The organism is Halomonas sp. S3-1-1 (genome assembly GCF_023757625.1).
Lineage (GTDB): Bacteria > Pseudomonadota > Gammaproteobacteria > Pseudomonadales > Halomonadaceae > Vreelandella.
In genome coordinates this window covers 170,584-224,080 of sequence record NZ_JALGBZ010000006.1, presented here as the reverse complement: position 1 = coordinate 224,080, position 53,497 = coordinate 170,584, and the positions used below count along the sequence as shown (strand labels likewise).

The following is a 53,497-nucleotide window of genomic DNA, read 5'->3' as shown; positions in this document are numbered from 1 at the left end:
TCGACCCGCGCATCGGCGGCGTGCTGATCAGCGGGCCGCGCGGCAGCGCCAAGTCCACGCTGGCACGGGCGCTGGCCGCCTTGCTGCCCGAAGGTGAAAGCGGCCAAGCGCCGTTCGTCACTTTACCGCTGGGAGCGAGCGAGGACCGCCTGACGGGAAGTCTCGACGTCAATCGCGTGCTCGCCGACGGCGAGGTGCATTTCCAGCCGGGGCTTCTGGCGCGCGCCCACGGCGGCATTCTTTACGTGGACGAAGTGAACCTCCTGGCAGATACGCTGGTGGATCTGCTGCTCGACGTGGCGGCAAGCGGTACCAACGTGGTCGAGCGCGACGGCGTGAGCCACACCCACCCGGCGCGTTTTAGCCTGATCGGCACCATGAACCCGGACGAAGGTGAGCTCAGGCCGCAATTGCTCGACCGCTTTGGGCTCTGCGTCGAGCAGCCGGGTAGCGTCAGCGTGGCCGAGCGTATCGCCATCGTGCGAAAGCGCGAGGCGTTCGATCGCGACCCGCACGCGTTCATCGCCGCCCACTTGTATACCGAGCGCGCGCTGATCGAGCGCATCGCCCGCGCTCGTGCCCGTGTCGATGAGATCGACGTACCTGATCAGGTTTTCGAGCAAATCGCCAGGCGCTGCGATCAGGCCGCGGTCGAAGGGCTTCGCGCCGACGTGACCTGGCACCGCGCCGCCCGCGCCCACGCCGCCTGGCGCGAGGTTTCGAGAGTCGAGCAGGCCGATATCGACGCCGTCGAGCCCTGGGTGCTGGCGCACCGGCGTACCGCCCCGTTGGATCCGCCGGGCGGGTCGAACAGTGGCGAGCAGAACGGCGACGGTGCTGCTTCCGGCTCTCAAAAGGGGGCCGGCGGGCAGCGTTCATCATCGAACCCGTCGTCAAGCTCGTCATCAAGCTCGTCATCAAGTCAGGACAGCGGCGCGGGGCAGTGGGGCGCGATGCCCCCGCTTTCTCAGCGCACCGCCGATGGCCAGGCGGGCGCGCTCAAAACAAGCGCACCATCAAAAACAGCGCCCCGCGCCAGCGAGGCCTCGACCGGCGGCGCACACCCGGGCCGCGCGCCAGGTGTTGGCCGGCTCAAGCGCCAGCCCGGCCCCGCACCGCGGCTGGATATCTTCTCCACGATCACCACTAATCGCGGCGCGCGGCCCTGGCGAGCGCTTAAATATCGCCCGGTGCGCACCGGGGCAGCCCGGCTTCATCTGGTGCTGCTGGACACCTCCGGCTCGACTTTCAGCGGGCGGCTTCTGGGCCGCGCCAAGGGCTTCGTCGAGGCGCTGGCCCACCAGGCGTATATCGCCCGCGAGCAGCTCGCCGTTTATGGTTTCGGCAACGATGCCGTCACGCCCTTGCTGTCGCGCCAGCGCGCGCCGAAAAGCCTGGCGGCGATGCTGGACGCCGTGGGCGCCGGCGGCGGCACGCCGCTGGCCAAAATGGTGAGCGAGGCGGCAGGCCAAGTGCGCCAGTGGCAGCGCCGCGAGCCGGACCTCGATATTCGCACCTATCTGATTACCGACGGGCGCACCCGCGAGTCGCTTGTTGGCCTTGCCCCGCTTGGCGAGTGTCACGTGCTCGATATCGAACAGAGCCGCGTCAAGCGCGGCCAGGGGCCACGGCTCGCCCGGGAGCTTAATGCCCGCTACCAAATTCTGCCCTTCGAGGAGTCACCATGAGCGATGAGCGCCATCAAAACCGCATGCAGCGCAAGAAAGCGGTCGTCGACGAGCGCATCAGTCAGGCGAACGTAGAGCGCGGCGTGCTGATTCTTCTCAAAGGCAACGGCAAGGGCAAGAGCAGCTCTGCACTCGGCACGCTCGCGCGTTCGCTCGGCCACGGCCAGCATGGGGCGGTGGTGCAGTTCATCAAGGGCCGGCGTGAAACCGGCGAGTATCTCTTCTTTCGCGACCACCCGCGCCTTGAGTGGCACATCATGGGCCAGGGCTTCACCTGGGAGACCCAGGACCGCGAGCGCGATGTCGAAGCCGCAGAGGCCGCCTGGGCCATCACTAAAGGCCTTCTCGAGAACCCGGCTATCGACATCATCGTGCTCGATGAAATGAGCTACATGTTCAAGTACGGCTATCTCGACGTGGCACCAATAGTCGAGGCGCTCCAAAAGCGCCCGGCGCACCAGAACGTGATCATCACCGGGCGCACCATGGCCACACCGCTTCAGGAGATCGCCGATACCATCAGCGTGGTACAGGACGAGCGCCACGCCTTCCGCGCCGGGGTGAAGGCGCAAAAGGGAATCGAATACTGATGGCCACTTCTTTTTGCCCCGCGCTGTTCATTGCCGCCCCGGCCTCCGGCCAGGGCAAGACCACCGTAACCGCCGCGCTTGCCAGGCTGTTGAAACGTCAGGGCAAGACGGTGCGCGTATTCAAGACCGGCCCGGACTACCTGGACCCGCAAATTCTTTCTCAGGCAAGCGGCGCCCCGGTGGAGCCGCTGGATCTCTGGATGGCAGGGGAGTCGTACTGCCGTCAGCGCTTTTATGAAGCCGCGGTTGAGGCCGACCTGATCCTGGTCGAAGGCGCAATGGGACTGTTCGATGGCGAGCCTTCGAGCGCGGATCTGGCGGCGCTGTTCGATATTCCGCTGGCGGTAGTGATGGACGTCAAGGGCATGGCCCAGACCGCCGGGGCGGTAATGGCGGGGCTCGCCGGATATAGAGCCGACATTCGGATCGCCGGTTTGATCGCCAACAGCTGCGCCACCGCCCGCCACCGCGAGCTGATCGAAGGGGCACTTCCCGCCCAAGTGCCGCTGCTGGCGAACCTGCCCCGCGACCCAGCACTCACGCTACCCGAGCGCCACCTGGGGCTGGTGCAGGCGGACGAAATTAAGAACGAACTGGAGGCGCGTTTCGAGGCCGGGGCGGATGCGGTGCAGGCCGCCGGGTTCTTGCAGGCGCTGGACGCGCTCGAACCGGTAAGCTTTACGGCCCCGCAGGGCGCGCCGCCGGTGCCGGCGTTGGCGCTTGCCGGGCATACCGTGGGCGTGGCGCGCGACGCGGCCTTCAGCTTCATCTACCAGGCGAATCTCGATCTGCTCGAGGCGCTGGGGGCGACGCTTGCGTTCTTCTCGCCGCTGATCGATGCGGCGCTTCCCGAGTGCGACGCGCTCTGGCTGCCCGGCGGCTACCCGGAGCTTCACACGGCGGCGCTGGCCGACAACCACGCCATGAAAGCGGCGATCCGCGAGTTTTTCGAAGCGGACAAGCCGATACTCGCCGAGTGCGGCGGGCTGCTCTACAGCCTGGAGACGCTGACCGACTATGACGATCGGTGCCACGCCATGCTCGGGCTGTTGGCGGGCCACGGCGCGATGCGCGGGCGGCGCGGCTGCCAGGGCATGCAGAGCGCGCCACTGCCGGAAGGCGAGATTCGCGGCCACGCCCACCACCGCTCGATGGCCGAGGGCACCCCGGAACCGATCGGTTTTGGCCGCCGCCAGCGCCACCCGGCGCCGGGGGAGGCGATCTACCGTGAAAGGCGCCTGACCGCCACCTATCTGCACCTGTTTTTCCCCCACAACCCCGACGCCGTGGCCGCACTCTTCGCGCGCCAAGCGGTTTGCAACTCAACATCCTGCGAGGCATTCGATCATGCAGCCCAGTAACGTACAGCTCAGCAAGATTCCCGCCACCGTCGTCACCGGGTTTCTCGGCAGCGGCAAGACTACCTTGCTTGCCGGCATTTTGCGCCAGATGACCGGCAAGCGGATTGCCGTGATCGTCAACGAGTTCGGCGAGCAGGACATCGACTCAGATCTGTTGAGAAGCTGCGCGCTGGAGTGCGAAGAGGGCGAGGGCGCTCGTATCGCGGATGAGGACGACGGTATCTATGAGCTCGCCAACGGCTGCATCTGCTGCACCGTGGAGGAGGAGTTTTTGCCGGTGATGAAAAAGCTCGTCGAGCGGCGCGAGCGCATCGACCACATCCTGATCGAAACCAGCGGGCTGGCGCTGCCCAAGCCCCTGGTGCAGGCGTTCAACTGGCCGGAAGTACGCCAACACTGCACGGTGGATGCGATCATCACCGTGATCGACGGCCCGGCGGTGGCCGCCGGGCGCTTCGCCCACGACGAGGAGCGTGTGGCCGCCCAGCGCCTTTTGGATGCCAGCCTCGACCACGACCCGAGCCTGCAGGAGCTGCTGGACGACCAGCTGAGCGCGGCGGATCTGGTGCTGGTCAGCAAGACCGATCTTCTCAGCGCCGATGAAAAGCTGCGCGTCGAGGCGGCGGTGGCGGCGAAGGTGCCCGCCTCGGTGAAGACTCTGTTCATCGACGCCACCTTTGGCGCTGATGCGGCAAAGCTCGAGGCGCTGATGGGCATCGGCGCGGCAAGCGAAAAGGGCATCGACGCGATCACCAACCACCACGACAAGCACCACGCCGAAGGTGCCCACCACGATCACGCCCACGACCACTTTGACTCCTGCGTGGTCACGCTTGGCGAGGTCGACGCCACCGCTCTGGAGGCCGCGCTTCAACAGATTCTCGATACCCAGCATATCTACCGCGCCAAGGGCTTCGCCGCGGTGCCGGGCAAGCCGATGCGCCGGGTGGTGCAGGCGGTGGGCAAGCGCCTGGAAGGCTACTTCGATCGCCTTTGGGCTTTGGAGGAGCCGCGCCAAACCCAGCTAGTGCTGATCGGCCGGCATCTCGATCGTGACGCGCTGCACGCGGCGCTCGCCAACGCGGAAGTCGCGCAAGCCTGATGCATCTGTTCGCCGCCAAACCCGGAGGCTTCGTCGACGATGAGGGCATCGTCGATTTGCAGCAAAGCCCTGCTGAGGTCGTGATTCTCTCCGCTGCCGACAGCAACCTGTCGGCGCTGGCGAGCGCCTGTGAGTGGCTGGGCGACGCCTACCCGAGCCTGCGCCTGGCCAACTGGATGAACCTGGCCAAGCCTGCGGCGTTCGATCTCTACGAGCACAAGGTGCTCGATCACGCCCGACTCGTCGTGGTGTCGTTGCTCGGCGGCCAGGGCTACTGGCAGTACGGCGTCGAGCGCCTCGAGGCCTGGGCGGCGGCCAAGCCCGAGCGCCAGCTGATACTCGTACCCGGCTGCGACGCGCCGGACGATGCGTTACTTTCCGCCTCTAGCATCGCCTTCGATGACGCCCACCGGGTGTGGCGCTTTCTGCGCGAAGGCGGGGTGGACAACGCCGAGCAGCTTTTACGCTTTATCGCCGCGCGCTGTTTGACCGGCTTTGAGGCGCTCTACAGCGGGCGCGAGCCGAAAGTGATCCCGCCGGCGCTGATCTACGCCCCGGAAAACGGTGCGGCCACCCTGCGCGACTGGCGGGCCGCGCGAAAAGGCCCCGCGTGCCTGGTGGTGTTCTACCGCAGCCATTTGCAGGGCGGCAATACCGGCGTGGTCGACGGGCTCTTGACGGCGCTCTCCAGGCAGGGCTTTTCGCCGCTGGCGGTGGCGGTCGCCTCACTCAAGGAGGCCGCCTGCGTCGAGTTCGTCGACTACCTGATCGAGGAGACCGGCGCGGCGGTGCTGCTCAACACCACGAGCTTTTCGGTCAACCGTAGCGCTACCGAAGACGATGCGGCGGGCGAGAGCCTCTTCACCGGTGAGCCGGTAGTGCTTCAGGCGATGCTGTCGAGCAGCACCGTCGAGGATTGGGAATCGGGAAGCGCCGGGCTTCGCGCCCGGGACGTGGCGATGCAGATCGTGCTGCCGGAAATGGACGGCCGCGTCATCACCCGGCCCGTTGGCTTCAAGAGCGAGGCGCACTTTGATGAGCGCTGCCAGCTCTCGATTACCCACCACGCGCTGCATGCCGAGCGCGCCGCGTTCGTGGCGCGCCTGGCCTGGCGCTACCAGGCACTGCGTGAAACGCCCAGCGCGCAAAAACGAGTGGCGCTGGTAATGGCCAACTACCCCAACCGCGACGGGCGCATCGGCAACGGCGTAGGGCTCGATACGCCGGCCTCGACGCGCAAACTTCTGCTGGCGCTTCAAGGCGCCGGCTACCCGGTGGCGGACATCCCCGAAAGCGGCGATGCGCTGATTCGTCTACTGCAGGAGACGATCACCAACGCCCCGGACGGCCACGCCCAGCGCGGCTGCTGGCAGAGTATTGGTGTTGACGAGTACCGCGCCTGGTTCGACACACTCCCCCAGGCGCTTCAAACTACCGTACTGACCCGCTGGGGCGCGCCGGAAGAGGACCCGAAGTACCGCCAGGGCCGGCTGATGATTTCAGGCGTGCGCCTGGGCGAGACGTTCGTGGGTATCCAGCCTGAGCGCGACTTCATCGAGGATTTGACCCAGAGCTACCACGACATGGCGCTGGCCCCGCCGCACAGCTACCTGGCGTTCTACCTGTGGCTGCGCGAGCACTACGAGGTCGATGCGCTGGTGCACGTAGGCAAGCACGGAAGCCTCGAGTGGCTGCCGGGCAAGAGCACCGGGCTCGACGCCACCTGCTGGCCGGAAGTGGCGCTCGGGCCGATGCCGCACTTCTACCCGTTCATCGTTAACGACCCGGGCGAAGGGGCCCAGGCCAAGCGGCGAAGCCAGGCGGTGATCATCGACCACCTGATGCCGCCGCTGGCCCGCGCCGAGCTTTACGGTCCGATGGCCGAGCTCGAGGCGCTGTGTGACGAGTACTACCAGTCGCTGGACATGGACCCGCGGCGCGAGGCGCTGATTCGCAGCCAAATCCTTGCGCACCTGCGCGACACCGGCATCGACCAGGAGCTTGCCCAGGCAGGCGAAGCCGCCGAGTGCGACGCCGAGCTACTCAACGAGCTGGATACGTTTTTGTGCGAAATCAAGGAGAGCCAGATTCGCCACGGCCTGCACGTGCTGGGAAGCGCGCCGCCGATAGAAAAGCGCCCCGGCACGCTGGTGGCACTGCTACGCCTGCCCCGCGGCGACGCCGAGGCGGGTAAAGGCCTGTTGCACTGTTTGGCCGAGGATCTCGGGCTCGGGTTCGACCCGCTGGCCGCGGGCAGCGAGGCGTGGCAGGGCGACCGCCCCGCGGTGCTCGATGCGCTGCTGGCAAGCCCTTGGCGCACCGGCGCCGACACCCGCGAGCGGTTAGAGCTTCTGGCCGAGGCTTTGGTTGAGGCGTATGCGCTGGGCGATGGCGATCTCGAGACGCTCGCCCGCGACTACCCGAGCACCGCCGATCAGCTTCATTTCGCCCGAAGGCTGTGGGTGACGCTCACTCGCGGCGTCGAGATGGAGCTGGGTTCGTTACTCAAGGGGCTTGCCGGGCGCTTCGTGCCGGCGGGGCCGAGCGGGGCGCCGAGCCGGGGGCGGCTGGATGTGCTGCCCACCGGGCGTAACTTTTACAGCGTCGATAACCGCGCGATTCCCTCGCCGGCGGCCTGGCGGCTGGGCGAGAAATCCGCCCAAGCGTTCGTCGAGCGCTACCTGCAGGATCATGGCGACTTTCCGCGCCGGCTGGGGCTTTCGATCTGGGGAACCGCCACCATGCGCACCGGCGGCGACGACATCGCCCAGGCCTTTGCGCTGATGGGCGTGCGCCCGCAGTGGTCGCTCGGCTCCCAGCGGGTGGTCGATTTCGAAGTGATTCCCGCCATGCTGCTGGGCCGGCCACGGGTCGACGTCACGCTGCGCGTCTCCGGCTTTTTCCGCGACGCCTTCCCCAACGTGATTCGCCTGTTCGACGCGGCCGTCGAGGCAGTGGCCGAGTATCAGGAGCCCGGCGATAGCAACACTATCCGCCAGGCGGTGCTGGCGCGTACCCATGAGCTCGAAGCCGAGGGCCTGGATTCAGAAAAGGCCCGCGAGCAGGCGCGCTACCGCATTTTCGGCAGCAAGCCCGGCGAGTACGGCGCGGGGCTGGGCCGGCTGATCGAAAACCGCGCCTGGGAGAGCGCGGATGATCTGGCCGAGGCGTACCTGAACGCTGGCGCCTACGCCTACGGGCAGTTCGAGAATTTTGGTGCCCCCGCGCGCGGCGCTTTTGATCGTCAGATCGAAGGGCTCCAGGCGGTGCTGCACAACCAGGACAACCGCGAGCACGACATTCTCGACTCCAACACCTACTACGCCTTTCAGGGCGGCATGGCGAACGCCAGCCGCGCACTAAGCGGCGAGGCGCCGGTGATTTTTCACGCCGACCACGCCAACCCGGCCGCCCCCAAAGTACGCACGCTAAAAGAGGAGCTGGCCAGGGTGATCCGCGCCCGGGTGTTGAACCCCAAATGGATCGAAGCGATGCGTGAGCACGGCTACAAGGGCGCCTTCGAGATGGCGGCCACAGTGGATTACCTGTTCGCTTATGACGCGACGACGGATCTGGTCGCCGACCACCAGTACGCCCAAGTGAGCCAGGCGCTGGTGCTCGACGAGGCGAACCAGGCGTTTCTGCGCGAGCACAACCCGGCCGCGCTCGAGGAGATGGCCGAGCGCCTGTGCGAGGCCGCCCAGCGTGGCCTGTGGCAAAACCCGGGCAAAGAAGGTGAGGCGCTCGAGGATCTGCTGCTGGCGCTGGACGACGTCCGCGAGCGGGGCGGCCCGTGAGCGCGCCGTTTGACGTCAAGGGCTGGTGCCCCGGCGCCTGGCGGCCCATGGCCACCGGCGACGGGTGGCTAGTGCGCGTGCGCCCGCCGCTGGGCGAGCTAACCTGCGCCCAGGCGCTGGCACTTGCTGAGGCTTCTGATCGCTTCGGCAGCGGGCTGATCGAGCTGACCCGCCGCGCCAACGTGCAGCTTCGCGGGGTGAGCGAGCATTCTTGGCCGGCGCTGATGGACTTTCTCGTCGAGCACGGCCTGGCGCCACCGAGCGCCTTTGACGAGCGCCGACCGCCGCTGATGCTCTCGCCCGAGTGGCGCGAAAACGATGATACCCACCGCGCCGCCCGGCACCTCGAGAAGAGCGACTTTCCCGCGCTGCCCGCCAAGGTCGGCATTGCCGTGGACGCCGGCGTGGCACCGGTGCTCGGTGACGCCCCGGCAGACTTTCGCATCGAGCGCGATGATACCGGCGCGCTGCTGGTGCGCTGCGAAGGCCGCGCGCTGGGGTCCCGCGTCGAAAGCGCTGAGGCCGCCGCCCACCTGGTGGTCAAGCTGTGCCACTGGTTCATGGCGAGCGGCGGGGGGCAGGCCAAACGCATGGGCCGCCATCGCGCGCCGCTGCCGGCCTGGGCGCGGCAAGATGCGGCCCCGATGGCTCCTGGCCGGGCGCTTACGCTTGGCGCGCACCCTTTGGGGGCGGTGGTTGGGCTTTCGCTTGGGCGAATCGAGGCGGCGTCGCTGCGCGCCCTCGTGACCTCTTTGGAGGCGTGCCGGCTGCGCGTGACGCCCTGGCGGCGGCTGCTGGTCACCGGTGCTGATATCGCGCGCCTGCCCGCGCTGGCCGGTGTGATTACCGAGCCGAGCGATCCGCGCCTTTCGATGGACGCCTGCCCCGGCGCGCCGTTCTGCGCCCAGGCAAGTGTGGATACCCACGCTATGGCCGCGCGGCTTGCCCACCATCGAACGGGTAGCCTTCACGTATCCGGCTGCGCCAAGGGCTGCGCGCGAAGCCGCCCGGCGGCGGTGTGCCTGACCGGGCGCGGTGGCCGCTTCGACGTACTGATCAATGACCGCGCCGACGGCAAACCGGCGGCGCGCGGGCTCACGGAGCCCGACGTACTGGACTATTTGGAGAAGTTGGGTGCCTTACACCTATGAAACCCACGGCCCGGCGATCTACCGGGAGTCGTTTTCGATCATCCGCCGCGAGGCAGCGCTTTCTCGCTTCAGCCCGGAAGAGGAGGTCGTGGCCGTGCGCATGATCCACGCCGCGGGCCTCGTCGAGCTTGCTGCCCATATCCACTTCCAAAACGATATGGTCAACCGCGCCCGCGCCGCGCTCGAGGCCGGCGCGCCGATTCTGTGCGACGCGCGCATGATCTCTGAGGGCATCACCCGCAAGCGCTTGCCGGCCAGTAACGACGTGATCTGCACGCTGCATGATGAGCGCACACCTGAATTGGCCCAACAAATGGCCAACACCCGCTCGGCGGCGGCGCTGGAACTCTGGCGGCCGCATTTGGAGGGCGCGGTGGTGGCGATCGGCAACGCCCCAACGGCGCTGTTTCACCTGCTCAATATGATGGAAGACCCCGATTGCCCGCGCCCGGCGGCGGTGATCGGCTGCCCGGTGGGCTTCGTCGGCGCGGCGGAATCCAAGGAGGCGCTGTGGGAGAACCCGGCCATCCCCGGCTGCATCGTGCGCGGGCGCCTGGGCGGCAGTGCGGTCACCGTGGCCGCGGTTAACGCGCTGGCGGATCGCGTCGAATGAGTAACGGTTGCATCAAGGGCGTGGGCCTGGGCCCCGGCTGTCAGGATTTGATGAGCGTGCGCGCGGATCGTTTGATTCGCGGCGCCACCCACATCGCCTACTTTCGCAAAAAGGGCAAGAAGGGCCACGCCCGCAGCATCGTCGAGGGGCTCTTGAGCGAGCACGTCGTCGAGCTTGCCATGGAGTACCCGGTCACCACCGAAATTCCTTTCGATGACCCGCGCTACAACGCGCTGCTCTCCGCTTTTTACGAGCAGTGCGTGGCCCAGCTCGTCGAGATCAGCGCCGCCGGGCATGACGTGGTCGTGCTCTGCGAAGGCGACCCGTTCTTCTACGGCTCGTTCATGCACCTTTACACGCGGCTTTTGGAGCGCGTGCCGGTGGACGTGGTGCCCGGCATCACCGGCATGTCGGCGGCCTGGACCGCCACGGGTGCGCCCATTACCTGGGGCGACGACGTGCTCACCGTAGCAATGGCGACACTCCCCGAAGCGCAACTGCTTGATCGCATCCGCCAAACCGACGCGCTGGTGGTGATGAAGATCGGCCGGCACCTGGCCAAGCTGCGACGGGCGCTCAAGGCCGCCGGGCGCGAGAATGAGGCTTGGCTGATCGAGTACGCCGCCATGGAGAACCAGCGCGTGGTGCCGCTCGTCGAGGCCGGTGACCGGGTGCCTTACTTCTCGATCGTGCTGATTCACGGACACGGGAGGCGCCCATGAGCGGCTGGGTCAAAATCGTCGGGCTGGGGCCGGGCGCGGATTCCATGATTACGCCGGAGGTCACGGCCGCGCTTTCTGAGGCCACGGACGTGGTGGGCTACGTGCCCTACGTCAACCGCGTGGCCCCGCGCGAAGGCCTGACCCGCCACGGTTCGGATAACCGCGAGGAAATTCGCCGCGCCGAGGCCGCACTCGATATGGCCTTGAACGGCCAGCGCGTGGCGGTGGTCTCCTCCGGCGACCCCGGCGTGTTCGCCATGGCCGCGGCGGTGTTCGAGGCACTCGAACCCGGTAAGCCCGCGTGGCGCGCGCTCGATATTCAGGTGCTGCCGGGCATCTCGGCGATGCTGGCGGCCAGCGCCCGGGCCGGCGCGCCGCTGGGCCACGATTTTTGCTGCATCAATCTTTCCGACAACCTCAAACCCTGGGCGCTGATCGAAAAGCGCCTGCGCCTGGCGGCCCAGGCCGACTTCGCCATGGCGTTTTACAACCCGCGATCAACATCGCGCCCGATTGGGTTCGAGCGTACGCTCGACGTGCTGCGTGAAGAGTGCGAGCCCGAGCGCGTGATCGTCTTCGCCCGAGCGGTTTCCACCCCGGAGGAGTCGATTCGCGTGGTAACGCTTAATGAGGCCACCCCGGAAATGGCGGATATGCGCACGCTGGTGATCGTCGGCTCGAGCCAGACACGGGTGATCGAGCGCGCCGCCGCGCCGCTGGTCTACACGCCGCGCTCGGTGTCGTGAGACCAGGTTTCGTGAGCCTAGGCCTCGAGCCAGGCCAGCACCTCGTCGACGCTATGCGCCTCCTGGTGCGGCGGAAGGCGGGGGCGGTCGATCATCGTGACTGGAAGACTGAGGGCTCGGGCGGCCAGAATCTTGGACGCCGCGCCGCTGCCGCCGGCGTTCTTGCACACGATGCGGGTGATGCGCTCGGTTTTGAGCAGCTCAAGATCGTTTTCAAGCGTGAACGGGCCGCGGTCGATCACCGCCTTGTAGCGGGCAAGCGGCGGCGGCACGGCGGGTTCTTCGACCAGGCGCAGCAGGTAGTGGTGCTGGGGCCGGGCGCTGAACGCGTCCAGATGCAGCCGGCCGATGGCCAGCAGGATGCGCTCTGCCGGCCCGTCGAGCGCCTCGACGGCGGCTTCGATGCTCGCCACGCGCTGCCAGCGGTCGGCCTCCATTTCACGCCAGGGTGGGCGGGTCAGCGCCAGGGCGCGGGCGCCGGTGTGCGCCGCCGCCGCCAGCGCGTGGCGGCTCATCTGCGCAGCGAAAGGGTGGGTGGCGTCGACGATATGGGTAATACGTTCACGGGCGATAAAATCGACCAGCCCCGCCACGCCGCCAAAGCCGCCCACGCGAGTCGGCAGCGGCTGGGGTTTGGGGCGGCTCACCCGCCCGGCGTAGCTGAAGGTGGCACTCAGCCCGCGGGCGGCCACGGCCTGGGCCAGCGCGCTTGCCTCGGTGGTGCCGCCAAGAATCAACACGTTTTTCATGGTTTCAGGATGTAACGCATGGAGTTAGCAGACGGGGCCTGGCTCACAATCATTGGGTGGGGCGAGAGTGGCACAGCCGGGCTCACCGCCGCAAGCCGGCGCGAGCTGGACGCCGCCGAGGTGGTCTTCGGCGCGCGGCGCCACCTTCGCCTTCTCCCTGAGCTTGCCGCCGAGATTCGCGAGTGGCCGGTGCCCTTTTCTGATGGCATCCCGTGGCTTCTGGCCGAGCGCGGCCGCCGGGTGGTGATGCTGGTTTCAAGCGACCCGTTCTGGTTCGGGGCGGGCACGAGTATTACCCGCTACCTCGAGGGGCACGAGTGGCAGGCGCTGCCCGCGCCCTCGACCTTTAGCCTGGCGGCGGCGCGCCTTGGCTGGCCGCTCGAGCGCTGCTGCTGTTTAGGGCTTCACGCCAGGCCGCTAACGCGCCTTCGCCCGTATCTGCAGCCGGGCCAAAAGCTTCTGGTGCTGCTGCGCAACGGCGCGGCGGTGGGGGAGCTTTCCGCGCTGATCACGCGCCTTGGCTTTGGTGACTCGACGCTCACCGTGCTGGAGGCGCTGGGCGGCGCTCGGGAGCGCGTGAGGAAGCTTCTCGCCCCTGCGCCTCTCCCCGACGATATCGCCCACCCCGTGGCCGTCGCCATCGAGGTGGCGGGTGACGGCCCGGCGCTGCCGCGCGCATCGGGCCTGCCGGATCACTTTTTCGAGCATGACGGCCAGATCACCAAGCAGGCGGTGCGCGCGCTCACGCTCTCCGCTCTTGGCCCTAAGCCCGGCGAGCGGCTGTGGGATATCGGCACCGGCTCCGGCTCCGTCGCTATCGAGTGGCTGCTGGCGCACCCGGACAACCGCGCCACCGGCTTCGAGAAAAACGCCGCGCGCGCCGCCCGGGCGCGGCGCAACGCGGAGCAGCTAGGGGTGGACTGGCTCGAAGTGAAAGAGGGCGCCGCGTTGGAGCTGCTCGGGGAAGCTGAGCCGCCGGATGCAGTGTTCATCGGCGGGGGGCTATCGCATGGGCTTTTGGACGCGCTCTGGCAGCGCCTGCCCGTTGGCACGCGGGTGGTGGCCAACGCGGTCACGCTGGAGTCCGAGGCGTTGCTTGCCCATTGGCAGCGGGTAGCGGGTGGCGAGCTTTTGAGGATCGAGCTTGCCAGTGCCGCGCCGCTCGGCGCCAAACGCGGCTGGAAAGCGAGCTACCCGATCGTGCAGTGGCGGGGCGTGCGGTGAAGGTGGCCGGGCTTGGGTACAACAGCGAGGCCACGCTCGATTCGCTTTCCCAGGCGCTGGAAGCGCTGATCGAACGCTTTGGGCCGGTCGATCGGCTCGCCGCCGCCGAGGGTAAACAGGCGCTGGTGCAGCGGCTCGGCCAAGCGCTCGGGCTTTCGGTCATTGTGGTAGCGGATGAGGCGCTCGCCCGCGCCGAGACGCTGACCCACTCGGTACGCAGTCACCAGGCCTTTGGCACGGGCAGCGTGGCGGAGGCCGCCGCGCTGCTGGCAGCCGGCCCCGGCGCGCGGCTTTTGGCCCCACGGCTGATTTCCAACGACAGAAAGGCTACCGCCGCGCTGGCGGTGGCGCCAACAGGTGAGACATGACGGTTCATTTCATCGGCGCCGGCCCCGGCGCCCCGGATTTACTCACACTTAGAGGGCGCGATTTGATCGCCGCCTGCCCGGTGTGTCTCTATGCCGGCTCATTGGTGCCCGAGGAGATTCTGGCCCACTGCCCGGCGGGTGCGCGCATCGTCAACACCGCGCCGCTGTCTCTCAATGAGATCATCGACGAGATCCAGCGCGCCCACGCCGCAGGGCTTGACGTTGCAAGGCTACACTCCGGCGATGTATCGGTGTGGTCGGCGCTCGGCGAGCAGCTTCGCCGCCTGCGGGAGCTTGCTATTCCCTTTAGCGTGACCCCGGGCGTGCCGTCCTTCGCCGCCGCTGCGGCGGCGCTGGAGCAGGAGCTGACGCTGCCCGGCGTGGCGCAGTCCGTGGTGCTCACCCGTACCTCGGGCCGGGCCAGCCAAATGCCGGAAAACGAGACCCTGGAGCGCTTTGCCGAAAGTGGCGCGACGCTGGCGATTCATCTTTCCGTACACAACGTGAGTGATGTGGTGACGCGACTCACGCCTTTTTACGGCGGCGACTGCCCGGTCGCAATCGTCTGGCGGGCGAGCTGGCCGGATGAGCGCGTGCTGCTCGGGCGGCTTGCCACCATCGAGGCGCAAATGGGCGAAGCAGTCCAGCGCACCGCGCTGATTCTAGTCGGTCCGGTGCTCGAGTGCGACGACTTCCAGGAGAGCAGCCTGTACGCGGTAGGCTACGACCGCCGCTTTCGCCCGCAGTCGGCGGATTCCCCCTTCGCTCACGACGATACGGCCATTAATGAAGAGCGTGAGCCGTGATCGCGCTGTCATTCATCGGCATTGGTACCGGCAACCCGGACCACGTGACGCTGGCCGCGGTGCGCGCGCTCAATGAAGCGGACGTGATTCTGCTGCCGCGCAAGGGCGAGGCCAAGAGTGATTTGATCGACCTGCGCCGCCTGCTTTGCGATGAGCTGCTGGAAAACAGAAGTGCTGCGAACGTCGTCGAGTTCGACCTGCCCACGCGTGATGCAAGCGCGCCGTACCTGGGCGCGGTCAACGACTGGCACGCGTCCATTGCCGCCGTGTGGGCAAAGCTTCTTGAACAGCACCTGCCCCAGGGCGGGCGCGCCGCCATGCTGGTGTGGGGCGACCCTTCGCTTTACGACAGCAGCCTGCGCATCGCCAAGCGCCTGCTGGAAAGCGGGCGCGAGATCGAGGTCAGCGTCATCCCCGGCATCACCAGCCTGCAGGTGCTCACCGCCGAGCACCGCATACCGCTCAACGCCCTGGCGGGGGCGGTGCATATCACCACCGGGCGCCGCCTGCGCGAGAAGGGGTGGCCGATCGATGCCGCCACCGTGGCGGTAATGCTCGACAGCGGCGGGGCGTTCAGCGCGCTTAAGGATAAGCACGTGCATATCTGGTGGGGGGCGTATCTTGGTATGGAAAAGCAGTGCCTGATCGAAGGGCGCCTGAAAGACGTCGAGCAGCAGATTCTCGAGCGCCGGGCCGCGCTTCGTGACCAGCACGGCTGGATCATGGATAGTTATCTGCTGGCCCGCGAGCCGCTTCTTTGAGCGCCGGTAGGCATCTGGAAGGTTTTTCCATAAAATAACGGCCACCGTTTTAATCGCCGCTTTTGGAACGATGCCGATGTACCAGAATCTGCCGGTTATTTCGCGTTCGGCCTTTTTCAGCCGCCGGGTGTTTCCGTTTCTATGGCTATCGGTGGTCGGCTTCATCTTCCTGGTCGGGCTGATCACCGCGGACACCTTCACGCCGTTTCTGCTGATACCGCTGATTATGCTGGTGGCGGGCTGGCGGATGTTCAAAAAGGTGTTCGCCGGCGTGGCCGATCGCGTCTACGACGGCGGGGATCATTTGATTTTCGTCTATGGCGAGCGCCGCGAAACGATCAAGCTTAAGGACGTGATGAACGTGAACTACACCGCCATGAGCTCGCCGGACAAGGTTACGCTAACGCTGCGCGAGGCCGCTGCCAGTAGCCGCGAGGTGGCGTTTCTCCCCATCCGCCGCAAGCTCGGGTTCGCGGAAATCTCGTTTAAACGCCTACGGCTCGAAAATCACCAGGTCGATGCGCTGATCGAACGCATCGACCAGGCCCGGCGCGACGACCAGCGCGCAGGGTAGGGCGTCTTTCACATCGCGATTCTGAAGGGCGCGGAATCTTCCACGCTTACGATTTCCAACCACCACCTCACAACGCAGTGACACCCAAGGAGCACCCCATGAGCTTTTACGTCTACCTCTCCGGCGAGATCCACACCGACTGGCGCGACGAGATCCAGCGCGGCGCAGAGGCTGCGGGGCTGGATATCGTCTTCACCGCCCCGGTCACCGACCACGACGCCAGTGACGCCGCCGGCGACCACCTGGGCAAGCCGGAAAACGGCTTCTGGCGCGACCACCAGTCCTCTAAGGTCAACGCCATCCGCACCCGCACGCTGATCGAGCAATCTGATCTGGTTGTCGTGCGCTTCGGCGACAAGTACAAGCAGTGGAACGCCGCGTTCGATGCGGGCTACTGCTCGGCGCTGGCCAAGCCGTATATCACGCTGCACGCAGAAGATATCGTTCATCCGCTCAAGGAAGTGGACGCCGGGGCGCAGGCTTGGTGTACGACTACTGAGCAGGTCGTGGAAACGCTTAAGTACGTGCTCAAAGCGTAAGCCAAGCTCGAAAGTATTTGCAGGCCCACCGAGGCCTGCAAGTGCCAACACTTCCAATGAGCCACAGCAATAAAGGGCACTGGTAGGAGCACGCTTCAGCGCGCGAAGGGCAGCACCAGCTGCCCCGATATCGCCGCAGCCCACACTTCCCGTCATAAAATTAGCTCAAGCTCGTTCCCTGACCCAATACATCGCCCATCTAAATTTTACGCAGGCCTACGACCTATTGTTGACCGCAGTCACTAAATTAGCACGTGACCTAAGGGGAATTCGTGGATAAAGTATGATTGAAACGGGCAAAACGAGCGCGCACGCGAATAATGAGTATGCTGCCCACGATTTTTGAGAAAATATATAAAACAGCCGGTTACGATTATTTTTTTGGCTACATAATATTAATGAATGTGCTGGCGCGTTTATTTATGTTATGCAGCCGGCTATATAATCACTGTTATGCCTTTTCAAAGTGAAGTGTTTCGATGGTTAAAAAAGTTGTCGAATTTTTCAGGGATTCCAGAAACCAGCATCTTGCGACTTGGGTGCAGACGATGGCGGTGGTGTTTGGCGTTGTGATTGCGTTATTCCAGCTATCGTCGATTTTGGAAGAAAGTGATTACAAGAAAGGCGAAGCTTTCCTCAAATTTGAGAGTGAGTTTGCTTCATCTATCTCCCGAGAAATGGGGCTGATATATGAATACCACGTTAACCGTGAAAAGCTGACCGATGCGAGTTACAACGAGCTGTACCCGCGAGATAGCTTCATTGAAGCTAGGAATTCGGTTCAAGAATTTATCACAAGGTTAAGTGCCTGTGGGGATCATAATGTCTGTCCCGATGACAGCGTCAATAAGACTGTATGTTCAATATCTAGAAGTATGTATACGGATCTTTCAAGGGGAGTATCGTGGCCAGAAAATTGGAAAATTGAGTTTAGTGAGCCGATGTTCTATGAATCGAAAATAAATGCGCATTGCGGTTTGTGGGAGCGCTTCAAGTTTTGGTACTTGAGATAGCCACATTGGCATAACCAACGGCTGCACGGCGACCAGTTTTCCGCCGCTTTGCGGCTTTAAACCGGCGCGTGAGCCGGGTGTTATGTGTAACCCATAGACGGGAGGAATTTTTGGAAATTCGAGATTGGATAATGATTTCTTCAGCTACGATTGTTGTGGTTGGATGGTTTGTTAATGGTTTTTTGAATAGAAGGCACGAAATAGCCAAAAAACGAATGGAACAGCGGTTGGAGACTTTAAAAAACTATCTATCATTCTATGTGGAAGCTCAGAAATCGAAGTCTTTAGATGGCTTTAACGATGTGCAAATTTCGTTCTATTTATATGGATATAATGATGAAATAGAACTGATTGAAAGAATTACTGCCATTGTCACTAAAACGCCTAAAGATCCAGAATGGCTGAAGCTATTAACTGATCTAAATGTTTTGGTCAGAAACCGGTTAAGGGGACAGTTAGGTCTGCCAAAGGTGAAAAAGCAGTGAATCACATAACAAACCAAGTAAGCGGGACAATTACACGTAGGCTCCCGTCACTTCGTTCCGTATTTTAGCCCATGTGTAATTGCCCCTTCTTGGGGCGTTAGGCAGATTAAGGAGATTATTGAGTGTCATCTAACCTAGATCGTTTTAAGGAAGACCTGACCAAACTTCTTCGTGATGCTGTCAAGATCGAGCAGTCATTTATGCACGAAGCATATGGGGATGAGTACGAAGCCGCAGTGCTCAAGTCGTACGAGGGCAACGAAAAGGCTGCCAAAGAGCACATGGATGCGTTGCCGAAGTTTAATGCCTCTTACCAGGCTTGGTACTCAGAAAGCCTTGCTTTGATGAAACAGCTCCTTCCGGATCGCGTAGCTGACTTTATCCGTTTGTACGAGAAGCCAAAAGGGCGAAAAGACATCAGCTTTGAAAACTACCGCATCGAGGATGCTCTGCAAGGTTTACGCATTACACGCTATGGGCATGAGATCGTGGCTGATTTTAAGTCCGCCTTGCCTCATCTCAAACAGCAAATCGCGATGGTACAAGCCCTCAAAGGGCGGTTCGAAAGTTCTCTCTATGATATTCGGCAGCTCGTTCAGGCTGACCTTCTGGATTCCGAGATTGATACGGCGCGCGAACTGTTAAAGCACAAATTCATGCGTGCGTCAGGTGCAGTTGCCGGGGTCGTTCTTGAAAAGCACCTGCTTGAGGTTAGCATCAACCACAATATAAAGGTTTCAAAGAAACACCCGACAATTGCAGATCTAAACGATGGCTTAAAGAGCGCTGGAGTGATAGAAACCGCCCAATGGCGATTCCATCAGCATTTGGCGGACATTCGTAATCTGTGTGACCACAACAAACAAAAAGAACCGACCGCCGAACAGGTTGGTGACTTAATCGATGGTGTATCAAAGGTTACGAAGACGGTTTTCTAGTGGTTGCCCAACAAGTGCATGTTGGCGGACTGGCTTTCCGCTGCGCTTCAAACCAGCCGCAAATGCAGGCGTTATATTTCTCCGAGAGTTTATGAATAAAATTAAAGATTTGTACGGAAACGATCTTGAAACGAAGTATTTTTATATTTTCCCCGTGGAGAGACTTGATTTAAAAAATGAAGAGTCACTTGGGAATATAAGAATTTTTCCAAAAGGCTGTATCGATATTGATGATATGTTTAGTAATACAATTATCATGTCTCAAAAAGATAAAGATAAATTTGATTCAAACATTGAGAAATTTAAATCAAACCCTTTAGTAGTAATCAATGATCAAACTTATGCTGATTACCTTGGGAGCGTATTAAATGATTTTCAAATTATGACTACAGCAATATCTAAAGCCTCCATAATTATCGATTATATAAAATTTGAGTTTTGCTCCTTAGTTGCTCCTAAAACCATGCCAGCAAGGTTGGGGCAAGTTACATCAGGTGAGACGTTGCTGTTAATGTATAATGGGAAAGGGAGTCCTTTTACTCGTATCATAGATACTACGATCTACAGTAATACTTTAACGGCGGGTGTAGGTTTAAATATTAACTCCGAAATTTTCACTAATTTTAACCTATTAAATGCTGATATTGGAGAGGTTGGGAACATAGCGAAACAAGCATTAAGAATGTTTTCAAACGCATTGGAAGAAAATGACAATACTGGGAAATTCATCGAAATAATGAGATTGTTTGAATTTATCGCCGATCCAAATAGTTTTACTAAGTTTCAAAAGGTTAGAACAAAAATTGCTGCTCATATAGCCGAAAATAGCTCGGACATTCATAGATTGCAGGAAGAGTTTAAATACTATTCTAGCGGTGACAATGAAGATGGATTGCGTACGGAGATAATTCACAATGGTAAGAGTATAGAAATATTGATACCAGAACTTAGTAAACAAAAAGATCTTTTCAATAAATTACAGTTATACATAACCAAATGCATTAGAGATCTAGTTTGTTTTTACAATAAAAGCTGGGTTGAGCTCGAAGTTATCAGAGATACAAAATTAGAAGAAGCAAGAAAAAACAAAGTAAAAAATAAAACCGTGGATTACTCCAGAACAGCCGTTTTAATTGATGTTAACTTCCTTGCTGAATCAATTGAAAAATTTTCGCCAATGTATAAAGAGCTGCACCCAGAAAGTGATTTTAGTAGTTTAAAATTAGAAGAATTAGTTTATCAAGCTTTACTCAACTGTAGAGTGTTAGAAGAAAAGAAAACTCATAAAGTGTTTGCCTTTTCTAATGCAATTGATGATATTCCCTTAGTTAAAATACCTGTTTCATCATTAGATGGTGCAAAACTTAAAGGTAATAATTGCCTATTTGAGCTTGTTGCATTTGACTTCGAGGAAAAAGTAAAAAAAATAGAGTCTATTTTACAGGTCACTCACGATATTTTTCAAGACAAATCTTCTTTTGATTCTTCAGCCCTTACTTTTCAAAATGTTGTGTTTATTGGAGATGACCCTGAATATATTGATCTTCTGACAAACGTGAATGCGAAAGACAATCGAAATTTAATTATTGTAAAATGTTCACATTGTTCTCAAATGGAACATCGAATTCCATTTTTTGATGTAGGGCATTTAGTAGGAATGTCATTTGGTCTGTCAGCTAGTCAGCTATGAAAATATAACAAGGCAATTAAGCGTAACTAAAACAGTGGGTTACGTTTCGCTTCGCTCCACATTTAAACCCACTATTTTAGTCCGCTTATTGCGGCGTTAAATAGTGAGCTTATAAATGACCCTATCAGGCAGCTGCCTCTGCAACGGCATCCAATACGAAATAACCGGCCCCCTTACCGACGTTTACCACTGCCACTGCTCCATGTGCCGCAAGCTTCACGCGGCCGCGTTTCGAACCTGTGCCAAGGTGCAGGCCAAGGATTGGCGAACTGTCAAAGGCGAAGAGCTGCTTAAAACGTTTGAGTCGTCGCCCGGGGAGTTCAAGGTGTTCTGCTCGACCTGTGGGTCCAGCATTCATACCCGGTTTACGTAAAAGCCGGAGATTTACGCGCTTCCGCTGGGCACGCTCGATACCGACCCCGGTGTGCGCTCAAACCGCCATGTGTTCGTGGGCAATAAGGCGCCGTGGTTCGAGATTACCGACGACTTACCGCAGTTCACCGAGAATGGCTGAGACCGTGCTGCTCAAGCGCGATACCATTTTCGAAGTTCAGCCTTTACTCTATCCACCCAGCTTACCCAAGGCGATCCATCGAATCCCATGACGCGCAAAACACTTAGCTTGAAGGTCAAACGTCCGGTAGACGCCAGGCCCGTCGATAAAGCAGACGATGCAGTTTTGGATACCCCCGAAAAGCGTTTTCTCAACGGCGTGGCCATTCATCCTGCCCCCCGCATTCACCTGGAAGCCGGCTCCAGCCAGCGCAGCATGCGCGCCATGGATTTGATCACGCCCATCGGCATGGGCCAGCGCGGGCTCGTCGTCGCGCCGCCGGGCTCCGGCAAAACGACGCTGCTCAAACACATTTGCCAAGCCGTGGCCGAGGCGTGCCCGGCGATCAAGCTGTACGCGCTGCTGATCGACGAGCGCCCGGAAGAGGTGACGGATTTCAAGCGCAGTGTATCGGCCGAGGTGCACGCCTCTTCGAGTGACGAAAGCTACGCCCATCACGTGAAGCTGGCCGACCGGCTTTTGGCCAGCGCCCGCCAGCAGGCGGGCGAGGGGCATGACGTGATGATCGTCATCGACTCGCTCACGCGGCTTTCCCGCGTGCACAACGCTGAGCAGCGGGGCAGTGGCCGCACGATGTCCGGTGGGCTGGATGCGCGGGCCATGGAAATACCGCGAAAGCTGTTCGGCGCGGCGCGCAAGATCGAAAACGGCGGCTCGCTGACCATTCTGGCCACCGTGCTGGTGGATACGGGTAGCCGGATGGATCAGATGATTTTCGAGGAGTTCAAGGGCACTGGCAATATGGAGATCGTGCTGTCGCGGGAGGTAGCGAGCCAGCGGATTTTCCCGGCGATCGATATCGCCAAAAGCGGCACCCGTCGGGAAGAGCTGCTGATCGACGCCAGGGACATCGAAAAGGTGCGAACACTGCGCCGAGCGCTGACGCAGCTCAAGCCGGTGGATGGTGCGCAGAAGCTATTCGATCTGTTGGAGAAGTACCCCACCAATGCCGAGCTGTTGGCCGCCTTCGCACCCGCCTAACGGCGAGAAAACGTCGTTATGAGAAGCCCGCTTGATGATACCTTCAAGCAGCGAGCTTCCATTTACACCTTAACGCTTGCCTTTCTTAACGTGGTTCAATTTCGACACGGGGACTTCCTTTCGCACCGGGAAGCCTTCGATCTCCCGGCGCTCGATCACGCTGTCCAGGCGCTTTTCGATGGCGCACAGGTTCTTGAAGTCGCTGATGTCCACCAGCGAGATGGCCTCGCCCGAGGCGCTCGCGCGGCCGGTTCGGCCGATGCGGTGGATGTACTCTTCCGGCGGGAAGGGCAGGTCGTAGTTCACCACGCGGCTTAGCTCGTCGATATCCAAACCCCGGGCGGCCACGCCGGTGGCGACCAGGTACTGGAGCTCGCCAGATTTGAACTGGCCCAGTACGGTTTCGCGCATGGCCTGGCTTCTGCCGCCGTGGATGGAATCCGCCTTGATGCCGCGTTTTTCCAGCTGTGCCACCAGCTTCGCCGCGCTGTGCTTTTTCTCGACGAAAATCAGCGCCTGATCCCACTGCTGTTCGTTGATCAGGTGGCTCAGCAGGGCGGACTTGTTGTCCTTATCCACCGTGATCAACCACTGCTCGATCGTGGCGGCGGCGCGAACGCTGGGCGTAATGGAAATCTCCACCGCCATATCGCTCTTCTTGCTGTCAGAAAAACCGTGAGCCAGCGCGCGCACCTCGTGGCTCATGGTGGCGGAGAACAGCAGGTTCTGGCGGTGTTCCGGCAGGCGCACCATGATCTTGTGAATGTCGTCGACGAAGCCCATGTCGACCATGCGGTCCGCTTCGTCCAGCACCAGCGCTTTCAGCTCGTCGAAGTGCAGCGCCCGCTGATGCGCCAGGTCCAACAGCCGGCCGGGTGTGGCGACCAGAATATCGACCCCTTCGATTAGCTTCTCTTTCTGCGGCTGGGTATCCACGCCGCCGTACACGGCAAGCGACGTCAAGGGCAGGTGTTTGGCGTACTCGGCCACGCTTGCCTTGACCTGAATCGCCAGCTCGCGAGTGGGCACCAGAATCAGCGCTCGAATGCGCTTGGCGCGAAGTGTCTCTGCTTGACCAAAGCGCTCCAGCAGCGGCAGCACGAAGGCGGCGGTTTTGCCGGTGCCGGTTTGCGCGGTGGCGATCACGTCCTTGCCCGCGAGAATGGCGGGAATCGCTTGGGTCTGAATGGGCGTTGGCGCCTTGTAACCCGACTCGGTAAGGGCTTGAACGAGAGGCGTGGATAAACCGAGTTTTGCAAATGGCATAGGGCGCTCTGACGGATCGTCTTGGTGGGGGCGAAATTCAAAAAGGGGGGCAGTATAGCGCAAATGCCGCCGTTCGAGGCCCGGCATTTTTGGTGTACGCTAATCACTTTTTCCTGATATGAGCGACCGAGCGGAGGCCGTATGAAAGGTCCCAACCCTGACGATAAAGCGCCCATGAAGGGCTTTGCGCAAGTGGGCTATCTGAAGAACTACATCACGTCAGAAAACATCATCGTGGGGGACTACACCTACTACGATGACCCGCAAGGCCCGGAGCGCTTTGAAAGCAACGTGCTTTATCACTTCCCGTTCATTGGCGACAAACTCATCATCGGGAAATTCTGCGCCATCGCGAAGGACGTCACCTTCATCATGAACGGCGCCAATCACAAGACGTCCGGCTTTTCGACCTACCCCTTTCAGATATTTGGTCAGGGCTGGGAAAAGGTCATGCCCGAAGCGGGCGAGCTTCCCTACAAGGGCGACACCAACGTTGGCCACGATGTCTGGATCGGCTTTGAGGCCACGCTGATGCCGGGCGTGAAGGTGGGCCATGGCGCCATCATCGCGAGCAAGTCCGTGGTGGTGGCGGACGTGCCTGCCTATAGCGTGGTCGGCGGCAATCCCGCCCAAGTCATCAAGTATCGCTTCGATGAAAGTACGATCAGCGAGCTTCTGGAGATCGCCTGGTGGAATTGGAGCGCCGAGAAAATCACGGCGCATCTCGAGGCCATCGTGGGGTCTGATCTGGTGGCGCTACGTAAAGCGAGCGCCGCTTGATGAAGCTCTCAGTGGCGAAGCCAGAGCAATGCCGCATTAGCTGGGTGCAACCATGACGTTAAAGTACGTCACGCTCATTCAGAACGGCATCATCCAAACCGCCGATACGCCCAGCCGGTGCATCGCCTACCAGGACAACCTCGAGCTGGTGGAATGGGTGAAGCAGCTGCTGGAAGAGGGCTACGCCTTCGTCGATACGCCGAGCGGCTGGCCCCCGGCGGCGGTGCTTCAAGCGCTTCAGGAGAGCGGCGAGTTGGACGTTCCTTTCACTGCTATTACGTGGTCGGGGCCGGGGGCGTATCGTACGTATCGAGTTTTCGGAACGGGGCTGTAGTCCTCGCTAGTGCACGGACACGGCGCTCTTTAGGTGTCTGATAGAATGTCGTTTGTATTAGCGTTCGTTTGTGTATGGTTGAAGTTAAAATAAGCAACCGGCGTTTTTAGTGAACTCACGGTTTCTGAGGGGATGACCCTTGCACCTTGAAGGCGCTCGGCCGAGTGTCGGCGCGCCCGGCATCGGTTAACGCTTTGTTTTCTGACTCAGAAGGGCATGAAATACCCTTCAGCATATTTTAACTATCGTTTCTTATTAGGTGTTTCGAATAATGATCACGTGCCATGTCCAATACGTCATCGATCCTAAAAAAGTCGCTGAATTCGAGAAATACGCCCGGATGTGGATTCCGCTGGTCGAGAAATTTGGTGGCCAGCACCACGGTTATTTCTTGCCTGCCGAAGGCGCTAACAACATCGCGCTCGCGCTATTTTCGTTCGAAAGTTTGGCGGCCTACGAGCAATATCGTATCGACTCGCTGAAAGACCCGGAGTGCCTCGAGGCGTTCGCGTATGCCGAGCGGGTCGACTGTATCGTGAGCTACGAGCGCCACTTTTTCCGTCCCGTATTGCGCTGACGAAAGCAGGAGATGAACGGTTCTCGACAACGTGCACGTAGGGTGTCATGAATCCGCCGAGCTGCGGGATCTGGCCCTTACCTTTGCGCATATCGATAAGAATTGAACGGACGGTTCGTTTCATTCGGCAGGCGCGGGCGCGCCCAGTCCACCGCCATTTATCAAATCAGTTAGCGCGAGCCCATACCGTTCATGATCGAACTGCCATCGCTTGAAAAGGATCACTGGCAACTGGCCAGTGCCGAGCAAGCCCACGCCAATGCTCCCGAGACGTTCTGGATCCCCGAGGCGAGCGCTCGGCAGCAGCTCGAGCGCGGCGCCGCCGCGAAACTGCTTTTCGAAATCGCGCTGCTGGACGAAAGCGGTCACTCTTTCGTTCAGGTCGAGCGCATGTGGGTGATCGTCTCGACGGTTCAAGACGGCCAGTACATCGGTATTCTGGATTCCAATCCGGTCAGCGTGGCGCCAGAAGAAGGTCAGTACTTGGTAGTTGGCGCCGAGATTCCTTTCGAGCCCGCGCACATCGCCGATATCGCGCAGCCACCGGAAGACTATGTAGCGTGGCAGCTTGGGCAGCCCCCGGAGCGATCATGGCGCCGATTCGCCGCTGAAGACCCTAACAGGATTGACGTTGATCGATGAAGTTCTAACGCTGCCTATCGAGAACGAACGCCGAGGTCTTTTAGTATGCAATCACCCATGGCGAACGAGGCCGTTTTAATCTGTTCCAGAAGTGGACGTCAACAGAGCTCCCGACCAGGAGGACTACATGAGCTGGATCATTCTATTTGTCGCAGGTCTTTTGGAGATCGGCTGGGCCGTTGGGCTGAAATACTCCCAAGGCTTCACCAAACTCTGGCCCAGCGTCTGGACGGTGTTCGCCCTGGCGACGAGTTTTCTGCTGCTGGGCCTGGCGCTTAAAAATCTGCCGGTAGGCACCGCCTACGCGATTTGGGTCGGCATCGGTGCGGTGGGTACGGCGATCATGGGCATCGCGCTGTTCGGGGAATCCGCAGGCGTGTTCAAACTGGTGAGCTTAACGCTGATTTGCGCGGGCCTGGTCGGGCTCAAGCTCTCTCACGCGTGAAGCGCGTACTAAAGGAAACCGTCATGGAAACACCCCAGTACGCGCTGAACGGCGAGTTTGAAATCACCACTCATCCCCATGAGATGCGCATGTCGCTGTGGGTTTACTCGCCGGTCATCACCGAGCGCGCCACGGGAAGCGTGCTGCTCGATTTGACCGGCAGCCCCTGGGATCTGCGGCGGATCGAAGAGGGTAGAGGGCGCATCCTCATGACGCTGATGTGCTACCCGGACGGCGACCGGGAGTACATGATCGAGGTGGCTCCGTTCGAGGCCATCGCTGTCGTGGAGGGCGAGGCGTATCCGCTTGCAGAGCTTGGCGCGGTTTTGAATGCGATCGCTTAACGCGGTGAGGTTTACCAGCTGCAGGTATCGCGGATCGGCTCGATCATCGTATCGATGCCTGCGATGTTGAATTCCATCTCTATCGGGTCGCCGTCCACTGGCGTCACGCTCATGGCGAGCGTCTGGGCGCCGAGCAGGCTTTCGATAAAGGGGATGGCGTCTTCACCTTCCCAAAAGCCAATCGCCTGGCCGCCATCGATCGCCTGCATCTCGTAGTTTTGCGGCTCCTCGTCATCCAGTTGCACCGTGACGGGGCCATACTCGTAGGTCTCGGTTTCGTCCTGGCCGAACAGGTTGAAATAGGCCACGGTCGTGTCCTCAAAACAGCGAAACACGATGGTTGGCTGAGCGAGTCCGATCGCGTGAGTCTTGAGCACGACGAAGTGTAGATCGAGTTCCTCCTCGTGGTGCTCTTCGGTTTGCCACTGCGAACCGGCAGGGGCGTCCTGGGCCAAGGTTACGGCGGGTAACAGCGCCAGTAGGGCGATTAGGGGCTTGTCGATGTTCATCGTTGATCCTTTGTGTACTTTGCTTCTAGTTTACCTGATTCACCGGAAGTGAAAGCTGCTTCGCTATTCGTTTTGAATATATGCCGCGTCGCTCATCAACGCTAAGTCTGGGGAGTGCTCGTACCATTTCGACGCCACCGATAAATCTATCAAGGCGCTATTAGCGGTGTCCTGGCTTACCCGTATCATGAAGAACTGATATTTAGGTCTAATATTTGATTAGTTAAACCCTTGATAGCATTAAGTTCATGAAACGTATTTTTGTTCACATGGTGGACTTTACGGTTATTAAGGGGGAACGATGCTGAGTATAAAAAAGGTGTACCCACTAGCAGCCTTACTGGGCGCCGCTCTAGCGTTTAAGGCAGCGGCTAGCGCCGATACGGACGTTATCATGCTTGGCACGGGAACACCGGTGCCCAATGGAGAGCGCGCGGGTGCCAGTGTCGCCGTCGTTTATGACGGTGAGGCCTACGTTTTCGATATCGGAGCGGGCGTGACTCAGCGGGCGATCCAGGCCTTTGAGCAGTACGACATCGAGGCGCTGTATCCGCCGAATATCGATCATGTGTTTCTAACCCATCTTCACAGCGATCACATTCTCGATTTTCCCGAATTACTGGGCACCTACTGGTGGCGCAGAGAAAACCCTATCAACCTTTTCGGCCCGGTTGGCACTCGCCAAATGAGTGAGGGCGCTTATCAACTTCTCGCTCTCGATACCGAAACGCGCTTGAGTGACAAGAGCCCGGTGACCAATCCTGATGCAGCCAGAGCCAACGTCAGTGAGTTCGAAGCCCCCGGCACCGTGTTCGAGGAAAACGGCCTGCGGGTCGAGGCATTCCCCGTCTCACATGGCGATTGGGAGGCAGCTTATGGTTTCAAGGTGACGACACCGGACAAAACGATCGTTATTTCGGGCGACACTTCGGCCAATAGCGAAGTCGCTCGCCAAGCGCAGGGTGCTGATGTACTTATCCACGAAGTGATCAGCCGTGATGGATGGAGCGATCTCTCACCCGACTGGCAGGCCTATCATCAGTACGCGCATACGCTGACCAACGAACTTGCCGATATCGCCTCCGAGGCTAACCCAGGCATTCTCGTACTCACTCACGTCCTCCATTACGGCGCGCCTATCGACGGCGTGGTCGATGAGGTCAAGGCGAACTACGATGGCAACGTCATTCTGGGCGAGGATCTCGATATCATCGAGTAGCGCCTGGTAAAACGTGATCGTCGATTTCTTCAAAAGCCTGTTCGGCAGAGAGATGAGGCTCGGCCGACTCGAACGTCTTCAAGCGCGACCATTGGTAGAGAGGGGTACCGGGGTGTTGGCTGAATTCTCGCAGGCCATACACCTCGAACGTAAAATGGCCGGGGCCGAACACGTCGGCCCCCTCGAGATGTTTTCGCGCGACGACCAAAAACACCTCACCTTCGGATTCGAAGAGCTGGTTATCCCGAACGATGATGGCACCCGAGAAAACTCGATGATCGAGCCAAGTGAAGGTATCGCGATCGGTAGCGGGCACAATGGCGAACTCGTCGCTGGGTAGGTGGATGAAGAAGGTGAGCGCGTGATGGCTGTACGACATGTTTCGATCGAATATCGAAGCCACGACGTAATCTTCGCGACCGTTGCCGTTGAGATCGATACGATTGATGCCGGCGTCCAGCTCGATGTGGGAAGACGCCGCGGCAGCGCTGCTGAAAAGCATCGCCACACTCACTAAGAATCTTTTAATCATGGGCGGCTCTGATCAGCCTGAAGCCAATGTCGGGCATGCCAAAGCGCGGGGAATGTACATCGCAGCCCGATAGCATGTTATCGACGGCCTGTTGGAAACTGCCGCCGCAGAAGTAGTACAGCGGGATACCCCGTGCGTAATGATTTCTTTCGTCGATCCACTCCGCTGCGTTACCGCTCATATCGTAAAGCCCCAGCGCGTTGGGCCGTTTAGTGCCCACGGGCAGTGTGCCCGAGACGGTGCCATTTTCAGCGGGAAAGTTGGCCACGGTGGCCGGTTGCGCGCCTCCCGCGTGAGGGTAGGCGTAGGAGCCGTCCGCTACTCCTTGATGGCCACCTCGGGCCGCGACGTGCCACTCGACCATATCCGGCAATCGGTACCCCGAGGCGTCGGACGCTCTCGTTATGTTGACGCTATCATCTTGAGGTGCGTCCTTGAGAGGCGCTCCGTCGGCATTCAGGTAATAGGGGGCCAGCCCCTGATGTTCGCTCAGGGCATTGGCAAACAGGATGGCATCCCACCAGGTGACGTTGACGGCAGGATGCTGACCGTTATCGTGGCTGTCTGATTCACAGCCGTCGAGCGTGGCGCCATTGCAGGCATCGTTGAGCGCATAGCCGTGCGCCAGTGCCCAGGTCTGCACGTATCGGTAGAGCCGGTAGGGGACTTCTGTGGTCATTATCTGAAATGATTCGGTAGACAGGTTGGCGTTACCAATGTAGTCCTGTTCACCAAAATCCGTCCCCACATAAAAGCGGCCGCCTTCGACGGTCGTCTCTTCCGGGAGGTGAAGGCTTGCTTGCGCAAAGAACGGCACGCCAACCAGCCAACACCCGATTCCTGCTATTTTTTTCAAAACGTTTGCCCCAATGCACCCGATGAATACCCGCTTTCTTGTAAGTCAGTACATGGCTAACGGGTCATCATAAAGTGCGAGGCTTTTTTTACAAGCAATAGCTAATGAAGCAGTTGAAGCGCCTCTTGAATAAAGGGTGAAGGCGCTTGGCACTTCTTCACCGGTGAGCCCCAATGAAAATGATCGACGCAGGTTTCTGCGTTTTGGGATGGATCGGTTCGCGAACATCGAGCAGTTGCAAACCGTTATTCGAAAACAGCTTCATCCAACTGCCGAGCGTTCTAAAATACCAGGGCGCCGGGTCGGTAAAGTTGTCATCGAAGCCTGCCCACGAGCCCTCATGCCAGCCATCGAGGTAAGGCGAAATTTCCGACATCGCGGGATGCAGCGTCTGTACGATAAACACGCCGCCGGGTTTTAAAAGCGTGGGTGCGACGCTGAACAACCCGTCTACCGACGCCTGACCGAGCAGCGAAAAATTACACACCACCGCATCGAACGTCTCATCGATGGCGTGGGCGGCGATCGCCTCATAGGTTAAAACGCGAAAATCTCCTTGGCCCGCTGCTTGGGCACGCTCGACGAGGGCCGGTATGGCGTCGACCCCGACCAGACGTTGCACGTAAGGCGCGAGTTCGCGAACGAGCCACCCTTCACCGCAGCCGATATCGAGCACGGTGTTGGGCGAGCGGCTCAGCACGGCCTGCTGGATCGCCTCGTCGGTCACGAGTTTGCGGCTTTCGATATATCCGTCTCGCACTGCGTTGGTCCACGGCGCGGCATTCTTGTGCCAGGAATCGACGATCTTTTCATCACTGTAAGGATTCATTGGGCCCCTACGTTTAGGTGGCACGCGGTTCTGCGCGGGCTCGAGTCTTTTCTCGGCTGGCGCCGCCGAGTTCGTTAGGGGTTGATCGGCTCGTCTACTCTCGGTCTTGGCGCTTGCTTAACAAATCGGTTTCACTGGAGGTCTGTGCGATCTCCTCTTCGACCTTTTTCATCAGCTTCTCGTCGGGCCGTGCGTCGAACACGCCGTCGGTCTGTTCACCCTCGAGTATGCGCTGGGCGCGCGCCCTGGCCTGCTGTTTCTCCTTGTCAGCGGCGGTATCGAGGGCCGGCTCGCTGGAAGCGGCCTCGGGCCGGGTCGGGTTGGGCTCAATAAGCTTTCCATTTTGAAGACGCGCGAGCGACTCTTCGAGCTCCGGGCGAAAGCTGAGCCGATAGATCGGCTCGGGCAGAGTGAAGCCGTGGTGTTCCAGCGCGTGCTTGGTTTCGCGGATGGCGATGCTGCGCGCCTTACCGAAATCCGTGGTGGATTGGTTCACCCAGCCTTGAAACTCCAGCACGATGTTGGAATCCCCCACGTTGGTGATGACACCCACGGACTTGGGTTCGCCCAGCACGAAGGGCAGCCCGTTTAATGCATCGAGGCCAACCTTGATGGCAGCCAGAGGGTCGTCGTTGGCGTCCACGCCCAGCTCGAAATCGAAGCGGCGCTCCGGGTTTTGGGTGTAGTTGAGGATGATGCCCTTGAACACGTCGGCGTTAGGAATGCGCAGCTGGTTGCCTTCCAGCGTCATCAGGATGGTGGCGCGCGAGGTCAGGCGCACCACGATGCCTTCACGGTCGTTGATGACCACGTGATCGCGGGCCTGGAAGGGCTGGCGGATGCTGAGCATGAGTGAGGCAATGTAGTTCTCGATGGTGTCCTTGACCGCAAAGCCGATCGCGATACCGATCACCCCGGCGCCGCCCAAGAGCGTGCCGATGATGGTTTCAGCGCCGACCAGGCTCAACGCCATGATCAGCCCCAGCACCATGAACACGACCTTGACCGTTTGCGCCACCAGCTCCGCGACGAAAGGGTTGGGCGTCACGCGCTGCCACAAGTGCTTGCGATTCGAGAGCCACGCCCCGAACCACGCAACCGCGCCAAAAATCAAAAAGCCCACCACTATCAGCGGAAGCGCCCGCAAAAGGCTCTGGCCCCGCGCGCGTAGCCCCTGGTAGGCGGTGGCGACGTTGTCCTGTACATCCAGAGTGCGGTCGATCGTGTCGTTAACCATGACCACGTCGGTGAGCCGGTTGGCCAAGCCCACCGCCTGCTGCGCCTTACGCTCGTTGGCCGTTTCACCAGAGAGCGTCACGATCCCTTGGGTCACGCTAACATCGACTGCGGAAAGCCCGTCGATCTCGGAAAAGATGCCGCCAATGCGCTGGGCGATCTCCGCATCCTTTTGCGGCGAGGGCGTGGTTTCGATTTGCCCTGCTGGCGATTCGCCTCTCGGCTCCACCGGGGCGGTAGCATCGTCGCCGGCGTAGGCGAAGGCGCTCAGCAGCATACCCAGCAGCAGTATTGGGGCAAGAAAGCGAAGCGCACGGTGTGTGTGGAGAAGGTGAAAATAAGCGGCCATGACCATCCTTGGTGTCGTCATCGAAATCGGTACGCGTTAGCCAAGTCTAGTGGGTTTTTCTGACTCAACGTGGCCGGGTGCTGAAATACATTGATGCGCTATATATTTACCAACGCTCTGCCTTTCGACACTGCTTGTGGATATGCTGGCGCTGCTGCTGAAGACGTGTCCAGCCTTTTTCGGGCAGGCCGGCCGTCAGCAAGCGGCTCTTGAGCTCGTTTGAATCGCTGCATGCCAGAAGGCTTTGACGCAGTCGCTCGATTTCGCGCTTGATGAAGGGGTAGCTCATGCGACTTTGCGCGGCCAGCGCCTGCCAGTCACGTGGCAAAAGCTGCTGAGAGTTGGTTTGTTCGCCGATGGAAAAGGCGAGATGTGGATCGAACCCCAGTACCACCGTTCCGACCAGGTCGTAGGCCGGTGCCATGTGCCACTTACCTTTATCATCCTGAAGTAGTGACACGTTCTTTGCGTGTCCGTCGCTATTGCCGACGAGCGCGTTGAAAATTTGCCAGCGCAATAACTGCGTAAGCGCGAGGGCCGGCGGTTTGCAGACCTCCCTAACGCGCTGTATGCACGCTGCAAAATGCGGCCCGCCATGCTCTTGGTATTTTCGTGTGCGGGCAATGCCTAGGGCTTGGCATAAATCTTCCTGATGTATCCGTACGCGTTGTCCGTTTACTGTATTGCGATCAAAACGCTCGACGATCAGTAGCGCGTGTTTTCCCATATGGCGTACGAACGTGGCCGGGCAGGGCAGACCTACCAGGCTTGCTAGCGTATTAAGATACAGCTCGTTATAGATGATCAGGTCGCGCCCCTCGACCGCGAATTTAACGATGTGGGACGAAGGCGACAACCCTTGGGGCAAGTGGAAACGTTCGTTTTGCCAGATGACCGGTATTTTATCCTGGGCCCCGGCTAGTGACAGGCGCGGCTGGACAGCGTCTGCAGAAGGGTGAAAAAGCGCGTAGCGCTGTTTGAAGCTCGCCCATTCGTTGAGATCGGTCGGTGAGAGAGGCACGCTTGCTGAATGTTTCTCTAGCGCATTGGGGGTGAGGTGAGGCGGCAAAACCAGGAGCGCGCCGGCGCAATCACCGCCGATCGCGGCCAGTAGCGCAAAATCGTCATCGGGAATACCTAGTTGGCGGATCAGCGCGGCCCGTGCCTGCTCTTCGGGAAGCAGGTTGCCGAACCAGTGGTGGGCCGTCAGCGTCTCGGGCGGCCAGAGGCGTTGGTCAAGGGGCAAGCTATTGGAGATGGCGTGCCCGTTGACCTGCCATTGGGCATCGTATTCGAACCCCATTAAACGACCATCACCGCCGCGCCACAGCGCGCCAACCCGTTTTCGGCCGGACCAAACGCTCAAGTGATCAGGCATCATGTATCGATATCCGTAGGCTGTGCCGAAAGCTCGATTCCCAGCGTTTCCAGTACCAGCAGAACCCGCCCCAAACCGCAGGAGGCTCGGCCGTTTTCCAACTCGCTGAGAAAGCGTATGCTCACGCCACAAAGCCCGGCCAGGGTTTCAAGGGTCAGCGCTTGGCGTTTGCGCGTTTGGCGGATGAGCAGGCCCAGGTCTTCTGCGCGGGTAACGGTCAAGGGCGTAGCGCTAGCGGGAATCCGAGAAGTACTCATAGGCTATTTTTTTTCCTTATCAGGAAAAAATGAATCGAATAAGCGCTAGTATAGCGTTTTTATCCCTATTGGGAAAATACGTATTCATCAAAGTGTCAATGCTCTGCTTTTATCCTTGTAGGGAAGATTTTGATAGTGGGCGAGAGAACGCGTCGAGGGCAAAAAAAGGCTTGTTCTCTTGGGCCATGCAGATTTAATTATTTAAATAGATGCTGAGAATGACACCAGGTGGAAAAGCCGTTGTATCGCACCTGTTCAACGAATGGTTTCGTAACGACTATCTGACACGATATCCATCACCGCCACGTACTTGCTACGAAAACATGAAGCTCGCCGACGACCCCGAACTCTGCACTCTTGCAAGCGAAAAGGGCTGGCTGCCGATAACATTCTTGCTCGACTCTCTGGTGAGGTATCTCACCACGCAGTCGAATATCGAAGACGCCGTGCGAAAGGGCAAGGACCTGAACGCCATTGTGTCCGAACTACGCGAAGACCTTTCCTGTATTGATCTGACCGGCACCTTCCAATACGCCTACTCCTACGAGATTCTGCAGTACGCCGGACGCTAATCAAGACTGCCGCACAATCATTTGGCGTATTTTTTTCGAGGTGAACGTGGACTACAAAGAGGTGAGCGCCGGCGAGGTTCCCCTTCCGCTTTTACTTGTAGCGGATCCCTCCGAGCGCAGCATTGCATCCTATCGTAAGAACGCGTGTTGCTTCGCCGTGCACAGCGCGGGTGAAACGATTGGCGCATGTATCGTTAAACCGATCGGTGTGAAGACCGCCGAAATTATCAATATCGCGGTATACCCGCCGTTTCAGAAGCAGGGGATAGGCTCTGGCTTGCTGAGCTTTACGTTAGGTGAGCTGAAAGCCAGGAACATGCAGCGGGTAGAACTCAATACCGGGGCGTTCGGCTATCAACTGACCTATTATCAGCGCCACGGATTCAGAGTCGATCGAGTCTTGAAAAATCATTTCCTGGAAAATTATTCCGAACCGATCATCGAAAATGGCCTGCAACACATGGATGCGCTGAGGCTATATCGTCTACTCGATTGACACCAGACGTTCTCACTCTGCGAGTGGCATCATTGTGGCCCCGCCAGGCTCTGTCAAATGGCGTGCCGGTATGCGATAACTTAATAAGCAATAGCTTATCAATGTCGCAAGCGAGACGAGGAAAAGGGATGCGCCACCTTGAAACCTGCAGGCTGCGGCTTCGTCCGCTTTCTCTAAACGATATGTCGGCTCTCACCTCGATTCTGGGTGACCCAGAGGTCATGAAATATTCCATGCGCGGTGTATTCGATGAAGCGGCCACACGCCAATTCATCGAGTGGTGCTGTACGTGCTATGCAGCCCACGGAATGGGCCCAATGGCGCTGGTGGAAAAGGATACTAACCTGCTGATCGGTTTTTGCGGCGACAGCCCTGAAGAAATCGGTGGCGTTGAAGAGATCATGCTGGGATACCGGCTGGCCGCGCGCTACTGGAATCAGGGCTTTGCTCCCGAGGCGGCAAGGGCAGTGCTCGATCAGGCGTTCAACGAGAAGTCGCTGCCCTCAGTCGTTGCCCTGATCGAGCCAGAACATACGGCCTCGCAAAAAGTCGCCGCGAAAGCAGGATTCGATCATTTCGAGATTCAGGAATATCACGGCTGCACGTTGCGGATGTATCGTCAGACGCGGGAACAGTGGTGCTCTAGTAAAGGAAACATGACAGAGAGTGGACTTGCATCGTAGCGCTGATCGCTTACGGGTCTTCAAGGTTTTTTCACCTGCTTATAGGCTACTGTGAGGCCGTCGTGCACGCCAAAGTATCACACATCAAGCCGCCACTTTTAAGCTGCTTACTCGTTTTGACTGATCGGATGCCGAGTTGATGGACAAGACTACTCAAAGCCTGGACGGAAAACGCCGCTGCGCTTGGTGCGCGGTAGCACCTGACGTGCTCGAGCCTTATCACGATTTTGAGTGGGGTTTTCCGGTCGCCGATGATCAGCGACTGTTCGAGAAGATCAGCCTGGAAGGGTTTCAGGCGGGGCTGAGCTGGCGCACGATTCTGGCCAAGCGCGAGCATTTTCGCTCGGCGTTTGCCGGGTTCGATTTTTATCGGGTGGCCGCTTTCGATGAAAGCGATGTCGAGCGCCTGCTCAAGGACGCCGGCATCGTTCGCCATCGCGGCAAGATCGAGGCGGTGATCAATAACGCCCGGCGCGCTTGCGGGATGGTCGAAGAGCAGGGGGCGCTGGCGGCGTATTTCTGGCGCTTCGAGCCAGAGGAAGGTGAGATCGCCAGCCCGCAAAGTGTCTCCACGTCGCCGACTTCAGTGGCGCTCTCGAAAGATCTCAAGAAACGCGGGTGGAAGTTTGTCGGCCCCACCACGGTGTTCGCTTTCATGCAGGCGATGGGGCTGATCAACGATCACGCGGAGGAGTGTTTCATGCGGCTGGTGATCGACCAGGCGCGCCGTGAATTTACCCGGCCTGGTGAGGCTCCTTAAGAGGGCACCCGAAACGCGATAAAGGAAACGACATACCAAGGCTGGTTCTGAAAGGCTACATTCTGATCCCCTAACGTGATCTTGCGGCGGTCCAGCACGAGCTCGTCAATCACCGACGTCTGACTCGGGAAGAACCGGGGTGTATCACTTTCGACGTCACCCAGGATATCACCGACACGTACCGCTATAACGTTCATGAAACCTTCGTGGATCGCGCCGCATTCGAGTATCACCAGCAGCGGGTCGCGCGCTCCGAATGGGGCAGGTTGACCTGTCATGCCCAGCGCCACTATGAGATAGTCGAATAAGGGAGTACTCATATAGCGTTGTCATCATGCACAGGGAGGCAGGGTGAAAAATCTCGAAACGCAGCGGCTATGGCTGCGTCCGCTATCGATGAGCGATGTGCCGTCGCTTGTCCGCGTTATCGGCGACCCCGATGTCATGAAATATTCGATTCGCGGCGTGTGCGATGAGGCCATGACGCGACAGTTCATTCAGTGGGGGCTCGAGTGTTTCGCGGCTCACGACATTGGGCCCTGGGCGCTGATCGAGAAAGCCTCCGGTGCGCTGATCGGCTTTTGCTGCCTTGGCCCGGAAGAGATCGATGGTCGCCAGGAGATCGGGCTGGGTTATCGGCTAGCCACGCGCTACTGGCATCAGGGGCTGGCGTCCGAGGCCGCCAGAGCAGTACTTGCCCACGTCTTCGAAGACATGGCACTGTCTTCCATCGTCGCGTTGGTCGAGCCCGATCACTTGGCCTCCCGGAAGGTGGCGCTCAAGGCGGGGTTGGTTGAGCGCGAGCTCATCACGTTTCACGATCGCCCCGTCCGGGTCTACCGTCAGACGCGGGCGCAGTGGAAGGCAGGCAATCGCCTGACGGAGCATCAGCTCGCGTGAGTGATCCTGGGGTCTTGTTGACCAGGCACAATGAATTTTATGGAGAGCCTGGCCACGACGGCCTGCCATGATCATGTTCATTCAATAGCTTGAAACGGGCCAAACCGTGCAGACCTGGCACTTCGAGAGGTTGTGCGATCAGCAGGCACCGCCTCTGAGCGATTAACAACGACGGGAGAGCGCTACATGATCACGGGCCTGAACCATATCACCCTCGCCGTGAGCAATCTCGAGCGCTCGCTCGAGTTCTATACCCAAGCGCTGGGTCTCACCGGCCACGTGAAGTGGGATAACGGCGCTTATCTCTCGGCGGGTGAGTTGTGGCTGTGCCTCTCGGTCGACGAGCCGGATTCAAAGATCGACTACACCCATATCGCCTTCGATGTCGGCGAGGCCGAGTTCGAGGCCTTTTGCGCGCGGCTCGAAGCGCGTAGCGTTACCCGATGGAAAGAGAACACCAGTGAGGGCGCCTCGTTCTATCTGCTGGACCCGGATGGCCACAAGCTGGAAATTCACGTGGGTAGCTTAAGAAGCCGGCTGACATCGATTGCGACAAAACCGTACAGCGGGCTCGTTTGGCTTTAAGATGGCGCCAGTACGAACGCGACTCCCCGCGTTTTGAATTTCTGGACAAGGGATCGTTAGACACGATGATCAACACCAAACTTCACAAGGCCGTGTATGAATTGGCCGAAAAGCTGATGCGCGCGGCTCACAAGGAGGACCGTGAGGCGTTCGAGGCGCTTTATGGCGAGCTCGAGGCGATCTGTATCGACAACGAGTACACCGAGAAGGATCACCCGGAACAGTGGGAAACGCTGGCGGACTTCACCGAAGAATCAGATGAGGCGCTAGCGCTTTACCAGAAAGCGCTGGATAAAGCCGCGGCCCGGCCCTTACCGGATTACGTCGCCTCGATCGGTTACTCCATGGCGACACTTCAGGTGGAACTCGATGAGTCGGATGCCGCCCTCAAGAGCCTGCGCCAGGCCAAAGCCAGCGCCGCGCACATCGAAGACGACGAGCTAAAAGCCGAGATCGACGCGCTTTTGGCCACGCTGACCTCCCGTTAGGATTAAACGTTGACCAATAACGATATTTTTCGCCGCCTTCGCTACGCCTTCGACCTGAAGGACACCGCCATCGTGACCATTTTCAAGCTGGCTGACGTCCATGTGTCGCTAGAGCAGGTCACCGCCTGGCTAAAAAAGGATGACGATGAGGCCGTCAAGTCAATGCGAGACAAGGATCTGGCGGGGTTCTTGAATGGTTTCATCAGCCACAAGCGCGGCAAGCGTGAAGGCCCGGCGCCGACGCCGGAGTCCAGCCTCACCAATAACCAGGTGTTTCAGAAGCTGCGCATCGCCTTGAACCTGCAGGCCGAAGACATTCTGGCGCTGTTCGAAAGTGAAGGATTGCCGCTGAGTGCCCACGAGCTGAGCGCCTTCTTTCGCAAGCCCAGCCACAAGAACTACCGCGAGTGTAAGGACCAGGTGCTGCGCACCTTTCTGATGGGCCTGCAACACCAGCACCGTCCAGCGTCGCCGGCTTCCTAAGCGGTAGCGCTCGACACCAAAAAGGCCACCTTAACAGGTGGCCTTTGGCGTTGGGGGAGAGTTAGAACTCGAAGCCGAAGTTGGTCAAAAACGCGGTGTTCCAGCGGTCGTCGACCGGCGAGCCGAAGTAGTCCAGCCCGTTCTTGTTCGAGACGATATCGAACCAGGCGAAGAACGGTCCGGCGGTCATCTGCACGCCCAAATCGTTGACCATCGGGTTCTGCTGGTCACCGAAGCCACCGTTGAGGGCGGTAAAGTCTCCCGATGGATCGATAACGCTGAAGTCGTTGAAGAAGAAGAGGCTTTCGACCGGGCCCCAGTCCACGTCCAGGCTGTAGCCTACGCTTGCCGAGTAGATCTCGCCCTGGGCGGGGATCAGGTAGTTGAAGTTGAACGCACCGATCTGCAGGGCGTTGTCGGAAATGCCCGATGTACTCTCTGCCGGGTTTTTGGCGTTGTACTCGTAGGTGGTGGCTTGGGCCAGAGTGCGCCAGTTGCCGTAGCTTCCGTCCACGCCGAGTGCTGCCGACCAGTTGTCGCCGCTACGTTCGGTGTTGCGGTTGTAGAGCTGACCACCTTTCGCTGACACGTTCACCTGGGTGGCGTAGTCGGTGTCATGGCCGAAGGTGTAGCCCACGCGGGCTGCCACCTGATTCTCTTCGCTGTTGCCCTGGGCGCTATCGCCTACGGCGTTGGCGCCGTAGTGCTCGTTGCCATTGCCCAGGCTGTCGCTTTTGAAAAACGCAAGCGAGGTGTCCCAAGGCCCGGCGGAGTGGTCCCACTTTAGGCCGGCATTCTGGTTATCGTTGAAGCCCGCGATATACCCCAGGTTGCCGTACCAGCCCAGGTAACCGTAGTCCATGTTGCCGAAGGGCGTTTGCACCAAGCCCAGCTTGAACGAGTCTTGCTCGGTGGGGTTATAGCCGATCCAGCCGTGCTGCAAAAAGTGGTAGTCGTTGTAGAAGCGGTAGGCCATCGAGTAGTCGATAGCGCCGGTTTCGCCCTGAACGGTGACGACGAACTTGCCGAAGTCGAGATCGCCCGAGGTGTCCTTGCTCTGGCTGTCCCAGTCGTTGACGCTGCCGCTGAGTTCGAGCAGCCCGCCAATTTCGACCTGCTGCATCTCTTCCAGCGCTTGCTGGTTTTGCTGGGCCAGTTGGGCCTCTTCGCCGTTGGCCGAGGTACCGGTGGCGGTGCCTTCGCCATAAGCGTCCTGGCTTGCGTTGCTTTGAGTCGAGCCGGTTTGGCTAGAGCCGCTTTGGCTGGAGTTGCTCTGGTCGGAACTGTTCTGGCCGGAAATGCCCTGATTCGATGCCATCGATTGATCATTATTCGATGCACCCTGGGACTGCTGGCGCTCGAGCTGCTCGATGCGCTGCTGCATCTGATTGAGCTGAGCGCGCAGCTCGTCGATGGTTTGAGCGTCACTGGTCTGCGCCTGGGCGCTGGAGAGCATGGCCGCAAAAACGCTAAGCCCGAGTGCCAGCCGCTTGAACTGGCATGCGTGTGGGTAGGACATGATGATTTCCTTGCGAATGTCGTTTTATATGCCGTTTTTAATTATTGATAGCCGGCTGGATTGCATACCGCCGGTTTGAGAGGGCGATATGCGGGGGAGCGTGAGAGGTGGCTCCGCTGACTACCCTAGTGACAAGGCCAGGCTAAAGCAAATACGGCACCAGCCGCTGGCACCCACGCCTGCTGAATAAATAAAGGTTAGCGTTTTGCGCTCTATAAGGCGTAGTACGGGCTAAAGCCCGCTGCCGCACGACCGATATAAAGAAGACACCCGTTTTTTTATACGAGGCCTTCATGCCTACTTCGCACCGCGCCTTAATAGCGGCTTTCGCTTTATCCGTGCTACCCGCCCACGCCAATGCCCACAGCGACCCCGCGGAAACGGCGGTGATGGCCTGGCTTGCCAGCATCGATAGTGGCGAGTTCGAGAAAGCCTGGGAATCGTCGTCTCCGCTTTTGCAGCGCCCGCTATCGCCGGACATGCTGGCGCGCACCGTAGAACTTGCGCGAAAGGACATGGGGCCGGTGGAGTCGCGCCGCCCGCTGCGCGTGATCAGCGAAACCTCCATGCCCGGCGCGCCCCGCGGGGATCTCAAGGTTTTTACCTTTCAAACCAGCTTCGCTAACAGGCAAGTGACCGAGACCGTCACGCCGCACCTCGAGGATGGGGCCTGGCGGGTAAGCGGCTACTACGTGCAGTAGCCGACGTTTTCAGCGTCGCGCTACCCCTTTACGCACACGAACAGCGCGTTGCCCGTCTCGCCGTTCCAGGGCGTGATCGCCTCGAAATCATGCTCGAACACCTCGACGGTGAAGTAGGGCCTTAATAGCGCGACCAGCTCGCCAAAGTTCACGGCGACCATGGCGTGCTCATCGACCCAGCGTTCGCTCTGCCCGGCGGTAATTTTCTCGATGCTGAGCTTTAGCGACTGGCGCTCACCCTGGCCTGAGTAGTGCCAACCCGAGGTGAACGTAAACGTATCCTCTTCCCGGCGCGCGGTGTGTTTGACCGAAAGGGCGTTGTCGATCTTCTCCTTGTCCACGGCGTTGAAACAGAACACGCCGCCCGCCTCGAGCGCACGCCAGGCGCTTTCGATACACGCCTTGAGGCGCTCGACGTCCGCGCTGTAGTGAATCGAGTAGAGAAAGCAGGTGATCAGATCCTGCGGCTCGTCGACGACGAAGTCGCCCATATCCTGCTGGCTGAAACGCGCCTCTGGGCAGCGCCTGGCGGCTTGTTTTAGCATGGGCGGGTTGAGGTCGAGCCCGGTGCTTTCAAAGCCTGCATCGAGAAAATGGCGCACATGAGGGCCGGTACCGCAGGCCAGATCAAGGTGGCGGCGCCCGCCGTTGCCGAAGAGCTGATTCAAGCGCTCTACGGCGCGGCTCTGCGCCGGGTAGTCGATCTCCTCGCACATGACATCGTAGTAACGAGAAAGATCGGTATACAGGGCATTGGCGGACATGACGGGCAGCGCTCGAGAAGGGGGTGGCGCATGGTAAACGAGCGCTTGGGCTTTTAGAAGCCCGGTATCAAAAGGCCCTCAAAATGTGAGCAATCGCCGCTTACATTCCCCTATCCGGGGCGAACCGCATACCGACCGCTAGCCGGTTCCAGCCGTTCATGGCGATCACGATAGAGGTAAGCGCGAGCAGATCGCGCTCGCCGAATGCGGCGAGTGTTTGATCAAAGGTCGCGTCATCGATAGCGTGCTGGTGAACCAGCGTCAGCGCCTCGGCCCAGGCTAGTGCCGCGCGCTCGAGCGGGTCGAACGCGTCTACCTCCGCCCACACCGGCAGCACGTCCAACCGCGCCTGGCGCTCGCCGCTGTCGCGCGCCTCTTCGGCGTGCAGGCGCTGACAAAAGGCGCATCCGTTGAGCTGCGAAACGCGCAGCTCCACCAGATGCTTGATGGCCGGGGTCACACGGCTCTTTGGGGCGAGGCGTGAAAGCGTGATTAATGGGGCCTTGAGCCACGGAGCGAGTTGGTACACCTGCTGGCGCGATAAACGTTCGGTCATGGGGGAGGCCTCATCAGTGAATGAAGCGCCAGCGTAGGGTACCTCGCGCGCTACGCCTTGTAGATTTGCGACAGTTTGCGCTGCCGGTAGGCGCCGGGCGCTTCCAGCGCGAAACGCTTAAAAGCGTGACTGAAGTGCGCCTGGTCGTGATAGCCGCAGATCAGGGCGATCTGTGCCAGAGGCTGGCGGGAACCGATCAACGCGCGGCGAGCGTAGTGCAGCCGAGCAAACGCCATTAATTGGCCGGGGGAGACACCTGCCTCGCGCTCGAGCCGGCGCTCCAGCGTGCGCCTCGATAGCCCGAGCCGCGCTCCCGCCTCTAGTGGCGAGCAGGAAAGCCGCGAAAGCGCTTCGACCAACTGTGGCGTCCGGCTGGGCGCCGTAAGCGTCGTTAGCCGCTGGCATAGCCAGGCATCCAACAGCGCCAGGCCCTCATCAGGCGTCAAACGATAGAGCCGCTCGGCCACGCGCGAAAGGCTTGCCTGCCAGGGCGGCGAGCGTTCACTGTCATCCAGAAGGTAGTGAGTGTCGGTAAAGCGCGATGGCGAAAGCCCCAGTAGGGCATGGGCGCCGGCGGGCCTGAAACGAACCCCCAGTTTGCGAGCGGGCGTATCCCATGTCTCAAAAAGGGTATGGCGGTTGGCACACAGCGTGATCGTCGGGTTGAGCGGGTCGAGTGTGATGGTGAGGCTGGCGCCGGCATCGGGGTAGAGCTTCTCGCTGCCCGCAAAGCCGGGGCTACGCTCGAGCCTCCAATGGCACTGCACCCAAGGGGAGAGCCCGGCACTGGGCGGGCGCGGGAAAAAATTCAGCCGGGCCGCACTGTCTGGCAAAATCACATCGCGCATGGGGTAGCTGCCTAAAAACTCTCGATGAGGGCCTATTGAACACCGGCGGTGTTTCCCCCGCTAGTACAAGCGTCGGCTATGCTTACAGTGGCTTTAAGCCGTGGCAGGGTTTGTCGCGGCGGCCATCAACCGATACAAGGAGGCCTTCATGGATGACGCTGTTTACTGGTACGCCATGGCGACGGTGCTGCTATTTGTCAAAATGTGGGCGACCGGGCTGTATCAGGGGTATCACCGCATTACCAAAATGACCTTTAAGACCCCCGAAGACGCGCGCATGGCAGGGAAGGAGCCAGCACAGGAGGAGCTCCCTCAGGTGCAGCAGGCGAGCAAGGCCTGGTCCAACGATCTGGAGAATATCCCCATCTTTTTGGCCCTGGGCATGGCCTACGTGCTGGTTGGGGCGTCGCCCGGGCTTGCCATGTGGCTGTTCATGGGGTTCACCGCGGCGCGCTACGCGCATACGCTCGCGTATCTTGCACGCCTTCAGCCCTGGCGCACCATCGCCTACGGCGTGGGGCTTGTGTGCATAATCGTCATGGCAATTCAAATTGTGCTGGCGCTGTAGTCGCTACCGCTTGGCCGGGATGGGCGCGGCGCCACTCGCTGGGCGGGCGCGTCTCCAGGCGCGCCCAGCAGCGGCGAAACTGGCGCTCATCACCGAAGCCGGTCTCGTCGGCGATGCGGCCGAGCGTCCAGGTAGTTTCCACCATCAGGGTTTTGGCACGCTGTAGTCGCAAACCGCTGATGTAGTCGCTTACCTGCATGCCGGTCAGCTGTTTGAACTGACGGCGGAAATGTCGCTCGCTCATGGCGGCCTGGCACGCCAGCACCTCTGCCCGCCAGGCCTTCGCGGGTGCGGCGCAAATGGCGTCCTGCACGCGATGAATACGCTCATCCACGTGATTACGGCCTTCCAGCCAAGCGCCGAGCTGGGGCTCCTGACCGCTGCGGCGTAAATAGAGTACCATTTCGCGCGCCACAGAAAGCCCCAGTGCGTGGCCGCCCACGCGTGTCAACCAGTGCAGCATGGTATCGATACCCGTGGAAATACCCGCACTGGTTAAATAGCGCCCGTCTTCGATGAAGATACAGTCGCCCTGCACGCGGGCCTTCGGCGCCTTCTCGCGCAGCTGATCCAACAGGGTGTGGTGGGTGGTGCAGCGGCGGCCGTCAAGCAGGCCGCCCTCGGCCAACAACAGGGTAGCGGAACACACCGTCATCATGGTGTCGACCTGGTTAACGTTGGCTCTCAGCCACTCGATGCACGCCCGCTGGGCTAACGGGTCGACCGCGCTGCGATACTGACCCGGGATCAGCAGCAAGTGGTGATGCGAAAGCTCCAAAGGCAGCGGCGCGATGCCGCCCAGGGTAAGAGGCCCCAGCCACTCGAGCGCCGTGCTCGGACCCAGGTAGCTGATCTCAACGCTCAAGGAGAGGCGTTCGGCGCAGTGCAGTACCTGCAGCGGTCCGATCAGATCGAGCGGCACCTGGCCTGGCATCATTAGCACCGCCACCCGCAGGGGGGCATTCTCACCTACGGGCGGCGAATTCAAGGGTCGAAAGCTAGTCACGCCGGGTTTGCCACTCATCGATCATGTTTTGAGTATCGATGATACGCGCAAAGCGGCCCTCCAGCACCAGCTCCGTGCGCGCCTTGATATCCTCGGCAGACCAGGTCACACCGTGGCGCGTCATGGGGAAGGTGAGCGTGGCGTCGCTGACGAAGTCGACCGCAAATCCCAGATCCGAGCCGACCCGCGCGGTGGTTTCGCAGCACTGCTCGGTACGAATACCGCTAATCGCCAGGCGCGAGATGTCGCGCTCGCGTAGCCACTGTTCGAGCCCGGTATCGCTAAACGCGTTATGTACGCGCTTGTGGAAGGTCGCGGCCGCATCATCTTCGAAATCGTCGAGCGGGCGTATCAGGCCATGATCGGGGTCGAAAGGCCCGTGACTTCCCGGGGCCTCGTGAAAGATCCGCACGATGGGAATATTCAGCGCCTTGGCGCACTCCAGCAGGGCGCGCTGATGAGGGCGCCAGGCCTCGAAAAGCGATTGTACCCAGTACTCCTTGGCGGGAAAGGAGGCTTGAACATCGATCAAGAGTAAAGCGGTCGTTGGGTGAGTCATGGCAGGCTTCCTGGCTGAGTGAAACGAGAGCTTAACGAGACAGCGCCACTGCCACGATACGTGCTTCGGCCAGAAAGCGGACATTTACGGACATTTTATAATCGATTGAGAAAAAAGGAGTTTTAGGCTTGCTCGGGCGCGATCGCCACGCTTAGGATTTAAAGGCCCAGACGACCACAGGACTTCACCCATGTCTTTAATCGCCGAAACCCCCGAGCCGCCTTACTATGCGGTGATTTTTACCTCGATTCGCACCGGTGTCGATGAGGGTTACGGCGAAATGGCCGGGCGCATGGTGGCGCTCGCCGCCGAGCAGCCGGGCTTTCTGGGCGTGGAGGCCGCCCGGGAAGAGGTAGGGGTGACGGTCTCCTACTGGGCGGATATCGCCTCGATCAAGGCATGGAAGGCTCACGCCGAGCACCAGGAAGCCCAGCGGCTGGGCCACCGGCTCTGGTACCGGCATTTCAAAACGCGCATTGCCAAAGTCGAGCGGGAGTACGGTATCTAGCCTTACATGACCTGCCCTGCGAGAAACTGCAAAATGAGGGTGAGCAGTAATACGGCGACGCCAGCCACCACGCTGGTCAGCAGGGCGTGGCGCTTCCAAAGATCCAGCACCCGATGACCGAAACGGCTGACCAGCCAGGCCAGCCCGTAGTATCGAAGCCCGCGAGCGATCAGCGCGGCGAGCGCGAACAGCAGCACCGGGTAATTCGAAAGCCCGGCGGTGATCATGGCCACCTGGAACGGAATCGGCAGGATACCGATGGCCAAAATGGCGGCGAAGCCGTACTGGTTGAAAAACGTCTGGAAAGACTGAAAGCTCTGCTCGATCCCCATAAAGGTGATGAACCAGGTGCCGATCGACTGAAACAGCAAAAGCCCCACGCCATAGCCGACCAGCGAGGCCAGCAGGCAGCCGGCGGTGGTGACCGCGGCCAGCCGCCAGATGCGCTCACGGTTGGCCGCCATTAGCGGAATCAAAATGAGTTCGAGCGGAATAGGCAAAATGATCGTTTCGAGAAACGACAGCGTACCTAGAAGCCAGAGCATATTTTTGGAGCCGTTCAGGCGCGCAAGCCACGCTTTGGTACGCTTTGATGCCATGGCCATGTGCGTTTCTACATTCCCGGGTTGATGCGGCGATAGATACTCGCCAGCACGCTGTAAGCGCCAAAGGCGAAAAGCCCCATGGCTACAAAGGCCAGTAGCCATTGACCGAAGGCCTGGGTGCGAAGCGCTGAGAACACCTCTTCGGTGCCGCCCGCTTCGCTTGGGTTGATATGATAGGCCGCCGTGATGAAAAACCCGCCGACGATCAAAAAGACGATGCCTCGTATGATCAGGCCGAAGCGGCACACCGGATACGCCCAGCGCTTGGTGGATTCGGGCATGTCGAAGTGTTTGTCGAACTTGGCTTTTACTCCCTTGATACAGTGAGCGATCCCCGCGCCGATGATGCAAAGCCCCACGAAGCCGACCAGGTAGCGGCCGAAGGGCTGCTCGAACAGCCAACCCACTGTGCCTTGCGAACCACCAGAGCCACCGGAGTCGCTGGAGGAGCCACCGAGACGAAAGATCAGCGTACCGGCATAAAATGCCAGCAGAGTATGGGTAACCGCGCTGATCAAAAGGCCGGCGCGGATGGCAAGGCCCTTGGCCTCACTACCGTGAGCGTCGGTGTCCTTGATCGCCTGGATGCAGCGCCACATGGCGTAGCCCAAAAGCCCGAGCGCGATCAGCCCAAGCAGCACCTTACCGAACGGTGCGGCGAGAAGACGCTCGAGCGCCCCGCGGCTGCCCTCGGTTTGTCCGCCCTGGCCGAAGGCGGCCAACGCCGCCAGCCCCCCGACCAGCAAATAGACGATACCGCGAGAGGCGTAGCCCATCCGGGCGTAGAGTTGAACGGCATCTTTATGATCGGGCGTGTTGTAAGCCACGATGTCCTCCTGACTAATTGGCAAGACTTCATCATCCTGAATGAAGAGGTGGCCCGAGCCGGACGCTTAAAACCCACACTTAGCGTAGGTGATACAGTGCCAAAGGCCTAACGCTTTCCGCATTGCCGTTTTCGGCAATCGGTCAATACGTATTTTCGAAAGGTACGGCGATGAACGCATCGACTCCTCTTTTTTGGCGCGATCCGCGTCTGCCTCAGGTAGAGCTTCGTTGCATTGGCGATGCGCGTCAGGTGGCCTACGCCCGACACAGCCACGCGCAGTGGTCGCTTGGCGCAGTCACGCGGGGGAGAAGCACGTTCTACTACCGGGATGACACTCATGCCATTTGCGCGGGGGATTTGGTCATGATGAACCCGGGCTGGGTCCACGCCTGTAACCCCATCGAGCAGGAGCCCTGGGCGTATCTGATGCTGTACGTGGATACCGACTGGGTGAGCGAGCTGCGCTACCGCTCGGGGCTTTCAAAATCACCCGAATGGCAGGATATTCCCACGGCGGTGCTGTCGACGCCTGTGCTTTACCGGCGTTATCGGCGCATGGCGGCTTTATTGCTGGACGAGCGCGCAAGCCTTGCGCGCAAACGTGGAGCGCTCACCGAGACGCTTTTAGCGGTATTTTCTCACGTGCAATCAGGCTCTGAGCGCTCTTCAATGAAGGTGCCGGCGCCGCTCGAGCGCTTGGCGGCCTATCTCGATCATCACGCGCTGGAGCGGCTCACGCTCGAACGACTTTGTCGTATAAGCGGTTACAGCAGTGGACACCTGATTCGCGCGTTTAAGCATCACTACGGCATGACCCCCCGAGCCTATCTGATCAACCGGCGCGTACAGCTGGGGCGAGAGTGGCTAAACCAGGGCCATTCCATCGCGGAGACGGCGTTGGCACTGGGTTTCAACGACCAGCCCCATTTTCAGCGTACCTTCAAGCGACTGCTCGCTGCCACGCCGCATCAGTATCGAACCCACTCAACCGGGAAGTCTGCGCTAGTCCAGCACGATGAACAGGCAGCTCACGGCCAGCAGTAACGCAAGCACACGGTTGATCACGACCAAAAGGGTCGGATTGGCCACGTAGCGCTTCAGAAACGCCCCGGCAAAGACCCAGCACGAAAGCGACAACCAGCAGATGGGAAGGTAGAGCGCGGCAAACAGTAGTGTGTGCTCGGCATTGGCACCGGCGTAGGCGCTGATGCCGGACGCCGAGGCGAGCCAAGCCTTGGGGTTGAGCCACTGCATCACCGCGCCGGTTAGAAATCCCGGCGCTCGGGCGTTGAAGTTTTGGGCTAGCCGCCCGTTGTCCAACGCAAGCCTGGCACTTAGGTAAAGCAAAAACGCCACGCCTGCCCAGCGCAGCAGAACCTCGAGCGCTGGCCAAAGACTCAGCAGCGAATAGAGCCCGGCGCCTACGCTCAAAAACAGCGCAATAAAGCCAAGCGTGGCGCCGGTGACGAATACCAGGCCCCGTGCGACCCGGTAGTGGATGCCGCTGCTCATGCACACCAAATTGACCGGGCCCGGCGAGATGGAGGCGGCCAGTGCAAAGGCTGACATCGGCAGCAGTAGCGAGACGCTCATCGTGGTGCTCCTTTGCTAACAAGAGCCCGAAGTATTTCAGCGCTGGGCGCGCGGGTATTGTAAAAAATTGATGTGGTCACAGGCCGGTGCGAAAGGCCAGGTGTGACGAGGCTTCATCAAGGAGTGCGCAGGATTCGGGTCGGCAGCCGGTCGAAAAGCGCTTAAGCTTCGAAGGTCAGCAACAAGGGAGCGGGCAATGGACGACTTTGGGCGGATCGAAAAGGCGATGGCCTACATGGTGGAGAACGCGGCGTGCCAGCCAAGCCTTGCCGAGGTGGCGACTCACGTGCACTGGAGCCCCGCCCACTTCCAGCGTCTTTTCCGCCGCTACGCCGGCGTTTCGCCCAAGCGTTTTTTGCAGGCGCTGACCCTTTCGCGCGCCAAGCGGCTGATGGCCTCGACCGACTCGCTGCTTCAGGCCGCCCAAGAGGTGGGGCTTAGCGGCGGCTCCCGGCTTTACGATCATTTCGTCTCGCTCGACGCGGTGACACCGGGCGAGCACAAGCGACAGGGCGAAGGACTCACCATTTACTACGGTGTTCACCCAACCCCCTTTGGCGCAGCGCTGGCGGCCACCACCGAGCGGGGTATCTGCCGGCTGGGGTTTATCGGCGCAGGTGGGGTGGGGGAGCAGCTCGCCGGTCTCACCGCCGCGTGGCCCAAAAGCCGGCTGATTCACCAGCCCGAGACCACGCGCTACGTGGTAGAGGCGCTTTTCGACGGCGCGAATTTTAACGAGCGGGCGCTATCACTTCACGTGGCGGGCACCAATTTTCAGGTCGCGGTATGGCGCGCGCTGCTCGCGATTCCCGCCGGGGAGCTTGCAAGCTACGGCCAACTGGCCAAAGCGCTTGGAAAGCCCGGCGCATCCCGGGCGGTCGGCAGCGCCGTGGGTGCGAATCCGGTTGCGCTCTGGATTCCGTGCCACCGGGTGATCCAGCAAAGTGGGGCGCTGGGCGGCTACCGCTGGGGCGTGGCGCGAAAGCAAATGGTGCAGGCCTGGGAGAGCGGCCAAAAAAGCGCGAAGGAGGGCAGCCCGGAGCCGGGTCGACTATCGTTAACCTGAACGCGTTAAATAAGGGAGTACGCTATGAAAATTGATGCGATTCAGGCCGATATCACCACGCTCGGGGTCGATGCGATCGTCAACGCCGCCAACCAGTCGCTGCTGGGCGGCGGCGGGGTGGACGGCGCGATTCATCGCGCCGCCGGGCGCGAACTCAAGGAGGCGTGTCGCACACTCGGCGGCTGTGAAACCGGCGACGCCAAGCTCACCGACGGCTTCGCGCTTCCCTCCCGCTACGTGATTCACGCCGTCGGCCCGGTGTGGAACGGCGGACAACGCGGTGAGGCCGAGAAACTCGCCGGCTGCTACCGCCGCGCGATGGAACTCGCCGAATCCGTCGACGCCCGCTCCATCGCCTTTCCCAGCATTAGCACCGGAATTTACCGCTTTCCCATCGAGAAAGCCGCCGAGATCGCGGTAGAAACAGTTAAGGCGGCGCTAAGTGAAAACTCGACGGTCGAGTCGGTCACGTTTTGCTGTTTCTCGGAAAGTGACCTGGCGGTGTACGAGGCGCTGCTCAATCGATCAGCCCATTAACGTCGAAGAACGGGTAGGGGCCTGGGTAGCGTTCGATGAAGCCCTGATGGGTGATCAGCCCGCTTTGCGGGGTGTAAGCGTGCAGCAGATAACCCGGCGGCTCGAGCTGAAAGTGTGCCGGACCGCCGGCGCTTAGATCCAGGCTCACTTGGTGAGACACTCCAGGGCAGCTAAGCGCTAGGGTGCCGCCAAAGCGCGCTTGCAAGCTGCGATGAAGATGCCCGCACAGCACGCGCTCGATTTGCGGATGGCGCTCGATCACCGCTTCGAGCGACCCGGCATCGAGCAGCGGCTGGCGGTCCATGTGGTCGATACCGCTTACAAACGGGTGGTGATGTAGCATTACCAGCGTCGGCGCTTCCGGGCGCTTTGCCAAAGTAGCCTCCAGCCACGCAAGGCTTGCGGCATCGAGCTCGCCGTGGGGCTTATTGGGTACCAGCGTATCCAGACCAATCAGGCGGATGGGGTAGTCATCCACCACCCAGTGCAGATACTCGGGGTGCTGAAACAGATAGCGGTGGCTTTTGAGCGCATTGCGCAGGTTGTCGCGGTGGTCGTGGTTGCCGGGGATGACGTAGAAGGGCAGCGTTAGCGCCTCGGTCAATCGCATGAACGTGGCGTACTCCTCGGGATGGCCGAAATCGACCAGGTCGCCGCTGATAAGCACCAGATCCGGGCACGGCGTCAGCGCATTTAGCGTGTCGATCGCCTGCGTTAAGGCGCGCGCCGTATCCACCTGACGGTAGGAGAGCTTGCCGAAGGCCTTGATATGCGGGTCGGTGATCTGGGCGATCAAAAAGGGCTTATCCATGCGCGCTTGCTCCGCTGGCCGAGGGCTGAAACAGTGCCTGCGCGGGAATCATTAGCCCGATCTCGCTCCCCGTTGGCCAGGTTTGGCGTGACGAAACGCGCACCGATAGCGTCGTATCGCCGCCGGTATTTACCGCCAACTGCTGCGCCTGGCCTAGAAAGACGCTCTCCATGATGCGGCCCTTGAGCTGGGCTTTCTCGAGAGGCACCACCTGGATGTCCTCCGGGCGGCAGTAGAGAGTGGCGGCCTTGCCCAGGTGCGGAGCGTCCAGCGTGCCGCCGGGCACACAAAATGCCCCATCTGACGCCTGCGCTTGAACCTCGAGGCGGTTGACCGCGCCGATGAAGTCGGCCACGAAGGCGTTGGCCGGATGGTGGTAAATCTCGCGTGGGGTACCAAGCTGGGCGATGCGCCCCTCCTGCATCACGGCGATGCGATCACCCAGCGCCATCGCTTCGTCCTGGTCGTGAGTCACGTACACCGCAGTGATACCCAACTCGCGCAGCAGCGAACCGATCTCCAAGCGCAGCCGGTCGCGCAGCTTGGCGTCGAGGGCGGCCAGCGGCTCGTCGAAAAGCAGCACACGGGGGCGTACGGCAATGGCCCGGGCCAGCGCCACGCGCTGCTTCTGTCCCCCGGAAAGCGCACTGATTGAACGCTCGGCATAGCCTTTCAAATCCACCATCTCCAACACTTCGGCCAAGCGACGGTCGATCTCGGCACGCGTAACCTTCTGAATGCGAAGCCCGTAGGTGATGTTGTCGGCCACATTCATGTTGGGAAACAGCGCGTAGTTTTGAAACACCATGCCCACATCGCGCTTCTCAATGGGTAGGTCGGTGACGTCACGCTCGCCGAACTGCACCCGGCCGCCCGGGTCCGGGCGCTCCAACCCGCTGATGATTCTGAGCGTGGTAGTCTTGCCGCAGCCCGAGGGGCCCAGAAGCACCAGGGTCTCGCCCGCCTTGACGTGAAGGTCGAGCGGCTTCAGGGCAACATGGCCGCCAGCGAAGGTGCGGCTGCACTGGGTCAGCGTGATACTCGAGGAGTTTGACATGATCGCTCTCTGCAACGTTTTCAAATAGAGGAATAGGGGTCAGCGGCGCGGGCCGGTCAGCTTTCCGGCCCACTGGATCATCACCAGAAGCGGCACGATCATGAGCAGAAAGACCAGCGTGTAGGCAGAGCCCACTTCCAGGCGCATCGAGGCGTAACTGTCGGCAAGCCCGACCGGCAGGGTCTTGGTGAGCGGGGTGTGCAGCATCCAGGTGATATTGAACTCGCCGATCGAAAGCGTGACCACCATCAAGGCGCCGGCCAGAATGCCGCTGGCACAGTTGGGCACTACTACGCCGAAAAAGCGCTGCCAAGGGCTCGCCCCAAGACTCGCCGCGGCTTCTTCGAGAAGTGGCAAGCGGGCGGTGTGCATGACCGAGTGCACCGCGCGCACCATGAACGGCAGCGTGAACAGCACGTGGCCGATCAGAATGAATAGCCAACTGGCGCGAAATTCACGGTAGCTGCCGTAGGCCAGCAGCAATGCTAGCGCCGTGGCAAGCCCAGGTACCGCCACTGGCAGTAGTAGAAGCTCTTCGATGGCGTGGGCGACGCGGTGGCGACTGCGCAGAAGCCCGTAGGCCGCCGGCACGCCTATCAACGTGGTAATGACCAAACACGCTATCGCTAGTTTGATCGAAAGCCAGATGGTACCCGAGTAGAGCGCCCACACCTCGCTTACCCAGCGCAGCGTCACTCCGCTTTGCAAGCCCTGAAAGTAGTTCTCGGTCAGCCCCGCCATAACCGACATGGCAATGGGCACGATCATGAAAAGACACACCAGCAGCGTGAACCCAAGCTGCAGTGAAAAACGCAGGCGCTGACTCATACCGAGGCTCCCAAGGCGTTGCTCGCCAGCTTGCGCGCCAGCGCCAGTGCCGCCCAGGTGATCAGTCCGAGCACCACCGAAAGCGCCGCCGCCATCGCGAAGTTGGCGTAGTTAGTGAATTCGCCGTAGATGTTCAGCGGCAAAATGGGC

65 protein-coding genes (2 of these 65 running past the window's edge) are annotated in these 53,497 nt (G+C 60.1%); 42 read left to right on the top strand and 23 right to left on the bottom strand.

What is annotated here, in order from left to right:
* The 9 genes in view from MQW23_RS16960 to cobJ are tightly spaced (each overlapping or abutting the next) and all read left to right on the top strand, a layout consistent with a single transcriptional unit that may run on beyond the window.
* Positions 1 to 1,688 carry the 3' portion of an AAA family ATPase gene (locus MQW23_RS16960; RefSeq protein ID WP_252109392.1) on the top strand. It extends 70 nt beyond the left edge of the window, so 1,688 of the gene's 1,758 nt are visible here — the last part of the coding sequence; its start codon lies beyond the left edge, outside the window; the stop codon is at positions 1,686 to 1,688.
* A complete protein-coding gene (gene cobO / locus MQW23_RS16955) occupies positions 1,685 to 2,278 on the top strand; it encodes a cob(I)yrinic acid a,c-diamide adenosyltransferase (protein WP_252109391.1) in 594 nt (197 codons plus the stop codon). The genes MQW23_RS16960 and cobO overlap by 4 nt, the downstream gene beginning before the upstream one ends.
* A complete protein-coding gene (locus MQW23_RS16950) occupies positions 2,278 to 3,639 on the top strand; it encodes a cobyrinic acid a,c-diamide synthase CobB (protein WP_252109390.1) in 1,362 nt (453 codons plus the stop codon). The genes cobO and MQW23_RS16950 overlap by 1 nt, the downstream gene beginning before the upstream one ends.
* Positions 3,626 to 4,741, top strand: a complete 1,116-nt coding sequence (gene cobW / locus MQW23_RS16945; protein ID WP_252109389.1) for a cobalamin biosynthesis protein CobW — start codon at positions 3,626 to 3,628, stop codon at positions 4,739 to 4,741. The genes MQW23_RS16950 and cobW overlap by 14 nt, the downstream gene beginning before the upstream one ends.
* A complete protein-coding gene (gene cobN / locus MQW23_RS16940) occupies positions 4,741 to 8,538 on the top strand; it encodes a cobaltochelatase subunit CobN (RefSeq protein WP_252109388.1) in 3,798 nt (1,265 codons plus the stop codon). Before cobW ends, cobN begins: the two co-directional genes overlap by 1 nt.
* On the top strand, positions 8,535 to 9,689 hold the full coding sequence (locus MQW23_RS16935) for a ferredoxin-like domain-containing protein (protein WP_252109387.1): 1,155 nt from the start codon (positions 8,535 to 8,537) through the stop codon (positions 9,687 to 9,689). Before cobN ends, MQW23_RS16935 begins: the two co-directional genes overlap by 4 nt.
* Positions 9,673 to 10,302, top strand: coding sequence for a precorrin-8X methylmutase (locus MQW23_RS16930; protein WP_252109386.1), 630 nt, complete (start codon positions 9,673 to 9,675; stop codon positions 10,300 to 10,302). Before MQW23_RS16935 ends, MQW23_RS16930 begins: the two co-directional genes overlap by 17 nt.
* Positions 10,299 to 11,024, top strand: coding sequence for a precorrin-2 C(20)-methyltransferase (gene cobI / locus MQW23_RS16925; RefSeq protein ID WP_252109385.1), 726 nt, complete (start codon positions 10,299 to 10,301; stop codon positions 11,022 to 11,024). Before MQW23_RS16930 ends, cobI begins: the two co-directional genes overlap by 4 nt.
* Complete coding sequence (gene cobJ, locus MQW23_RS16920) at positions 11,021 to 11,770, top strand: precorrin-3B C(17)-methyltransferase (RefSeq protein WP_252109384.1); 750 nt, start codon at positions 11,021 to 11,023, stop codon at positions 11,768 to 11,770. The genes cobI and cobJ overlap by 4 nt, the downstream gene beginning before the upstream one ends.
* 17 nt (positions 11,771 to 11,787) lie before the next feature.
* On the opposite strand, the gene MQW23_RS16915 is transcribed toward cobJ, so the two are convergent.
* Entirely contained in the window at positions 11,788 to 12,519 is a 732-nt protein-coding gene (locus tag MQW23_RS16915; protein WP_252109383.1) for a cobalt-precorrin-6A reductase, read from the bottom strand.
* Positions 12,520 to 12,537: 18 nt separating this feature from the next.
* Here MQW23_RS16915 and cbiE point away from each other — a divergent pair, with 18 nt between their 5' ends.
* The 12 genes from cbiE to rho all read left to right on the top strand — a co-directional run bounded on the left by cbiE (position 12,538) and on the right by rho (position 22,472).
* Entirely contained in the window at positions 12,538 to 13,743 is a 1,206-nt protein-coding gene (gene cbiE / locus MQW23_RS16910; protein WP_252109382.1) for a precorrin-6y C5,15-methyltransferase (decarboxylating) subunit CbiE, read from the top strand.
* Entirely contained in the window at positions 13,725 to 14,111 is a 387-nt protein-coding gene (locus tag MQW23_RS16905; RefSeq protein WP_252109381.1) for a cobalamin biosynthesis protein, read from the top strand. Before cbiE ends, MQW23_RS16905 begins: the two co-directional genes overlap by 19 nt.
* A complete protein-coding gene (gene cobM / locus MQW23_RS16900; protein ID WP_252109380.1) occupies positions 14,108 to 14,917 on the top strand; it encodes a precorrin-4 C(11)-methyltransferase in 810 nt (269 codons plus the stop codon). Before MQW23_RS16905 ends, cobM begins: the two co-directional genes overlap by 4 nt.
* A complete protein-coding gene (gene cobF, locus MQW23_RS16895; RefSeq protein ID WP_252109379.1) occupies positions 14,914 to 15,678 on the top strand; it encodes a precorrin-6A synthase (deacetylating) in 765 nt (254 codons plus the stop codon). Before cobM ends, cobF begins: the two co-directional genes overlap by 4 nt.
* A 76-nt stretch (positions 15,679 to 15,754) precedes the next feature.
* A complete protein-coding gene (locus MQW23_RS16890; RefSeq protein WP_252109378.1) occupies positions 15,755 to 16,252 on the top strand; it encodes a hypothetical protein in 498 nt (165 codons plus the stop codon).
* Positions 16,253 to 16,350: 98 nt separating this feature from the next.
* Complete coding sequence (locus MQW23_RS16885) at positions 16,351 to 16,791, top strand: YtoQ family protein (protein WP_252109377.1); 441 nt, start codon at positions 16,351 to 16,353, stop codon at positions 16,789 to 16,791.
* Between the two features lie 479 nt (positions 16,792 to 17,270).
* Positions 17,271 to 17,804, top strand: coding sequence for a hypothetical protein (locus MQW23_RS16880; RefSeq protein ID WP_252109376.1), 534 nt, complete (start codon positions 17,271 to 17,273; stop codon positions 17,802 to 17,804).
* 110 nt (positions 17,805 to 17,914) lie between these two features.
* Positions 17,915 to 18,289 carry a hypothetical protein gene (locus MQW23_RS16875; protein ID WP_252109375.1) on the top strand — a complete coding sequence of 125 codons (375 nt, stop codon included), beginning with the start codon at positions 17,915 to 17,917 and terminating at the stop codon, positions 18,287 to 18,289.
* A gap of 122 nt (positions 18,290 to 18,411) precedes the next feature.
* Positions 18,412 to 19,227 (top strand): hypothetical protein, encoded by an 816-nt coding sequence (locus MQW23_RS16870; RefSeq protein ID WP_252109374.1) that lies wholly within the window; start codon positions 18,412 to 18,414, stop codon positions 19,225 to 19,227.
* A 91-nt stretch (positions 19,228 to 19,318) separates the two neighbouring features.
* Positions 19,319 to 20,917, top strand: coding sequence for a hypothetical protein (locus tag MQW23_RS16865; RefSeq protein ID WP_252109373.1), 1,599 nt, complete (start codon positions 19,319 to 19,321; stop codon positions 20,915 to 20,917).
* Positions 20,918 to 21,032: 115 nt separating this feature from the next.
* A complete protein-coding gene (locus MQW23_RS16860; protein ID WP_264297500.1) occupies positions 21,033 to 21,290 on the top strand; it encodes a GFA family protein in 258 nt (85 codons plus the stop codon).
* A 228-nt stretch (positions 21,291 to 21,518) separates the two neighbouring features.
* Entirely contained in the window at positions 21,519 to 22,472 is a 954-nt protein-coding gene (gene rho / locus MQW23_RS16855) for a transcription termination factor Rho (protein ID WP_252109372.1), read from the top strand.
* A gap of 69 nt (positions 22,473 to 22,541) precedes the next feature.
* Here rho and MQW23_RS16850 read toward each other — a convergent pair whose 3' ends face one another.
* Positions 22,542 to 23,738 carry a DEAD/DEAH box helicase gene (locus MQW23_RS16850; protein WP_252109371.1) on the bottom strand — a complete coding sequence of 399 codons (1,197 nt, stop codon included), beginning with the start codon at positions 23,736 to 23,738 and terminating at the stop codon, positions 22,542 to 22,544.
* 141 nt (positions 23,739 to 23,879) lie between these two features.
* Between MQW23_RS16850 and MQW23_RS16845 the strand changes: the two genes are divergently transcribed.
* From MQW23_RS16845 to MQW23_RS16820, 6 genes are all read left to right on the top strand, one after another.
* A complete protein-coding gene (locus MQW23_RS16845) occupies positions 23,880 to 24,518 on the top strand; it encodes a Vat family streptogramin A O-acetyltransferase (RefSeq protein WP_252109370.1) in 639 nt (212 codons plus the stop codon).
* 52 nt (positions 24,519 to 24,570) lie between these two features.
* Positions 24,571 to 24,852 (top strand): hypothetical protein, encoded by a 282-nt coding sequence (locus MQW23_RS16840; RefSeq protein ID WP_252109369.1) that lies wholly within the window; start codon positions 24,571 to 24,573, stop codon positions 24,850 to 24,852.
* 271 nt (positions 24,853 to 25,123) lie between these two features.
* Positions 25,124 to 25,429 carry an NIPSNAP family protein gene (locus tag MQW23_RS16835; protein ID WP_252109368.1) on the top strand — a complete coding sequence of 102 codons (306 nt, stop codon included), beginning with the start codon at positions 25,124 to 25,126 and terminating at the stop codon, positions 25,427 to 25,429.
* Between the two features lie 192 nt (positions 25,430 to 25,621).
* Positions 25,622 to 26,071 (top strand): hypothetical protein, encoded by a 450-nt coding sequence (locus MQW23_RS16830; RefSeq protein ID WP_252109367.1) that lies wholly within the window; start codon positions 25,622 to 25,624, stop codon positions 26,069 to 26,071.
* Between the two features lie 127 nt (positions 26,072 to 26,198).
* Positions 26,199 to 26,516 carry a quaternary ammonium compound efflux SMR transporter SugE gene (gene sugE / locus MQW23_RS16825; RefSeq protein WP_252109366.1) on the top strand — a complete coding sequence of 106 codons (318 nt, stop codon included), beginning with the start codon at positions 26,199 to 26,201 and terminating at the stop codon, positions 26,514 to 26,516.
* A gap of 23 nt (positions 26,517 to 26,539) precedes the next feature.
* Positions 26,540 to 26,860 (top strand): hypothetical protein, encoded by a 321-nt coding sequence (locus MQW23_RS16820; RefSeq protein WP_252109365.1) that lies wholly within the window; start codon positions 26,540 to 26,542, stop codon positions 26,858 to 26,860.
* An 11-nt stretch (positions 26,861 to 26,871) separates the two neighbouring features.
* Here the strand turns inward: MQW23_RS16820 and MQW23_RS16815 are convergent, their stop codons facing one another.
* Positions 26,872 to 27,369 (bottom strand): type VI secretion system-associated protein TagO, encoded by a 498-nt coding sequence (locus MQW23_RS16815; RefSeq protein ID WP_252109364.1) that lies wholly within the window; start codon positions 27,367 to 27,369, stop codon positions 26,872 to 26,874.
* Between the two features lie 394 nt (positions 27,370 to 27,763).
* Between MQW23_RS16815 and MQW23_RS16810 the strand changes: the two genes are divergently transcribed.
* The gene (locus MQW23_RS16810) at positions 27,764 to 28,588 is read left to right on the top strand and encodes an MBL fold metallo-hydrolase (RefSeq protein ID WP_252109363.1); all 825 of its coding nucleotides are present in this window, start codon (positions 27,764 to 27,766) and stop codon (positions 28,586 to 28,588) included.
* Here the strand turns inward: MQW23_RS16810 and MQW23_RS16805 are convergent.
* The 6 genes from MQW23_RS16805 to MQW23_RS16780 form a co-directional block, all read right to left on the bottom strand.
* Entirely contained in the window at positions 28,578 to 29,120 is a 543-nt protein-coding gene (locus MQW23_RS16805; RefSeq protein WP_252109362.1) for a carbapenem self-resistance protein CarG family protein, read from the bottom strand. The two genes, MQW23_RS16810 and MQW23_RS16805, sit on opposite strands and share 11 nt — an antisense overlap.
* On the bottom strand, positions 29,113 to 29,937 hold the full coding sequence (locus MQW23_RS16800; protein ID WP_264297501.1) for a formylglycine-generating enzyme family protein: 825 nt from the start codon (positions 29,935 to 29,937) through the stop codon (positions 29,113 to 29,115). Before MQW23_RS16800 ends, MQW23_RS16805 begins: the two co-directional genes overlap by 8 nt.
* A 196-nt stretch (positions 29,938 to 30,133) precedes the next feature.
* Positions 30,134 to 30,805, bottom strand: coding sequence for a class I SAM-dependent DNA methyltransferase (locus MQW23_RS16795; RefSeq protein WP_252109361.1), 672 nt, complete (start codon positions 30,803 to 30,805; stop codon positions 30,134 to 30,136).
* A gap of 94 nt (positions 30,806 to 30,899) precedes the next feature.
* The gene (locus tag MQW23_RS16790; RefSeq protein WP_252109360.1) at positions 30,900 to 32,390 is read right to left on the bottom strand and encodes a mechanosensitive ion channel family protein; all 1,491 of its coding nucleotides are present in this window, start codon (positions 32,388 to 32,390) and stop codon (positions 30,900 to 30,902) included.
* 106 nt (positions 32,391 to 32,496) lie between these two features.
* Positions 32,497 to 33,771, bottom strand: coding sequence for a type II toxin-antitoxin system HipA family toxin (locus MQW23_RS16785; protein WP_252109359.1), 1,275 nt, complete (start codon positions 33,769 to 33,771; stop codon positions 32,497 to 32,499).
* Positions 33,768 to 34,025 carry a helix-turn-helix domain-containing protein gene (locus MQW23_RS16780; RefSeq protein ID WP_252109358.1) on the bottom strand — a complete coding sequence of 86 codons (258 nt, stop codon included), beginning with the start codon at positions 34,023 to 34,025 and terminating at the stop codon, positions 33,768 to 33,770. The genes MQW23_RS16785 and MQW23_RS16780 overlap by 4 nt, the downstream gene beginning before the upstream one ends.
* Positions 34,026 to 34,243: 218 nt before the next feature.
* Here MQW23_RS16780 and MQW23_RS16775 point away from each other — a divergent pair, with 218 nt between their 5' ends.
* From MQW23_RS16775 to MQW23_RS16760, 4 genes are all read left to right on the top strand, one after another.
* On the top strand, positions 34,244 to 34,597 hold the full coding sequence (locus MQW23_RS16775) for a hypothetical protein (RefSeq protein WP_252109357.1): 354 nt from the start codon (positions 34,244 to 34,246) through the stop codon (positions 34,595 to 34,597).
* Positions 34,598 to 34,643: 46 nt separating this feature from the next.
* Positions 34,644 to 35,093 carry a GNAT family N-acetyltransferase gene (locus MQW23_RS16770; protein ID WP_252109356.1) on the top strand — a complete coding sequence of 150 codons (450 nt, stop codon included), beginning with the start codon at positions 34,644 to 34,646 and terminating at the stop codon, positions 35,091 to 35,093.
* Between the two features lie 128 nt (positions 35,094 to 35,221).
* Complete coding sequence (locus MQW23_RS16765; RefSeq protein WP_252109355.1) at positions 35,222 to 35,776, top strand: GNAT family N-acetyltransferase; 555 nt, start codon at positions 35,222 to 35,224, stop codon at positions 35,774 to 35,776.
* 139 nt (positions 35,777 to 35,915) lie between these two features.
* The gene (locus tag MQW23_RS16760; RefSeq protein WP_252109354.1) at positions 35,916 to 36,536 is read left to right on the top strand and encodes a DNA-3-methyladenine glycosylase I; all 621 of its coding nucleotides are present in this window, start codon (positions 35,916 to 35,918) and stop codon (positions 36,534 to 36,536) included.
* On the opposite strand, the gene MQW23_RS19580 is transcribed toward MQW23_RS16760, so the two are convergent.
* A complete protein-coding gene (locus tag MQW23_RS19580) occupies positions 36,533 to 36,856 on the bottom strand; it encodes a hypothetical protein (protein ID WP_442908620.1) in 324 nt (107 codons plus the stop codon). The genes MQW23_RS16760 and MQW23_RS19580 overlap by 4 nt on opposite strands.
* A 31-nt stretch (positions 36,857 to 36,887) precedes the next feature.
* Here MQW23_RS19580 and MQW23_RS16750 point away from each other — a divergent pair, with 31 nt between their 5' ends.
* From MQW23_RS16750 to MQW23_RS16735, 4 genes are all read left to right on the top strand, one after another.
* On the top strand, positions 36,888 to 37,436 hold the full coding sequence (locus MQW23_RS16750) for a GNAT family N-acetyltransferase (RefSeq protein ID WP_252109353.1): 549 nt from the start codon (positions 36,888 to 36,890) through the stop codon (positions 37,434 to 37,436).
* Between the two features lie 186 nt (positions 37,437 to 37,622).
* Positions 37,623 to 38,021: a fosfomycin resistance glutathione transferase gene (fos, locus tag MQW23_RS16745; RefSeq protein ID WP_252109352.1), complete on the top strand. Its 399-nt coding sequence runs from the start codon at positions 37,623 to 37,625 to the stop codon at positions 38,019 to 38,021.
* 65 nt (positions 38,022 to 38,086) lie between these two features.
* Positions 38,087 to 38,509 carry a tetratricopeptide repeat protein gene (locus tag MQW23_RS16740; protein WP_252109351.1) on the top strand — a complete coding sequence of 141 codons (423 nt, stop codon included), beginning with the start codon at positions 38,087 to 38,089 and terminating at the stop codon, positions 38,507 to 38,509.
* A gap of 9 nt (positions 38,510 to 38,518) precedes the next feature.
* Positions 38,519 to 38,992 (top strand): YehS family protein, encoded by a 474-nt coding sequence (locus MQW23_RS16735; RefSeq protein ID WP_252109350.1) that lies wholly within the window; start codon positions 38,519 to 38,521, stop codon positions 38,990 to 38,992.
* A gap of 61 nt (positions 38,993 to 39,053) precedes the next feature.
* Here the strand turns inward: MQW23_RS16735 and MQW23_RS16730 are convergent, their stop codons facing one another.
* Positions 39,054 to 40,511 (bottom strand): hypothetical protein, encoded by a 1,458-nt coding sequence (locus tag MQW23_RS16730; protein WP_252109349.1) that lies wholly within the window; start codon positions 40,509 to 40,511, stop codon positions 39,054 to 39,056.
* 293 nt (positions 40,512 to 40,804) lie between these two features.
* On the opposite strand from MQW23_RS16730, the gene MQW23_RS16725 reads away from it, so the two are divergent.
* The gene (locus MQW23_RS16725; protein WP_252109348.1) at positions 40,805 to 41,212 is read left to right on the top strand and encodes a DUF4019 domain-containing protein; all 408 of its coding nucleotides are present in this window, start codon (positions 40,805 to 40,807) and stop codon (positions 41,210 to 41,212) included.
* A 20-nt stretch (positions 41,213 to 41,232) separates the two neighbouring features.
* On the opposite strand, the gene MQW23_RS16720 is transcribed toward MQW23_RS16725, so the two are convergent.
* The 3 genes from MQW23_RS16720 to MQW23_RS16710 form a co-directional block, all read right to left on the bottom strand.
* On the bottom strand, positions 41,233 to 41,976 hold the full coding sequence (locus MQW23_RS16720; RefSeq protein ID WP_252109347.1) for a class I SAM-dependent DNA methyltransferase: 744 nt from the start codon (positions 41,974 to 41,976) through the stop codon (positions 41,233 to 41,235).
* A gap of 100 nt (positions 41,977 to 42,076) precedes the next feature.
* On the bottom strand, positions 42,077 to 42,532 hold the full coding sequence (locus MQW23_RS16715; RefSeq protein ID WP_252109346.1) for a carboxymuconolactone decarboxylase family protein: 456 nt from the start codon (positions 42,530 to 42,532) through the stop codon (positions 42,077 to 42,079).
* Between the two features lie 50 nt (positions 42,533 to 42,582).
* Positions 42,583 to 43,380, bottom strand: coding sequence for a helix-turn-helix domain-containing protein (locus tag MQW23_RS16710; protein WP_252109345.1), 798 nt, complete (start codon positions 43,378 to 43,380; stop codon positions 42,583 to 42,585).
* A gap of 148 nt (positions 43,381 to 43,528) precedes the next feature.
* Here MQW23_RS16710 and MQW23_RS16705 point away from each other — a divergent pair, with 148 nt between their 5' ends.
* Positions 43,529 to 43,948: an MAPEG family protein gene (locus MQW23_RS16705; RefSeq protein ID WP_252109344.1), complete on the top strand. Its 420-nt coding sequence runs from the start codon at positions 43,529 to 43,531 to the stop codon at positions 43,946 to 43,948.
* Here MQW23_RS16705 and MQW23_RS16700 read toward each other — a convergent pair.
* Positions 43,917 to 44,885 (bottom strand): GlxA family transcriptional regulator, encoded by a 969-nt coding sequence (locus tag MQW23_RS16700; RefSeq protein WP_252109343.1) that lies wholly within the window; start codon positions 44,883 to 44,885, stop codon positions 43,917 to 43,919. The genes MQW23_RS16705 and MQW23_RS16700 overlap by 32 nt on opposite strands.
* Positions 44,886 to 44,946: 61 nt before the next feature.
* Positions 44,947 to 45,513 (bottom strand): isochorismatase family protein, encoded by a 567-nt coding sequence (locus tag MQW23_RS16695; RefSeq protein ID WP_252109342.1) that lies wholly within the window; start codon positions 45,511 to 45,513, stop codon positions 44,947 to 44,949.
* 190 nt (positions 45,514 to 45,703) lie between these two features.
* On the opposite strand from MQW23_RS16695, the gene MQW23_RS16690 reads away from it, so the two are divergent.
* Positions 45,704 to 46,021, top strand: a complete 318-nt coding sequence (locus tag MQW23_RS16690) for an antibiotic biosynthesis monooxygenase family protein (RefSeq protein WP_252109341.1) — start codon at positions 45,704 to 45,706, stop codon at positions 46,019 to 46,021.
* Between the two features lie 2 nt (positions 46,022 to 46,023).
* Here MQW23_RS16690 and MQW23_RS16685 read toward each other — a convergent pair whose 3' ends face one another.
* On the bottom strand, positions 46,024 to 46,626 hold the full coding sequence (locus tag MQW23_RS16685) for a YqaA family protein (protein ID WP_252109340.1): 603 nt from the start codon (positions 46,624 to 46,626) through the stop codon (positions 46,024 to 46,026).
* Between the two features lie 8 nt (positions 46,627 to 46,634).
* Positions 46,635 to 47,453: a DUF1206 domain-containing protein gene (locus tag MQW23_RS16680; protein WP_252109339.1), complete on the bottom strand. Its 819-nt coding sequence runs from the start codon at positions 47,451 to 47,453 to the stop codon at positions 46,635 to 46,637.
* A gap of 170 nt (positions 47,454 to 47,623) precedes the next feature.
* Between MQW23_RS16680 and MQW23_RS16675 the strand changes: the two genes are divergently transcribed.
* Complete coding sequence (locus MQW23_RS16675) at positions 47,624 to 48,499, top strand: AraC family transcriptional regulator (RefSeq protein ID WP_252109338.1); 876 nt, start codon at positions 47,624 to 47,626, stop codon at positions 48,497 to 48,499.
* Here MQW23_RS16675 and MQW23_RS16670 read toward each other — a convergent pair.
* On the bottom strand, positions 48,458 to 49,048 hold the full coding sequence (locus MQW23_RS16670; protein WP_252109337.1) for a LysE family translocator: 591 nt from the start codon (positions 49,046 to 49,048) through the stop codon (positions 48,458 to 48,460). The two genes, MQW23_RS16675 and MQW23_RS16670, sit on opposite strands and share 42 nt — an antisense overlap.
* A gap of 196 nt (positions 49,049 to 49,244) precedes the next feature.
* Here MQW23_RS16670 and MQW23_RS16665 point away from each other — a divergent pair, with 196 nt between their 5' ends.
* Positions 49,245 to 50,114: a methylated-DNA--[protein]-cysteine S-methyltransferase gene (locus tag MQW23_RS16665; protein WP_252109336.1), complete on the top strand. Its 870-nt coding sequence runs from the start codon at positions 49,245 to 49,247 to the stop codon at positions 50,112 to 50,114.
* Positions 50,115 to 50,138: 24 nt separating this feature from the next.
* A complete protein-coding gene (locus tag MQW23_RS16660; RefSeq protein ID WP_252109335.1) occupies positions 50,139 to 50,651 on the top strand; it encodes an O-acetyl-ADP-ribose deacetylase in 513 nt (170 codons plus the stop codon).
* Here the strand turns inward: MQW23_RS16660 and MQW23_RS16655 are convergent.
* The 4 genes in view from MQW23_RS16655 to MQW23_RS16640 are tightly spaced (at most 39 nt apart) and all read right to left on the bottom strand, a layout consistent with a single transcriptional unit that may run on beyond the window.
* Positions 50,632 to 51,462, bottom strand: coding sequence for a phosphodiesterase (locus tag MQW23_RS16655; RefSeq protein ID WP_252109334.1), 831 nt, complete (start codon positions 51,460 to 51,462; stop codon positions 50,632 to 50,634). The genes MQW23_RS16660 and MQW23_RS16655 overlap by 20 nt on opposite strands.
* Positions 51,455 to 52,519 carry an ABC transporter ATP-binding protein gene (locus tag MQW23_RS16650; RefSeq protein WP_252109333.1) on the bottom strand — a complete coding sequence of 355 codons (1,065 nt, stop codon included), beginning with the start codon at positions 52,517 to 52,519 and terminating at the stop codon, positions 51,455 to 51,457. Before MQW23_RS16650 ends, MQW23_RS16655 begins: the two co-directional genes overlap by 8 nt.
* A 39-nt stretch (positions 52,520 to 52,558) precedes the next feature.
* Complete coding sequence (locus tag MQW23_RS16645; RefSeq protein WP_252109332.1) at positions 52,559 to 53,347, bottom strand: ABC transporter permease; 789 nt, start codon at positions 53,345 to 53,347, stop codon at positions 52,559 to 52,561.
* Positions 53,344 to 53,497, bottom strand: partial view of an ABC transporter permease gene (locus MQW23_RS16640; protein WP_252109331.1) — the 3' end only. The gene runs 731 nt beyond the window's last position; 154 of the gene's 885 nt are visible here — the last part of the coding sequence; its start codon lies beyond the right edge, outside the window; its stop codon occupies positions 53,344 to 53,346. The genes MQW23_RS16645 and MQW23_RS16640 overlap by 4 nt, the downstream gene beginning before the upstream one ends.

Excerpts from the sequence above, each read along its gene's own strand:
- cobO (WP_252109391.1), top strand. The coding sequence starts at position 1,685 with ATGAGCGATGAGCGCCATCAAAACCGCATGCAGCGCAAGAAAGCGGTC.
- MQW23_RS16950 (WP_252109390.1), top strand. The coding sequence starts at position 2,278 with ATGGCCACTTCTTTTTGCCCCGCGCTGTTCATTGCCGCCCCGGCCTCC.
- cobW (WP_252109389.1), top strand. The coding sequence starts at position 3,626 with ATGCAGCCCAGTAACGTACAGCTCAGCAAGATTCCCGCCACCGTCGTC.
- cobN (WP_252109388.1), top strand. The coding sequence starts at position 4,741 with ATGCATCTGTTCGCCGCCAAACCCGGAGGCTTCGTCGACGATGAGGGC.
- cobI (WP_252109385.1), top strand. The coding sequence starts at position 10,299 with ATGAGTAACGGTTGCATCAAGGGCGTGGGCCTGGGCCCCGGCTGTCAG.
- cobJ (WP_252109384.1), top strand. The coding sequence starts at position 11,021 with ATGAGCGGCTGGGTCAAAATCGTCGGGCTGGGGCCGGGCGCGGATTCC.
- MQW23_RS16915 (WP_252109383.1), bottom strand. The coding sequence starts at position 12,519 with ATGAAAAACGTGTTGATTCTTGGCGGCACCACCGAGGCAAGCGCGCTG.
- cbiE (WP_252109382.1), top strand. The coding sequence starts at position 12,538 with ATGGAGTTAGCAGACGGGGCCTGGCTCACAATCATTGGGTGGGGCGAG.
- cobM (WP_252109380.1), top strand. The coding sequence starts at position 14,108 with ATGACGGTTCATTTCATCGGCGCCGGCCCCGGCGCCCCGGATTTACTC.
- MQW23_RS16890 (WP_252109378.1), top strand. The coding sequence starts at position 15,755 with ATGTACCAGAATCTGCCGGTTATTTCGCGTTCGGCCTTTTTCAGCCGC.
- MQW23_RS16885 (WP_252109377.1), top strand. The coding sequence starts at position 16,351 with ATGAGCTTTTACGTCTACCTCTCCGGCGAGATCCACACCGACTGGCGC.
- MQW23_RS16880 (WP_252109376.1), top strand. The coding sequence starts at position 17,271 with ATGGTTAAAAAAGTTGTCGAATTTTTCAGGGATTCCAGAAACCAGCAT.
- MQW23_RS16865 (WP_252109373.1), top strand. The coding sequence starts at position 19,319 with ATGAATAAAATTAAAGATTTGTACGGAAACGATCTTGAAACGAAGTAT.
- MQW23_RS16860 (WP_264297500.1), top strand. The coding sequence starts at position 21,033 with ATGACCCTATCAGGCAGCTGCCTCTGCAACGGCATCCAATACGAAATA.
- rho (WP_252109372.1), top strand. The coding sequence starts at position 21,519 with ATGACGCGCAAAACACTTAGCTTGAAGGTCAAACGTCCGGTAGACGCC.
- MQW23_RS16850 (WP_252109371.1), bottom strand. The coding sequence starts at position 23,738 with ATGCCATTTGCAAAACTCGGTTTATCCACGCCTCTCGTTCAAGCCCTT.
- MQW23_RS16845 (WP_252109370.1), top strand. The coding sequence starts at position 23,880 with ATGAAAGGTCCCAACCCTGACGATAAAGCGCCCATGAAGGGCTTTGCG.
- MQW23_RS16840 (WP_252109369.1), top strand. The coding sequence starts at position 24,571 with ATGACGTTAAAGTACGTCACGCTCATTCAGAACGGCATCATCCAAACC.
- MQW23_RS16835 (WP_252109368.1), top strand. The coding sequence starts at position 25,124 with ATGATCACGTGCCATGTCCAATACGTCATCGATCCTAAAAAAGTCGCT.
- MQW23_RS16830 (WP_252109367.1), top strand. The coding sequence starts at position 25,622 with ATGATCGAACTGCCATCGCTTGAAAAGGATCACTGGCAACTGGCCAGT.
- sugE (WP_252109366.1), top strand. The coding sequence starts at position 26,199 with ATGAGCTGGATCATTCTATTTGTCGCAGGTCTTTTGGAGATCGGCTGG.
- MQW23_RS16820 (WP_252109365.1), top strand. The coding sequence starts at position 26,540 with ATGGAAACACCCCAGTACGCGCTGAACGGCGAGTTTGAAATCACCACT.
- MQW23_RS16815 (WP_252109364.1), bottom strand. The coding sequence starts at position 27,369 with ATGAACATCGACAAGCCCCTAATCGCCCTACTGGCGCTGTTACCCGCC.
- MQW23_RS16810 (WP_252109363.1), top strand. The coding sequence starts at position 27,764 with ATGCTTGGCACGGGAACACCGGTGCCCAATGGAGAGCGCGCGGGTGCC.
- MQW23_RS16805 (WP_252109362.1), bottom strand. The coding sequence starts at position 29,120 with ATGATTAAAAGATTCTTAGTGAGTGTGGCGATGCTTTTCAGCAGCGCT.
- MQW23_RS16795 (WP_252109361.1), bottom strand. The coding sequence starts at position 30,805 with ATGAATCCTTACAGTGATGAAAAGATCGTCGATTCCTGGCACAAGAAT.
- MQW23_RS16790 (WP_252109360.1), bottom strand. The coding sequence starts at position 32,390 with ATGGCCGCTTATTTTCACCTTCTCCACACACACCGTGCGCTTCGCTTT.
- MQW23_RS16785 (WP_252109359.1), bottom strand. The coding sequence starts at position 33,771 with ATGATGCCTGATCACTTGAGCGTTTGGTCCGGCCGAAAACGGGTTGGC.
- MQW23_RS16780 (WP_252109358.1), bottom strand. The coding sequence starts at position 34,025 with ATGAGTACTTCTCGGATTCCCGCTAGCGCTACGCCCTTGACCGTTACC.
- MQW23_RS16775 (WP_252109357.1), top strand. The coding sequence starts at position 34,244 with ATGACACCAGGTGGAAAAGCCGTTGTATCGCACCTGTTCAACGAATGG.
- MQW23_RS16765 (WP_252109355.1), top strand. The coding sequence starts at position 35,222 with ATGCGCCACCTTGAAACCTGCAGGCTGCGGCTTCGTCCGCTTTCTCTA.
- MQW23_RS16760 (WP_252109354.1), top strand. The coding sequence starts at position 35,916 with ATGGACAAGACTACTCAAAGCCTGGACGGAAAACGCCGCTGCGCTTGG.
- MQW23_RS19580 (WP_442908620.1), bottom strand. The coding sequence starts at position 36,856 with ATGAGTACTCCCTTATTCGACTATCTCATAGTGGCGCTGGGCATGACA.
- fos (WP_252109352.1), top strand. The coding sequence starts at position 37,623 with ATGATCACGGGCCTGAACCATATCACCCTCGCCGTGAGCAATCTCGAG.
- MQW23_RS16740 (WP_252109351.1), top strand. The coding sequence starts at position 38,087 with ATGATCAACACCAAACTTCACAAGGCCGTGTATGAATTGGCCGAAAAG.
- MQW23_RS16730 (WP_252109349.1), bottom strand. The coding sequence starts at position 40,511 with ATGTCCTACCCACACGCATGCCAGTTCAAGCGGCTGGCACTCGGGCTT.
- MQW23_RS16725 (WP_252109348.1), top strand. The coding sequence starts at position 40,805 with ATGCCTACTTCGCACCGCGCCTTAATAGCGGCTTTCGCTTTATCCGTG.
- MQW23_RS16720 (WP_252109347.1), bottom strand. The coding sequence starts at position 41,976 with ATGTCCGCCAATGCCCTGTATACCGATCTTTCTCGTTACTACGATGTC.
- MQW23_RS16715 (WP_252109346.1), bottom strand. The coding sequence starts at position 42,532 with ATGACCGAACGTTTATCGCGCCAGCAGGTGTACCAACTCGCTCCGTGG.
- MQW23_RS16710 (WP_252109345.1), bottom strand. The coding sequence starts at position 43,380 with ATGCGCGATGTGATTTTGCCAGACAGTGCGGCCCGGCTGAATTTTTTC.
- MQW23_RS16705 (WP_252109344.1), top strand. The coding sequence starts at position 43,529 with ATGGATGACGCTGTTTACTGGTACGCCATGGCGACGGTGCTGCTATTT.
- MQW23_RS16700 (WP_252109343.1), bottom strand. The coding sequence starts at position 44,885 with ATGATGCCAGGCCAGGTGCCGCTCGATCTGATCGGACCGCTGCAGGTA.
- MQW23_RS16695 (WP_252109342.1), bottom strand. The coding sequence starts at position 45,513 with ATGACTCACCCAACGACCGCTTTACTCTTGATCGATGTTCAAGCCTCC.
- MQW23_RS16690 (WP_252109341.1), top strand. The coding sequence starts at position 45,704 with ATGTCTTTAATCGCCGAAACCCCCGAGCCGCCTTACTATGCGGTGATT.
- MQW23_RS16685 (WP_252109340.1), bottom strand. The coding sequence starts at position 46,626 with ATGGCCATGGCATCAAAGCGTACCAAAGCGTGGCTTGCGCGCCTGAAC.
- MQW23_RS16675 (WP_252109338.1), top strand. The coding sequence starts at position 47,624 with ATGAACGCATCGACTCCTCTTTTTTGGCGCGATCCGCGTCTGCCTCAG.
- MQW23_RS16670 (WP_252109337.1), bottom strand. The coding sequence starts at position 49,048 with ATGAGCGTCTCGCTACTGCTGCCGATGTCAGCCTTTGCACTGGCCGCC.
- MQW23_RS16665 (WP_252109336.1), top strand. The coding sequence starts at position 49,245 with ATGGACGACTTTGGGCGGATCGAAAAGGCGATGGCCTACATGGTGGAG.
- MQW23_RS16660 (WP_252109335.1), top strand. The coding sequence starts at position 50,139 with ATGAAAATTGATGCGATTCAGGCCGATATCACCACGCTCGGGGTCGAT.
- MQW23_RS16655 (WP_252109334.1), bottom strand. The coding sequence starts at position 51,462 with ATGGATAAGCCCTTTTTGATCGCCCAGATCACCGACCCGCATATCAAG.
- MQW23_RS16650 (WP_252109333.1), bottom strand. The coding sequence starts at position 52,519 with ATGTCAAACTCCTCGAGTATCACGCTGACCCAGTGCAGCCGCACCTTC.
- MQW23_RS16645 (WP_252109332.1), bottom strand. The coding sequence starts at position 53,347 with ATGAGTCAGCGCCTGCGTTTTTCACTGCAGCTTGGGTTCACGCTGCTG.